Origin of the sequence: Nocardia rosealba (genome assembly GCF_020216065.1) — a bacterium.
In the GTDB taxonomy this organism is placed as follows: Bacteria; Actinomycetota; Actinomycetes; order Mycobacteriales; family Mycobacteriaceae; genus Nocardia; species Nocardia rosealba.
Genome location: NZ_JAIWNA010000005.1, coordinates 114,163 through 171,833, shown reverse-complemented (window position 1 = coordinate 171,833; position 57,671 = coordinate 114,163). Strand labels below are relative to the sequence as shown.

The following is a 57,671-nucleotide window of genomic DNA, read 5'->3' as shown; positions in this document are numbered from 1 at the left end:
CCGGACCACTGCTGGAAGGTCGCGCACGGAACGCGGGGACCGCTCACCTCGAGCAGGGTGTCGCCGATCGCGAAGCGGGCACCGAACACCGCGTCGCTGAGTGGGAGGCCGGTCACCCGCAGGTTTTCGCCGAACCAGCCCGCGGGCAGATCGCGCTCGAGTTCCTCGGACCAGCGGAGGGCGTCTTCCTCGGCGTAGGCGTAGACGGCCTGGTGCACGCCGCCGTGGTTGACGGTGTCGCACACGTGATCGCCGTCGAGTCCGAGCGCACGCACCCCGACCCGACCGGCGACGGGCCGCTTGTCGATGGCGCTGCGGCCCACGCGGGTGCGCATCTCGAGTTCGGCGTGCACCACGCACACGGCCTCGACGCGGCCGGTGTCACCGGCGCGCAACTGCGGGCGGCTCATCGACCACGCAGGCGGTCGACGGCGGCGCGCCCGGCTTGCACGCCCTCCTCCGAGGGGACCGAGTCGGGATCGATGGCGGCGGCCATGGAACCGACCACCAGTTCGGTGCCCGCCGGGACGGAGCGTTTCACCAGGGCCAGCGCGATCGGGCCGAGTTCGTAATGGTCGACGACGGTACCGAGGCGACCGACGGTGCGCCCACCCGCGGTGACGTCGTCGCCGGTGGCCGGCCGTTCGTCGGCGGAACCGTCGAGGTGCAGCAGCACCAGGTTGCGCGGCGGTTTGCCCAGGTTGTGCACGCGCGCAACGGTTTCCTGGCCGCGATAGCAGCCCTTGTTCAGGTGCACCGCGCCCTGCTCCTCGACACCGCCGATCCAGCGGGCCTCGTGCGGGATGGTGCGCTCGTCGGTATCGATGCCCACGCGCGGACGGAGGGCGGCCACGCGCAGTGCCTCGTAGGCCCACATGCCCGCGGGACGGGCACCGGCCGAGGTGAGCTTCGTCCACCACGTGGCGAGGTCGGTGCGGGGGACGAGCAGGTCGAAGGAATCGCCGGGCATCCGGCGCAGGAACCCACCGCCGGGCAGCGCGACGGCCGCGTACAGCCCGGGCAGTTCGCCGAGGCCGAGGGCGGGGAGCAGCGTGTCGGTCTCCGGGCCGAGCAGGCTCAGGACGGCGAAATCGGCTGCCTCGGGTTTGGCGTCGGCCCAGAACACCATCTTCTGCAGGAAGCCGAGCAGCTCGGTGCCGTGCCCGCCCTCGGTGTCGAGCCAGAGGGTGCCGTCGAGGTCGGTGAGCACGAAGTGGTGCAGCACGCGGCCGTTGAGGTCCAGATCGAGTGATTCGGCGCTGTGGCCGTCGTGCAGGTTCGCGATGTGCTGGCTGGTGATGGTGTGCAACCAGCTCAGCCGCTCGGCGCCGGTGATGCGGGACACACCGCGATGCGACCGGTCGACCACGGCGACGCGCTGCGCGGCGGCCTTCTGCTCGCCGAACGGGTCGCCGTAGTGCCAGGCGACCGCGGCATCAGGGGAGCCCGGCGCACCCGCGACGGCGCCAGGGGTTTGGAGAACAGGACTGGGGGCGACGTCCACGGACACACCACCACTGTAGGCGTGTCCGCCCGCACGCGCCGAGGGTGGGCGGTCGCGCCGCGTCGGATCCACGGCAGCCGTAGGCATAACAGAGCTATAACGCCTACGCTCGTCACATGGGAGAACGGGTTCTTGTGACACTCGACGGTGTGGTCGCTGACGCGAACACGCCGTCGCTCTATGCCGACGACATCGGAGCGCTGCGTGGCGACGGTGTGTTCGAAACGATATTGGTGCGCGGCGGCACGGCCACCGCGCTGGAATTCCACCTGGCCCGGCTGCGCCGCTCGGCCCAGGCGCTGGAACTGCCCGAGCCGGGGCTGGCGAAATGGCGCAGCGCGGTCGAGCTGGCGGTCAAGGAGTGGGGTGCCGAGGAAGAGGGCATGCTCCGCCTGATCTACACCCGCGGCCGCGATTCCGAATTCGACGCGCCCGGCTCGGGTCTCGTGCCCGACGAGCCGGCACCGACGGCGTATGTGCTCGTCTCCCCGGTGCCCGCGCGGGTCGCGCAGGCGCGTGCCGAAGGTGTGAAGGTGATGTCGCTGGCCCGTGGCATCTCCGTCGACCTGGCGCAGGCGGCGCCGTGGCAGCTGCTCGGCGCGAAGACGCTGTCGTACGCGACGAACATGGCCGCGCTGCGGTTCGCCCGGCGGATGGGCGCCGACGACGTGATCTTCCACAGCACCGAACACCGGGTGCTGGAAGGCCCGCGCTCGACCGTGGTGATCGCGCGCGACAAGCAGCTCATCACCCCGCCCGCCAAGATCGGTGTGCTGCCGGGTGTCACCCAGCGCGCCCTGTTCACGGTGGCGGAGAAGAAGGGCTGGGAATGCAAGTACCAGTCGATCTTCACCGCTGACCTTTTCGATTGCGACAGCATCTGGCTGCTGTCGAGCATCACGCTCGCGGCCAGGGTGAATCAGCTCGACGGGGTGCGGCTGTCCGCGCCCGACAACGCTCAGGAGATCATCGACATGGTCGACGCGGGGATCGACCGGCCGGGGACCATCGGCGACTGGTGAGCGCCTGTGGGGCGCGGGTGGGCGCGCCCCTGCGCCGGGTCGTGGCGGTTGTCACCCTTGATCGGGGTACCCGTGCGCGTACTCTCTACTACAGGACGTCGTAGTAGTGGATGGAGGCCGGATGGACACCTTGGACATCTCCCGGTGGCAGTTCGGCATCACCACGGTTTATCACTTCGTCTTCGTACCGCTCACCATCGGTCTGGCGCCACTGATCGCCATGATGCAGACGGCGTGGGTCGTCACCGGTGACGAGAAGTGGTACCGGCTCACCAAATTCTTCGGGAAACTGTTCCTGATCAACTTCGCCCTCGGCGTCGCCACCGGCATCGTGCAGGAATTCCAGTTCGGGATGAACTGGAGCGAATATTCCCGCTTCATCGGCGACGTCTTCGGCGCACCGCTCGCGCTGGAAGCGCTTGTCGCGTTCTTCATGGAATCGACCTTCATCGGCCTGTGGGTGTTCGGCTGGACGCGCCTGCCGAAACTCGTTCACCTGGCGACCATCTGGATGGTCGCGATCGGTGTGAACGCCTCGGCCTATTTCATCGTCGCCGCCAACTCGTTCATGCAGCACCCGGTCGGCGCCCGCTACAACCCCGAGACCGGGCGCGCCGAACTGGAAAGCATCTGGGCGCTGCTCACCAACAACACAACCCTGGCCGCGTTCCCCCATGTCGTCGCCGGATCATTCCTCACCGCAGGCACTTTCGTCGCCGGGATCGCCGGCTGGTGGATGGTGCGCAACGCGCGCAGCGGTGACGCGGACAAACTCGAGCAGGCACGCACGATGTGGCGGCCCGCCGCCCGCGCGTCGCTGGTCGTCATCGCGGTGGCCGGGGTCGGCGTGCTGTTCACCGGCGACATCCAGGGCAAGCTGATGTTCGAACAGCAACCGATGAAGATGGCGTCGGCGGAATCGTTGTGCCATACCGAAACCGACCCCGATTTCTCCATTCTCACCGTCGGTACCCACAACAATTGCGACAGCGTCGTGCATGTGCTGAAGGTGCCCTATGTGCTGCCCTATCTCGCCGAAGGCAAATTCGACGATGTGACGCTCGACGGTGTCGTCGACCTGCAGAAGACCTACAACGTGAAATACGGACCGGGTGATTACCGGCCGAATCTGTTCGTCACGTACTGGTCGTTCCGTGCCATGATCGGCCTGGCCGCCGGGTCTGTGCTGCTGCTGTTCGCGGCATTCTGGATGACCCGTGGCGGGCGCGTGCCCGATCGTCCCTGGTTCGCGTGGTTGAGCCTGCTCGCCATCCCCACGCCGTTCCTGGCCAACAGTGCGGGCTGGGTGTTCACCGAAATGGGGCGGCAGCCGTGGGCGGTGGTGCCCAACCCCACCGGCGACCCGAATATCCGGATGACCGTGCAGCAGGCGGTGTCCGAGCACGCGCCGATGACGGTGTTGTTCTCGCTGATCGTGTTCACGCTGCTTTACGGTGTGCTCGCGGCGGTGTGGTTCTACCTGATCCGCCGATACACGATCGCCGGACCCGACGAGCCAGTGCACCACGACGGTCCGCCTGCCGATGAACAACTGTCCTTCGCGTACTAGGAGACGGCGATGAGTTTGCCATTGTTCTGGTTCATCCTGATCGGCGTCCTGTTCACCGGCTACTTCGTGCTCGAGGGTTTCGACTTCGGTGTCGGGATGCTCATGCCCGTTCTCGGCAAGGGCTCCGACACGCGACGCCGCGTGGTGCTCAACACCATCGGCCCGGTGTGGGACGGCAACGAGGTCTGGTTGATCACCGCGGCCGGGGCGATGTTCGCCGCGTTCCCCGAGTGGTACGCGAGCCTGTTCTCCGGGTTCTACCTGGCCTTGCTGCTGTTGCTCGTCGCCTTGATCCTGCGGATCTGCGCGATCGAATACCGCGCCAAGATCAACGACCCGAAGTGGCGGGCGTGGTGTGACCGCGGTATCGGGATCGGCTCCTGGATTCCGGCCCTGGCCTGGGGGTGGGTGTTCGCGAACCTGGTGCGTGGCGTGCCCTTGAACGAAGACCGCCAGATCGTCGGTTCGGTCTGGGATCTGTTCAGCCCCTACGCCCTGCTCGGCGGACTGGCGACGGGCATCCTGTTCCTGCTGCACGGTGCGGTGTTCCTGGTGCTCAAGACCGGCGGCGAGGTGCGCGAGGACGCCCAGCGTGTCGTCCGATTGCTGCTCGTGCCGACCGTGCTGGTCGTCGGTGCGTTCGGGCTGTGGACTCAGCTCGCCTACGGCGCAGGCTGGACCTGGGCGGCGGTCGGCGTGGCGTTGCTCGGACTGGTCGTCGCCGGAGCGGCGAACATGGTCGGTCGCGACGGCTGGGCCTTCGTCGGCACCACGCTGACGGTGATCTCGGCGACGGTGCTCATCGTCGGCTCGATGTACCCGAACGTGCTGCCCTCCACCATCAGCCCGGCGTTCGACCTCACCATCGACAACGCGTCGTCCTCGCCGTACACGCTGAAGGTGATGAGCTGGGCGGCCCTGCTCGCCACGCCGGTGGTGCTGATCTACCAGGGGTGGACGTACTGGGTGTTCCGCAAGCGGCTCACCGTCGACCAGATCCCGGCGCCGACAGGGCTGCCGTTCGTCGGTAAGGAGTGAGGTGATGGGCGCGCTCGATGGGTCGGCGGGGGCGCCCGAAGTACGGCGGCGCGGGCCGATCGATCCGCGGTTGCTGCGGTACGCGCGGTCGGCTCGGCCGCACCTGGTGATCGCGGTGCTGATCGCGCTGGTCATCACGGTGACCATCGTGGTGACGGCGGTGCTGCTGGCGCGGGTGCTCGCCGGTGTTGTCACCGACCCGTCGCGGCGCGACTTCGACTCGTGGACAACCGAACTGGTCGTGTTCGGCGTCGTCGTGGTGGTGCGTGGGGTGGCGAGCTGGTGGCAGGCGCGGCTGGCGCACCGGGCGGGCAGTGCGGTGGTGGCCGAGCTGGAGAACGCGGTGCTGCGGGCCGGGGCGGAGCTGTCTCCGCGCGAACTGGACTCGCGGCGTACCGAGATCGCGGTGGTGGTCGGCAACGGGCTCAGCGGGTTGCGCGGGTGGTTCACCGGCTACCTGCCCGCGCTGCTGCTGGCCTGTCTCGTTCCACCGATCGTGCTGGTGGTCATCGCTTTTCACGATCCGACTTCGGCCGTGATCGCCGTGATCACCGTGCCGCTCATCCCGATGTTCATGGTGCTCATCGGGCTGCTCACCCAGGGTCGGGCCAAGGCGACGCTCGCCGCGAGCACCAGGTTGTCGGATCAGATTCTCGACCTGTTCGCCGGCATGCCGACGCTACGGGCACTCGGGCGCGAAGGTCCGGGCGTGGCCGGTATGGCGAAACAAGTACAGGCGCTCGGCGATTCGCTACGGCAGCGGACGATGCAGTCGTTGCGGATGGCGTTTCTGTCCTCGATGGTGCTCGAGGGATTGGCGACGCTGAGCGTGGCGCTGATCGCGGTGGCCATCGGTTTGCGACTGGTGTTCGCGGAGATGACCCTGTACGCCGGGCTCGTCGCGTTGATCCTCGCACCGGAGGTGTACTGGCCGCTGCGGCAGGTGGGGGAGAAGTTCCACGCCGCGCAGGACGGGATGGCGGCTGGGGAACGAGCCTTCGCCGTGCTCGATTCGACCACCGGATCTGCTCACGGCGCCAAACACGCTGCTGCACGATCACTTCAGCCATCCGACGTGGATGCCGCGGATGTGGTTGCCGTGCACGCAGATACGAACGCTGCGCCGCCGGAATCGGCATCGTCGGTGGGTTGCGCTGTGCGGGCGGATCGGCGTGATCCAGGGTCTGTGGTGGGGCCGGGCGAACGGTCGGGTTCGCGGATCCAGCTGTGCGAGTTGACCGTCACCGCGCGCGGTGGGACGGCGCCGCATCGGTTGACCGCCGAGTTGATGCCGGGCTCGGTAACGGTGCTCACCGGGGCGAACGGGTGCGGGAAATCCACTACGCTGCAGGCGATTCTGGGACTGATCGAGCCTGACAGTGGGACTGTTCTCGTCGATGGAAGGGATGTCGGCGACCTCGATGCCGACAGCTGGTGGGCGCGCATCGCCTGGTTGCCGCAGCGGCCGGTGCTGGTTCCGGGAACGCTGCGCGAGAATGTCGAACTCCTCGGTGTGCCCGGCACCGCCGCCGACCTGGACCGGCTGGAACAGATCAGCGCCGCAACAGGATTCGACACCGTGCTCGACGAGCTCCCACAGCGCTGGGACACCGTCCTCGGTCAAGGCGGCACCGGCCTGTCCCTCGGCCAACGCCAGCGCCTGGCCCTCACCCGCACCCTCGCCGCCCACCGCCCGATCCTGCTGCTCGACGAACCGACCGCCCACCTCGACGCGGTCAGCGAACACCGAGTCCTCACCACCCTGCGCACCCTTGCCGCCGAAGGCGCGACCGTCGTGGTCGTCGCCCACCGCCCGACCGTCCTGTCGGCGGCCGACGTGGTCGTCGAGGTCGTCGGTGAAACCGAGGATCGGCGGGGCGGGCGGGACGATTCGGACGGGAGGGCTTTGTGATCGCCGATCTGCGGGACATGTGGCGGCTGCTCGGGCTGTCGCCGTGGCGGGTCGCGGTGGCTGTGGCGTGGGGGGTGCTGGCGCTCGGGAGTGGACTCGCGCTGGCGGCGCTGGCGGCGTGGTTGATCGCGCGCGCCTGGGAAATGCCGCCGGTGCTGCATCTGAGTGTGGCGGTGACGGCGGTGCGGGCGCTGGGAATCTCCCGGGGGCTGGCCCGGTACCTGGAGCGACTGGCCACCCACGACGTCGCCCTGCGAGCCATGACAACGGCGCGCACCACGGTGTACCGCACCCTCGCGCAGTCGGACATCTGGTGGTGGCGTGACCGGGCAGTCGAGAGTGGCGGGACGGTCGAGGGCAGGTCGACGGGGATCGTGCTCGACGGTGAGCAGCCCGGGTCGCCGGGGAGACGGCGGTTGGGGGAGTTGCGGCGAGGGGATCTTCTGGTTCGGGTCGGGGCCGATATCGATGATCTCGGTGCTGTGGTCGTGCGGGTGTTCGTGCCGGTGGCCGTCGCAGTGGTGTTGTCGGTGGCGGCGGTCGGGCTGATCGCCACCATTTCTGTGGCGGCAGCCGTGATTCTGGCTGCGGCGCTTGCTGTTTCGGGCGTGCTGGCGCCGTGGTTGTCGGCGGTGGCCGGGCGCGACGCCGAACGTGCGGTGCGGCGGGATCGGGGTGAGTTCACGGCCGAGGCGTTCACCGTGCTCGATCACGCGGCCGAACTGCGTGTCGCCGGACGGTTGGACGCGGCACTCACGGTGGCAGACAAGGCATCCGGGCGCGCGGTCGCCGCCGAAGACTCGGCCGCCTCCCGCAGCGCGTGGGCCGCCGCCGCGACCCCGCTGTCGATCGGGATCAGCGCCCTCGGCGCCCTGCTGGTCGGCATCGCCGCCTACGGGCCGACGGGTGGCCTCCCCGGCGGCATGACGCCCATGGCCCTCACCATCCTCGTGCTGGTCCCCCTCTCGGCCTTCGAGGCCGTCGCCACCCTCCCCACCGCCGCGACCACCCTCACCACCTCCCGCGCCGCCCTCCACCGCCTCCAGTCCATCGCAGGCCCCCAGCCCACCGGGCGGACGATAACCGCCTCATCGACCCCACCGGCTGGTTCGACCTTCGGCCCCGGCGTGACCGCTGGATCCGGCGACCCTGTTCGACGCGATGCGACGGCGGGGCGCGATGCGTTTGCCGGGCCGGGTGCGACCATGGCGATGCCGGAGGGGCGGCGAATCGCCGTTGTCGGGCCGAGTGGGGCCGGAAAGACGACCTTGCTGATGGAGTGGGCGGGCCTGTTCGACACCCCGCGTGCGGGCGTCACGTTCTTCGCCGAGGATGCGCATCTGTTCGGTACATCCATCCTCGAGAACCTGCGGGTCGCGCGCGGTGATCTCGCCGAGGCCGAAGCCGAAAGCGCCCTGCGGCGAGTCGGTCTCGGCCCCTGGCTCGACAGTCTGCCGAACGGCGTGCGGACCTCGCTCACAGCGGGGGCGGCAGCCGTGTCGGGCGGTCAGCGCAGGCGATTGCTGCTGGCGCGGGCACTGATCGCACCGGCCGAGACCCTGCTGCTCGACGAGCCGACCGAACACCTCTCCGCCGAGGAGGGCGACCAGCTCCTGCGCGAACTCCTCGACGCGGACAGCGGCCTGGTGGCGCCGGAGCGTCGCGTCGTGGTCGTCACCCATCAGCTTCCGCCCGACCATCGTGCCGACACGGTCGTCACCGTCGACCGGACCGGCGCCTGTCGGGTCGACGGCCGGTCACTGTCCGAAAAGTGAGGCGATTTCAGCAGGTCGGAGCACCCGGAAAATCAATTGCCGAGCTCGGCGCGTGCCGATAGATTCATCGGTACACAAGAGAGGAGGTGGTCTGAAGAATGTATGTTCAACGGATGCGTGAGGTGGCTGCCCGCTAGCAGCACCCCTGCGGGAGATTCCCCAGCGGTGCGCTGAGCGAATCCCAGGCAGACACCCGGCCCCCGAGCCCCCGGACTATCCACCCGGGACCGCCACGTTCCCCGGAACGAGACGGTATGGCTCGGGGGTCGCTCCATTTCCGCCGCGGAAACGACGAACGCCCCGCGAAACCGCGGGGCGTCCGATCGGGATCTCAGCCGATGTAGCGCTGCAAGCGCGCCGACAGGCGGGGGATGAGCGCACCGTCGGGGTCGACTCGTTCCTCGACGTAGGCCAGGTCGCCGCCCTCGACAATGCCGTAGAGGCGTTTCGCGCCGCCGACGACTGCGCCGGACTGGCTGCGGATCACCACATCGGTGGCCAGTTCCCAGGACGACTGGGTCAGGGCGGTGCCGTAGAACAGTTCGACGACGCCGGAGCTGTGGGTGAGCAGCAGTTCGAGCATCTCGGTGTCGGCGTCGGTGCCGACCCGCCAGTACCCGCTCTCGCGCAGGTCGGGGCTTTCGTAGGCGCCCTCGGTGTCGAGCTTCCAGGTCTGCGATTCCCAGACCAGGTAGTCGCCACCGTCATGCGACACGATGATCTGCTGACCGAAGCGGTAGTCGCCGTCGGCAGGGTGGTGGCCTTCGCCCTCGCCGCGCCACACACCGACCAGCGGCAGCAACGCGAGCATCGCGTGGTTCAGATCGGGACCCTCGCGCAGATTCGCGGTGTCCTCGGGAATGGGGAGACCGCCGAGGACCGAAATGTTTCGGACCCCGGTTTCTTTCGCACGCTCGGCGGCGACATTCACCGCCTCGTCGCCACTGCGACGCTGTGCCGAAGCGTCTTGCACGTCACTCGCTCGCTCGGCCGGATCGGAACCTTCGCTCGCGAGCCCGCTCATGACTCGGTGAACAGCCGGTAGAAGACGTACAGGCCGAACCAGCCGATGAGGATCGACACGGCGATGAGGAGAATCTCGAAGAAGAGGACCACGTTTCGGAGTCTAGCGAGTCCGAAACGAAGATACGAAAACGGCCCCGGCAGTTCCCGCACAGGAACTACCAGGGCCGTTGTGAGGTTTCTTACTTGGCGACCGCGACGTCCACCGCGTGGATGCCCGCGCCCTCGGGGCTGATCTCGGCCGAGCCGTTGCCCGACGCCGACAGCGCGCGCAGGGTCCACGAACCCGGCGCGGCGAAGAAGCGGAAATCACCGGTGCCGGAGGCGACGACCTCGGCGGTGAAGTCACCGTTGCCGTCGAGCAGACGCACGAACGCGCCGCCGACCGGCTGACCGTCGGTGCTCAGGACACGGCCGGTGATGACCGTTTCCTTCTCCACATCGACGCCGGCCGGGATGGCCTGACCCTGGGTAGGTGCTGCACACATATTGATTACGCTCCCAACTCGATAGGTGCACCGACGAGCGAACCGTATTCGGTCCAGCTGCCGTCGTAGTTCTTGACGTTCTGGTGGCCGAGCAGCTCCTGCAGCACGAACCAGGTGTGCGAGGAACGCTCGCCGATGCGGCAGTAGGCGATGGTCTCCTTCTCGCCGTCCAGGCCCGCATCCTTGTAGAGCTCGGCGAGCTCTTCGTCGGAACGGAAGGTGCCGTCCTCGTTGGCCGCCTTGCTCCACGGCACGTTGATCGCGCCCGGGATGTGGCCGGGACGCTGGCTCTGCTCCTGCGGCAGGTGCGCGGGAGCCAGGATCTTGCCGGAGAACTCGTCGGGGCTGCGCACGTCGACCAGGTTCTTGGTGCCGATCGCGGCGATGACCTCGTCGCGGAAGGCGCGGATGCTCAGGTCGGGAGCCGAAGCCTTGTACTGGGTGGCCGGGCGGTTGACCGCGTCACGCGAGAGCGGACGACCGTCGAGCTCCCACTTCTTGCGGCCGCCGTCGAGCAGCTTGACGTCGTTGTGGCCGTACAGCTTGAAGTACCAGTAGGCGTAGGCGGCGAACCAGTTGTTGTTGCCGCCGTACAGCACCACGGTGTCGTCGTTGGCGATGCCGCGCGCCGAGAGCAGGTCGGAGAACTGCTCCTGGTTCACGAAGTCGCGACGAACCTGATCCTGCAGGTCGTTCTTCCAGTCCAGGCGAACGGCGCCTTCGATGTGGCCACCCTCGTAGGCGGAGGTGTCCTCGTCGACCTCGACGAAGACGACGCCGGGGGCGTTGAGGTTCTCTTCGGCCCAGTCAACGGAGACCAGGACATCGGAGCGAGCCATGTTGTTCCTTTCAACAGACGTGCAGGGTGGGTCAGTTCGGTGCCGGAGCAGGCGACCGGCGGAAGCGGGCTACCAGCGGATAGATCTGGCAGCCCAGGCAGACCCCGAACGCCGCGTTCAAGAACGCCGCGAACAGGGCGAAGCCGGCGAACACCGCGCCGACGATCGGGGAGCCGAGCGCGAAGCCCAGCAGGGAGACACCGGCGAACGCGAAGCCGAGTGCCTGCGCGAAACGCAGCGGCGGCACGGGTTCGGTCTCGGTGGGCGGGCCGACTCGCGGCGCGACGAGCGCCGCGTAGATCCGGCCGTAAGGGTGCTTGGCGGGACCGGCCGCCGCGCCGATCGCGAACACCACGGCCTGCAGGCCGATCAGGATCGCGGCGGCGACGGGGGAAACGGTCGCGACCAGCAGCACCGCGACGAGCACCCCGGTCGTCACCCAGGCCACGAAACGCGGCCCGCGGACATCGACGCGAGGTGGGGAATCAGAAAACGAGGTCATGGTGCGAACTCCTGCGCTGAGACGATTCAGTGGGATCTGCCAGTTCGCCGGGGGATCGAAACGATCACTCGCGCGGCGAACAGAGGTCGGCGTCAGGAATCTCGGGAGAGAAGCCGACCGGTCAGCGGCACAGGCAGCAACAACCACCGAGGCGACACAGGTCAACTGTGCGGCGTCGGGTGAGCATCAGCTCGTGGTCGGTTTGCACGATGAAGAGTTTACCCGGTCTTCCCGGGAAATGGGCAGGCCCCCCTCGAAACGGGGGACAACGTCACACTGTGAGCGGCTCGAGGGCGGTGCGCAGGTCGCCCGCCTTCGGTACGCCGGAGATGCGGAAACGCTCCTTGCCCTCGGCGTCGAAGACGAAGGTCGTCGGCAGGGAGAGCACGTTGAGTTCGCGGGCCAGCGCGGGTTGCGCGTCGATGTCGATCTCGATGTCGCGGGGTGCGTTCGGCGAATCGGCCAGTTCCGCGGTGACACCGGCGACCACCCGCCGCACGGCGTCGCACGGACCGCACCAGTCGGCCGAGAAGTGCAGCACCGCGGGCACCGAACCGGAGACACCCGCCGCGTCGAGCAGGCGGGCGCGCTGTTCGGTGTCGGGGTCGAGGGTGGCGGGCCGGACCCGGCCCTGGTTGCGGCGCAGCAGCAGGCCGACCGCGACGGCGGCCAGCACGACGGCGGCGAGTACGGCGAGTTCGATCATGGTTGCTGCAATCGGTCCAGGTCGATGGTGACGTTGCGGCCGACGCCCTCGACAACGATGTGCCCACCCAGCGCCTCCACCTCGGTGGGCCGGACGCCGAACGGCAACTCCTTGGTATCGATCGTACGACTGAAGCGCTCGAGCACCGCGCCGCGATCGGCCTCGAGGATCTCCGATTCGCTGGTCTTGGCCGTGTCGGCCGGGCCGCTGTTCTTGTCGTGATAGAAGCCGGTGGCCTGGATGCGGACCAGGTCGCCGTCGAGCAGCAGGTCGGCCTGGATCTGCACCGGTACGCGTTTGGCCGAACTCGACGGGGTGACACCCGCGCCGAGAATGCGCCCGTTGGGCGCGGTGGGCAGCGTGCCGGTGAGCACGAGCGCGCCCCCGGTGGTCATGCCGGAACCACCCGAACCGCCCGTGCCGTCGGACTTGTCGGCCGGACGGGTGTGGACCTGCAGGTCGGGGATGCCGAAGAGCCTGCCGAGCTCGGTGGGTTCGATGCGCATGCGGGCGTCGACGCGGTCGACCTGCACCGAGCGCGCCGCACCGTCGAGCAGCTCGCCGGCAGGCGCGTGCAGACCGTTCAGCGTGGCTTCGATGCCGATCTCGCCGGGGATGTCCGGGCGCATGCTTCGGGCCCGGATCGCCACGTTGTCGTAGCGCCCGGCCAGGGCCTGGGCGGTGAACGGGAAACCGTGGAAGGTCACTTCGGGATCGGCCGACAGGTCGGCGCCCGCCCGCAGTTGCCGCGACACGTGGTACTCGGTGTAGGCGGCGGCGCCGAAATCGATCACCACCGCCAACCCGGCCAGGCACAGCAGCCCGATGATCAGCTTGCGCATGAGGTGAGAGTAGCGCCCACGCACGCGGGTGCCGGGGGCCCGGGTATCGGCCGAACACTCGTAAGTGTGCCCGTGTTGCGAGGTCATGGCCTGTGACGCGCTAATGTTGCACCGACTAACCCTGTGTTTCGGCGACGTAGCTGTGCGGCTGCTCTCGTCGCGCAGACACGAGATAGGAGGAGAGCCCGGTGGAGCTGCTCCTACTGACTTCCGACCCCAACCCGGATGCGGTGCTGCCCTCGTTGACGCTGCTTGCGCACAACGTCCGCCCCGCGCCGACCGAGGTGTCTTCCCTGCTCGAGGCGGGTAGCGCCGATGTAGCGCTGGTCGACGCCAGGACCGATCTGGCCGCCGCGCGCGGGCTGTGCAGACTGCTCGGCAGCACCGGTTCGTCGGTGCCCGTAGTCGCCGTGCTCACCGAGGGCGGACTGGTCGCGGTGAACGCCGACTGGGGCCTCGACGACATCCTGCTGCCAGGCACCGGCCCCGCCGAACTCGACGCGCGCCTGCGCCTGCTCGTCGGCCGCAACGGCGGCGTGGCCAGCCCCGAGAACACTGGCAAGATCACCCTCGGCGAACTGGTGATCGACGAAGGCACCTACACCGCCCGCCTGCGCGGCCGCCCGCTCGACCTCACCTACAAGGAATTCGAGCTGCTCAAGTACCTCGCCCAGCACGCAGGCCGGGTCTTCACCCGCGCCCAGTTGCTGCAAGAGGTGTGGGGCTACGACTTCTTCGGCGGCACCCGAACCGTCGACGTCCACGTCCGCCGCCTGCGCGCCAAACTCGGCAGCGAATACGAATCCCTCATCGGCACCGTCCGCAATGTCGGCTACAAGGCCGTCCGCCCCGCCCGCTCGACCGCCGCCAAGGGCGAACCGCCCGCCTTCACCGACGAAGACGTCGACGGCGAGGACCTGACACCGGTCAACGGCAGCACCCCCTGACGAGCACATTCAGTCCGCCATGACAGCCTTCCCAGCCCCGCACATCCCGACCTCGAGGAGGGTCCGCCGCGAAGCGGCGTAGCGGCCCGGCCGCGCGAACAGCGCTCGAAGCGCATGCGCGAAGCGCGAGTCTCGAGCGCTGTTCGCGCGGCCCCTCAGGGGCCGCGCTCGAGCGCGCCAGCGCTCTAAAAATACAGCCCAATACCTTTGTGGTGCACAAAACGCCGAGGTAGTTCCGTACAGCTGAGACCGCAACCCAAGCACACCCCGGCGCAGATCACGCAAGCCCCGTATAACTGACTCCGAACGACGACAAGTAGCGGGGACAGTGTGGAGCAGGTGCGGCCGGAGGGGCCTTTGCGCGCGGTGACCGCGCTGATCGCGGGTTGGCTGGGGGTACTGGTCGGCGTTGCGGGGATCGTCGTCGGGGTGGCGACCGCGGTATTGCGGACGCTCGGGCGTCAGATCGATCTCGACTATGTGGGCGCGGGGATCGTCGGCGGGCTCGGCGTGGTGTACCTGCTCGGCGCGGTGCTGTTGCTGCGGCGCCGGATGCTCGGTAGGCGAGTGCTGCTCACGATGGCGGCGGTGATGGCGGGGGCGACGGGGCTGGTCGTGGTGTTGAACGGGGCGAGTCACGGCTGGCGGTTCGGGCCGCTGGACTGCTGGCTCGGGCTCAATGTGGTGATCGTGGCGTTCAGCGTGATCGAGCCGACGCGACGCTGGACCGCGACGCGATAGCGGCGGACGGGATACGGTCGGACCATGCTCGAGCAGGAGAAGACAACGACTCTCGGTGACGTGACGGCCGTCGTCGCCGTGACCCTCGGCGCGCTCGCCGCCGTGGCGAATCTGCTCGGCGCGGCGTATGTCCTGCGCACCTTCTTCGGCGACCCGGAGCTGCTCGACGATTCGCTCGTCCTCTTCAGCACGCTCGGCGCGCTGGCCGCCGCGTTCGCCTTCGGCTACGGCGCGCTGCTGCTCGCCCGCCGCGACGACACCGGCCGCTGGGTGCTGATCGCCGCCGCCGCAGCGCAACTCGGCCTCGGGCTGCTGGCCCTGCTCGCCACGCTCATCGGCTACGACTCCGGGTACGGCATCCACTGGTTCGCCGACCAATCGGTACTGCGTTCGATCTTCGTCGGTCTCGGTGGGGTGCCGGGAGCGGTGACGGCGATCGTCAACCACAACTGGACGGCCGCCGCCACCGCGACCGGGCTCGGCGCGATCGTGCTGCTCATGGCACTCCTGCCGTGGACGGCGAACTACACGCGCGCACGCCCGAAAGATCTTGTCGGATCGGCCGTATAGTTTCAGCTGGTCAGCACCAGGGCACACAGCTCATCAGGAGGGGGAACGATGGGGTATCCGCACGGCCCACAGGGCTACGACCCGTACGCGGCACAGGGTTACGCACAACCGGGCTACGCCCCCGACCCCTACGCCCAGCCCTACGGTGCCCAGCCGTATGCCGAATACGGTTACGGCGCACCGGCTTACGGCCAGTACCCGCCGGGCTACGGACAACCACGCCCCGGCGGGGGGACGGCGATCACCGCTGCTGTCATCTCACTGCTGCTGTCGCTGATCGCCCTCGGCGGACTCGGAATCGCCGCGGCCTTCATCTTCGCCACCGAGCCGACCAGCGCCACCGACGAAGCGGGCCGGTCCGAGGTGACCATCGGCCTCGCCATCGCCGCCGTCCCCAGCCTGCTGTGGTTCCTCGGCTCCATCCTGCTGTTCCGTCGCAAGACCGCGGGCCGCGTGCTCCTGATCCTGCTGTCCGTCCTCGCCCTGGGTGGTACCTGGGTCTCGGTCCTGATGGCACTGAGCCAGACCTCCTCGTCGGAGGCCGGTGGCGCGATCGCGGGCGCCCTCGTGATCTCGTTCTTCCCCCTGATCATCCTCATCCTGACCGCAGCCCCCTCGACGGGCCGCTGGATCCGCGCCGGTCGCCCGAATGCGTATCCCCACTACTGACACCTGACTCCGCCTCGGAACAGCGACTCACACCCGACGTTGCCGTACGCATCGGCATCGATTCGGTCCTATCCGGGTAGTGGCTGATAAAAGCGCAGGTCAGGAGTCGGTCATGGACTCCGCCGGGACAATCCGGCGTCTTCCGATACGCTGGGCACCCGTGACCGCCGCATCGTCCTCGGGTAACTCCGTCAACGCAGATTCCGCCAGCCAGGCAAACCAGTACGACCTGATCGTGGTCGGGTCCGGCTTCTTCGGCCTGACCGTGGCCGAGCGGGCCGCGAACGTGCTGGGTAAGCGGGTGCTGGTGATCGACCGCCGCTACCACCTGGGTGGCAACGCCTACTCCGAGCCCGATCCGGAAACCGGAATCGAGATTCACAAGTACGGCGCGCACCTGTTCCACACCTCGAACAAGAAGGTGTGGGACTACGTCACCCAGTTCACCGAGTTCACCGGCTACCAGCATCGCGTGTTCGGCCTGCACAAGGGCCAGGCGTACCCACTGCCGATGGGGCTCGGGCTGATCTCGCAGTTCTTCGGCCGCTACTTCACGCCGGAGGAAGCTCGCAAGCTCATCGCCGAGCAGGCCGCCGAGGTGAAGTCCGCCGACGCGCAGAACCTCGAGGAGAAGGCGATCTCGCTGATCGGCCGTCCCCTCTACGAGGCGTTCATCCGCGACTACACCGCCAAGCAGTGGCAGACCGACCCGAAGGAACTGCCCGCGGGCAACATCACCCGTCTGCCGGTGCGCTACACCTTCGACAACCGCTACTTCAACGACACCTACGAGGGCTTGCCCAAGGAGGGGTACACGAAGTGGCTGGAGAACATGGCCGCCTCCGACCTCATCGACGTGCGCCTGAACACGGACTGGTTCGACGTGCGGGACGAGGTCCGCGCCGCCAATCCCGACGCGCCGGTGGTCTACACCGGTCCGCTGGACCTGTACTTCGACTACGCCGAAGGTGAATTGGGTTGGCGCACCATTGATTTCGAGACCGAAGTGCTCGAGATCGGCGACTTCCAGGGAACCTCGGTGATGAACTACAACGACGCCGACGCGCCGTTCACCCGCATCATCGAGCCGCGCCACTTCCACCCGGAACGCGACTACCCGACCGACAAGACGGTCATCATGCGCGAGTTCTCGCGCTTCGCCCAGACCGGCGACGAACCGTATTACCCGATCAACACCCCGGAGGACCGCGCCAAGCTGCTCGCCTACCGCGAGCGCGCCAAGCGTGAAACCGCCGAGCGCAAGGTGCTTTTCGGTGGCCGCCTCGGCACCTACCAGTACCTGGACATGCACATGGCGATCGGTTCGGCGCTGAGCATGTTCGAGAACGTGCTCCGTCCGCACCTCGAGTCGGGTGCGCCCCTGGTGGACGAGGCATGAGCGCGCAACCGATGCTCGAAGACGTGACCACCGAGACGCGCGCCAAGGCCCTGCTGCAGCGCGTGATCCTGCCGCGCCCGGGTGAGCCGCTGGACGTGCGGACCCTCTACCTGGAGGAATCCACCACCAACGCCCGCCGCGCGCACGCGACCAGCCGCACCGCGCTGTCGATCGGCGCGGAGTCGGAGGTGTCGTTCTGCACCTACTTCAACGCGCTGCCCGCCAGCTACTGGCGTCGGTGGAGCGTGCTGAAGTCGGTGGTGCTTCGCCTGGAACTGGCCGGGCACGGTCGCGTCGACGTGTACCGCTCCAAGGCGGACGGTTCGCGAATCCACGTGCAGGGCAAGGAGTTCGCCGTTCCGCAGGGTGCGGATTCGGTGTCGGTGGAGTTCGAGACCGACCTGGGCCCGTTCGAGGACGGCGGCTGGATCTGGTTCGACATCACCACCGACACGGCGGTCACCCTGCTCGCGGGCGGGTGGTACGCACCGCAGGAGGCGCCGGGCACCGGCAGCATCGCCGTCGGCATGCCCACCTTCAACCGGCCGACCGACCTGGTCAAGACCCTGGCCGCCCTCGGCTCGGACCCGCTGGTGCTCGGCAATGTCGCCGCGGTGATCGTGGCCGACCAGGGCAACCGCAAGGTCGTCGACGAGCCCGGCTTCACCGAGGCCGCCGCGACGCTGGGCGACCGGCTCAGCATCCACGACCAGCCCAACCTCGGCGGGTCCGGCGGCTACAGCCGCGTGATGTACGAGGCGCTGAAGACCGACGCCGAGTTCATCGTCTACATGGACGACGACATCGAGATCGAGCCCGACTCGATCCTGCGCGCCCTTGCGTTCTCCCGGTTCGCCAAGTCGCCGCTGCTGGTCGGCGGGCAGATGCTGAACCTGCAGGAACGCTCGCACCTGCACAGCATGGGTGAGGTCGTCGATCGCGGGATCTTCATGTGGTCCTCGGCGCCGAATGTCGAGTACGACCACGACTTCTCGAAGTATCCGCTCAAGGACCGCGACAACTCCAAGCTGCTGCACCGGCGCATCGACGTCGACTTCAACGGCTGGTGGACCTGCGTGATCCCGCGCCAGGTCGCCGAGCAGATCGGGCAGCCGCTGCCGCTGTTCCTCAAGTGGGACGACGTCGAATACGGTCTGCGAGCCCGCGACGCGGGGTACTCCACGGTCACCCTCCCCGGTGCCGCCGTGTGGCACATGGCCTGGTCCGACAAGGACGACGCCATCGACTGGCAGGCCTACTTCCACCTGCGCAACCGCCTGGTCGTCGCCTCGCTGCACCTGCCGGGCGACGGCAAGCCGATGATCGTGAACACGGTCAAGGCCACCCTCAAGCACCTGCTGTGCCTCGAGTACTCCACGGTTGCCATCCAGAACGAGGCGATCCGCGACTTCCTCGCGGGGCCGGAGGGTCTGTTCGACCTGCTGCCGAGCGCGCTGGGCAAGATCCACGCGATGCGCAAGGAATTCCCGGACGCCGTGGTGGTTCCGTCCTCGACCGAACTGCCGCTGGCCAGCCGCCACGGTGTCGGTGCCGTCGGCGAGCCGGGCAATCCCATCGCCAAGGTGGCGCGCCTGGCCAAGGGCGTGGTGCACAACTTCCGCAAGGCCGACCCGGCCGCCCACGAGACACCGCAGCTCAACGTGCCGACGCTGGACGCGCGCTGGTTCCTGCTCTCGCAGGTCGACGGCGTGACCGTGACGACCGCCGACGGCCGTGGCGTGGTGTACCGCAAGCGCGACCCGCGCAAGGCGGCGGAGCTGCTCAAGGAAGCTCTGCGCCTGCGCAAGGAGCTCACCGCCCGCTTCCCGGAGATGCAGCAGCGCTACCGGGCCGCGCATGCCGAGCTGACAAGCACGGCGGCGTGGGAGAAGACCTTCGGCCTGAACGGAACAAGCAAGTGAACGCGATCAACCCGGAACTGGAACTCCTCGACGAGGGTTGCGGCGGCGACTGCGCGTGCGGTGGCGAGTACGTGGAGGTGCCCGTCGAGGTCGCGATCCTCAACGCCGTGCAGGGCACCATCGGCACCAACCCGGCCGTCGTGTCGGCCGCGCGGGCGATGTCGCACTTCGGTGAGCACGCGCTCGGCTGGGTCGGCATCGCGGCGGCGGGCTGGCTGGTCGACAAGCCGCGCCGCCGTCAGTGGGCGGGCGTGGCCGTCGGCGCGGTCGGCGCGCACGCCGCGTCGATCGTCATCAAGCGCATCGTCCGTCGGCCGCGCCCGAACGATCCGTCGGTGCAGGTCAATGTGTCGACGCCGAGCAAGCTGAGCTTCCCGTCCTCGCACGCCACCTCCACAACGGCGGCGGCGGTGTTGCTCGGCAGGCTCACCGGGCTACCCTTGCCTGCGGTGCTCGTGCCACCGATGCTGTTGTCCCGGGTCGTGCTCGGGGTGCATTACCCTTCCGATGTGCTCGCCGGTTCCGCACTGGGGGCCGCGTCGGCCGCCGCCGTGCTCGCCGCCGAAAAGAGACGCCGCCCGTGACCGCTACCGAAAGAACTCTGGCTGAGATGAGCGAAGAACCGTCCGCCGCCGTCCTGGACGAGGCTGCTGTGAAGGGCCCGCCGAAGACCCTGGCCGGCGGGCTCGTCAAGGCCGTTCGCCCACGTCAGTGGGTCAAGAACGTGCTCGTGCTCGCCGCGCCGCTCGCCGCGGGCCCCGAGGCCGTCAGCGACCTGGGGATCCTCGCGCACGTGGCGATCGCGTTCGTCGTGTTCTGCATGGCGGCCTCGGGCATCTACCTGGTCAACGACTCCCTCGACGTCGAGGCCGACCGCGCCCACCCGACCAAGCGGTTCCGGCCGATCGCGGCGGGCGTCGTTCCTGTCAACCTGGCTTACGCGCTGGCAGCCGTGCTGCTGGTCGGTTCGATCGCCGGTTCGTTCCTCGCGTCCTGGCATCTCGCCGTGGTGATGGCCGTGTACATCGGCATCCAGCTGGCGTACTGCCTCGGGCTCAAGCACCAGGCCGTGCTCGACATCTGCATCGTGTCCTCGGGCTTCCTGCTGCGCGCCATCGCCGGTGGTGCGGCCGCGGATATCGAACTGTCGCAATGGTTCCTGCTGATCATGGCGTTCGGTTCGCTGTTCATGGCGGCGGGCAAGCGCTACGCCGAGTTGCAGATCGCGCTCGACACGGGCGCCAAGATCCGCAAGTCGCTGCAGTACTACACCCCGACCTACCTGCGCTTCGTCTGGACGCTCGCGGCCACCGCGCTCGTGGTGTTCTACGGACTGTGGGCGTTCCAGCAGGGTGAGGCCCGTGACACCCAGTGGTACGCGATCTCGATGGTGCCGTTTACCATCGCAGTCCTGCGTTACGCGGTCGACGTCGATGGTGGCGAGGCCGGTGAACCCGAAGAGATCGCGCTGGGGGACCGCATCCTGCAGTTCCTCGCTATTGCCTGGATCGGAGCGGTAGGTGTCGCTGTCTATCTCACCTGACGAGATCGTGGTAGCGGAGCGGGAATCATCTGAAGACGAACGGCTGGGCAGCGCCGAACAGGCGCGCCCGGCCGCGCGTTTCGCAGCCGCGTCCCGGGCCACATTCGTCGGTGGGGTCGTGCTCACCGCCGCGCTGTTCGCGATCGGTGCCTGGCAGCGGCGCTGGATCGCCGACGACGGGCTCATCGTCCTTCGCACAGTGCGCAACCTGCTCGCGGGCAACGGCCCGGTCTTCAACATGGACGAGCGGGTCGAAACCAATACCAGCACCGCCTGGACCTACATCGTCTGGTTCTTCAGCTGGGTCACCCAGGCCAGGCTCGAATACGTGGTGCTCGGTGTCGCCCTGGTCGTCTCGGTGCTCGCGATGGTGTTCGCCATGCTCGGCACCGCGCGGCTGTGGGGCGGGAGCACCGGTCAGCTGCTGATCCCGGCGGGTGTGCTCGTCTACATCGCGCTGCCGCCCGCCCGCGACTACGCCACCTCCGGGCTGGAGAGCGGTCTGGTGATCTGCTGGGTCGGGCTGCTGTGGTGGCTGATGATCCGGTGGAGCCAAGCCGCCGTCGTGCGGGTTCCCGGCCTGCTCGGGCTGGTGTTCCTTGCCGGTCTCGCACCCCTTGTCCGGCCCGAGGCCACCCTGATCGGGGTGCTCGCGCTCGGCATGATCTTCCTCGCGCCGATGCCGCAGTTCCGGTTCGGGCCCGTGGTGCTGCGCGCGCTGATCGTTCTCGTCGCCGGGCTGGTCCCGGTCGCCTACCAGATCTGGCGCATGGGCTACTACGGCCTGCCCTACCCCAACACCGCCGTCGCCAAGGACGCGGGCGGTGCCAAGTGGGGGCAGGGCCTGAAGTACCTGGCCGATCTGGTCGGGCCCTACTACCTGTGGATCCCGCTGCTGGTGCTGCTGGTCGCGGGCGTGCTCGCGGCCATGGCGCACGGGTTCCGGGTGAAGCCCACCTGGTCGATCGCCGCGATTCGCGCGTGGTTCCGTTCGCCGAGCGCGGTCGTGGTGATGGTGCTGGTCAGCGGTGTGCTGCTCACCGTGTACGCGGTACGCGTGGGCGGTGACTTCATGCACGGCCGGATGCTGCTCACCCAGCTGTTCCTGCTGCTGCTGCCGGTGGCTGTCGTCCCCATCCCGGTGCGGGCGTTCGCGGCCAGGGACTGGTCGTTCGCGGTGCTGCTCGTCGCGCTGCTCGGCACGGCGGGCTGGTCGCTGTACGCGGCGAGCACCACCGCCATCACCACCGGAACCAAGATCTCGGCCTCGGGCATCGTCGACGAGCGCGTGTACTACGTGCTCAACACCGGTCACGACCACCCGATCCGCGCCGAGGACTACCTCGACTACCCGCGCATGCGGGCCATGGTCAACGACATCGCGAACAACCCCAACGGCGGCCTGCTGCTGAACTCGCCGTCGTTCACCTTCTGGTACCTCGACCCGCCGCCGCAGCCCATCCCCGAAGGCGGCGCCGGGCACACCGTGTACTTCCTCAACCTCGGCATGACCAGCATGAACGTGCCGCTGAGCGTGCGCGTGATCGACCCGATGGGCCTGGCCTACCCGCTGGCCGCGCATTCGGACCGGCTCGTCGACGGCCGCATCGGCCACGACAAGAGCCTGTACCCCGACTGGGTGGTCGTCGATTCGGGCATGGTCGACATCCATCCCTGGATGCCGTGGTTCATGGACGAGAAGTGGGTGACCCAGGCACGCACCGCCATGTCGTGCCCCGAAACGCAGGCCCTGATGATCTCCGTGCGCGACCCGCTCACCCTCGATCGGTTCAAGCACAACCTCCGCAATGCGATGACCTTCGCGAAGTACCGCATCGACCGCGTCCCGAAGTACGAGATCCAGCGGTGCGGGTTGGTCAACCCCTACCCCGAGCCACAGCGCTGAATCGATCACATAATTACTTTTTGGTAACGCCAGGCTATCGATGTAGCGATAGGGTCAACGAGGAACTTCCGTCGGCGCACTGGTGTGCCGGATGTCAGTCGGCGGTCATTGCAACCGCGGTTCCGCGTGAACCGCATGAGGAAAGGCCCAACACAGAATGCGTGGCGGACGTCTGAGAACCAGGGGAGCCGGCTGGCTCAAGCGGTCGGTGCTGGTTTCGCTGGCGATCGTGCTGCCGCTCGGGGCGTCGGTGGCAGGTCCCACCGGCACCGCGACGGCGGCATTCGATCCCAGTGGTTTCGATTTCTGGGTCGACTCCGAAATGGGCCCGATCAAGTCGCGGATCTTCCGTGCGGCCGACGGCAACACCAACCGGGTCGTGTACGCGCTCGACGGCATGCGGGCCCAGGACGACCTCAGCGGCTGGGAGAAGGACACCAACGTCGCCCGCGCGCTGATGGACGCCAACATCAACGTCGTGATGCCCGTCGGCGGCCAGTCCAGCTTCTACGCCGACTGGAACGCGCCGAGCAACTTCTTCGGCCTCGACGCCGGTTCGGGCGGTAGCTCCACCGGTTCGGCGGCCACCGGCTCGTCGATGACCGGTTCGTCGATCGCTCCGGCCCAGGTGGCGGGCAAGAAGAACACTTACAAGTGGGAAACCTTCCTGACCACGCATCTGCGTAACGCGCTGTCGAGCAGGCTCGGTTTCAACCCCAACAACAACGGTGTCTTCGGTCTGTCGATGGGTGGCTCGGCCGCCCTGACCCTGGCCGCCTACCACCCCGACCAGTTCAGCTACGCCGGTTCGTTCTCCGGCTACCTGAACATCTCCGCGCCGGGCATGCGTGAGGCGATGCGCACCGCCATGATCTCCGCGGGCGCCTTCAACATCGACGCGATGGCGCCGCCGTGGGGCCCGCAGTGGCTGCGGATGGACCCGTTCGTCTTCGCCCCGCGCCTGGTCGCCAACGGCACCCGCGTCTGGGTCTCGGCCGCCAGCGGTATCCCCGGTGCCGGCGATGTGTCCAACCCGATGGAAATCGTGCAGGGCGTTCCGCTCGAGCTGCTCGCGATGGTGAACAGCCGCGCGTTCCAGGTCCGCATGGCGACCCTCGGCGGCGGCAACGCCACCTTCGACTTCCCGATCACCGGCGTGCACAACTGGCGCAACTGGGAAGCGGAAGTCCACCGCATGATCCCCGACCTTTCGGCCAATATCGGCTGAGTCGGCTGGTTTCACGCGAAACCGCCCGGGTGCATTCGCACCCGGGCGGTTTTGTGCTTTCGCGTCACGATCCGAGACAAAGACGGTGACGAATCATGTGCGACAGATCACCGAGAGTTGTGTTGCGGGTCACTTTCCAGCAACATGTAAGCGTTCGTGAAGCGTTTGATACTCAGTGAGCATGCGTCGAGGTTGAATCGTCCGTTTTGCCCTGGTTCGATCACATTTCGGCGCCCGATGAGGAATCCGACTGCGTAGCTCGGGGTTTGCGCTATCGGTCTGCCGAGAAAGGTCTAGTCGAATGCGAACACTGCGCCGCGAGCGTGGACCCGTGAAGACCGCCACCCGCGGATCGTGGGTGCGGCGATGGGCCGCGGGCGTATCCATGGCTCTGCTCGTCCCACTCGCCACGGCCGTCGGTGGCACCGCCGCGCCGGCCGCCGCGGGCTTCAACCCGGCCGCGTTCGACTTCTGGGTCGATTCCGGCATGGGCCCGGTGAAGACGCGCATTCTGCGCGCGGCCAACGGCAACACCAATCGAGTGGTCTATGTCCTCGACGGTATGCGCGCCCCCGAGCATCTCAACGGCTGGGAAATCGAGACCGATATCCCCAACGCGCTCGCACGGGCCGATATCAACGTGGTGATGCCGGTCGGTGGAATGTCGAGTTTCTACGCCGACTGGAATTCCCCGAGCAGCTTCTTCGGTGTGCCCGGCAACGGTCCCGCCACCGGTTCCGGCGCGATCGACGCGTTCGCCGGCGGACCGGGCAAGAGCTACCGGTACCAATGGGAAACCTTCCTCACCAGGGAACTGCCCAACGCGCTCGGCGACCGGCTCGGCTTCAGCCGCACCCGCAACGGCGTGTTCGGCCTGTCGATGGGCGGTTCGGCGGCGCTCACTCTCGCCGCCTACCACCCCGACCAGTTCTCCTTCGCGGGCGCCTACTCCGGTTACCTGAACATCTCCGCGCCCGGTATGCGTGAGGCCATCCGCCTCGGCATGATCGACGCGGGCGGCTACAACGTGGACTCCATGGCCCCGCCGTGGGGCCCACAGTGGCTGCGGATGGACCCGTTCGTGTTCGCCCCCAACCTGGTCCGCAACAACACTCGCCTGTGGATAGCGGCGGGCTCAGGCTTGCCGACCAGTTCCGACGGACCGAACATCAACACCGTCAACGGAATGGCGCTGGAAGCGCTGGCACTGGCGAACACTCGCGCCTTCGAAGTCCGCATGGCCACCCTCGGCGCGCGCAACGTCACCTACTCGTTCCCGCCCTTCGGCATCCACGCCTGGAACACCTGGAACGACGAGGCCCTGCGCATGATCCCGGACCTGTCGAACAATATCGGCTGACAAAACATGAACCGGCGCCGAACATTTCGGCGCCGGTTTCGTGTGTCCGGACAACAACGGGTTTTCGGCCGCCTCGCACCCGAAGGGCGAGACGTAACGCCGCAGGCGCAGTATCGCCCTTCGGGTGCGAGGCCCTCAGGGCCGAGAACCCCAGCGGCGCCAGCCGCCAATATCCCTGCCCTTGCAGTTAATTCGCCGGTCGAATATCCTCCAGCGAGCGTAAGTGTGACCAGATCGTTGTTTCATCTCTTCTGACGACCGGACTGTCGGGATCCGGTTGTCGACACCGACGTGTCTGGCATGCCATAACAGCAGAAAGAGAGCGGAATTCACATGCGTTTCGGCAAGGCCGTCGCGCCGAAGGGTGACCAGCCGGGTACATCCCGGGGCACAGCACCTCGTGGTTGGCGTAATCGAATTCTAGCTGTCGGCGCAGCAGCCCTCGTGCTGCCGATCGCCGCGGGTGCGGCGGCCCCGACTGCGTTCGCCGCGCCGGTTCCGGGTGTCGCACTGCGTGCGCCCGCGGGTGGCTACGAAGAACTGATGGTCCCGTCGAAGATGGGTCCGGTGAAGGTCCAGGTTCAGTGGGCCCGCAACGGCGGCAATGCCGCGTTGTACCTGCTCGACGGTCTGCGCGCCCGCGACGACCGCAACGCCTGGTCCTTCGAGACCAACGCGATGCAGCAGTTCGCCAACGACAACGTCACCCTGGTGATGCCGGTCGGTGGCCAGTCCAGCTGGTACGCCGACTGGACCGCCGCGTCCAACACCAACGGTCAGAAGACCACCTACAAGTGGGAAACCTTCCTCACCGAAGAGCTCCCCGCCTTCCTCGAGGGCTACGGCGTTTCCCGCCACAACAACGCGGTGCTCGGCCTGTCGATGTCGGGTCCGGCCGCGCTGCGGCTGGCCGCCCTGCACCGCGACCAGTTCAAGCACGCTTCCTCGCTGTCGGGCCCGCTGAACTGGGGTGCCCCCGGCATGCGTGAGGCGATCCGCGTGATGATGCTCGACGCGGGCCGCTTCAACGTCGACTCCATGGCCGCTCCGTGGAGCCCGGCGTGGCTGCGGATGGACCCGATGGTGTTCGCGCCGGAGCTGCGTGGTCTGCCGATGTTCATCTCCTCGGCCAACGGCCTGCCCGGTCAGCACGATCGTCCGGCTGGTCTGGGCGGGGTGTACAACACCGCCAACGCGATGGGCATCGAGGCCATCTCGTTCGTGAGCACCCTGGCGTTCCAGCGTCGTCTGGCCAGCCTCGGTATCCCGGCCACCTTCGACTTCCCGGCCAGCGGTACCCACTCGTGGAAGTACTGGGAAGACCAGCTGTGGAAGGCTCGCCCGCAGATCCTGGGCGCGCTCGGTGCCTGAGTAGTTTCCGCACAGCAACGCTGAGAAGACCGGCTCACCCGCAGGGTGGGCCGGTCTTTTTGCTGTGCGGGCGCTTCGCGTGTCTTCCCCGGTTATCGGCCGGTACTGCGGTACAACGTGACGGAGGCTGTGTCCCAGGGTGGGGATAGGAGGTCGCGCGTGTTGCAGAAACATCGTCTCCGGGCGCCGATTCGGCGGATCCTCGGAATCGCGGCCATGACCGCCGCCCTGCTCGGTCCCGCGCTCGCCGTTCCCACGCCCGCGCAGGCCGCGGTGGCGTCGGTGCAACGGGTGGAGTGGCTGACGGACCGACGAGTGGCCTTGACGGTCTTCTCACCCGCCATGAACACCCCCATCCAGGTGCAGATGCTGCTGGCCCGCGACTGGCACGCCCGGCCCGACGCCGCGTTCCCGATGATGCTGATGCTCGACGGCCTGCGTGCCAAGGACGACGAGAACGGCTGGACCAAAGACGCCGACGCCGAAGGCTTCTACGCCGACAAGAACGTGAACGTGGTGCTGCCGGTGGGCGGTCAGTCCAGCTTCTACTCCGATTGGCTCGAGCCCAACAACGGCCATGTGTACAAGTGGGAGACCTTCCTCACCAAGGAACTTCCGCCGGTGCTCGAACGTGATTGGCGTACGACGGATGTGCGTGGCGTCCAAGGCCTTTCGATGGGTGGCACGGCCGCGATGAACCTGGCGGGCCGCAATCCCGGCCTCATGAAGTACGTGGCCTCGTACTCGGGCCTGCTCACCACCACGACGCTCGGTATGCCGCAGGCGATCGAATTCGCGGTGCGCGACGCGGGCGGGTTCGAGTCCTCGGCCATGTGGGGTCCGCCCGGCAGCCCGGAGTGGGCGGCCCACGATCCCTACCTGCTCGCCGAGAAGCTCAAAGGCGTGAGCATGTACGTCTCGAGCGGCAGCGGGCTGGCGGGCAGCCACGATCAGGCGGGCGAGATCCCGCTGCTGAGCGAGAACTGGGCGGGTACCGGGCTGGAGATCCTCTCGCGCCTGTCGACGCAGAACTTCGTGACCAAGCTGGAGAAGCTCGCGATCCCGGTGCAGGCGAATTACCGTCCGGCGGGCACACATTCGTGGCCGTACTGGGATTTCGAAATGCGTCAGTCGTGGCCGCAAGCCGCGGCCGCACTCGGCACCGAGCCCGGCGGGGCGCAGTGCACGGCGGGCGGGGCGATCGGTTCGGTTGTGCAGGTGGCGAATTGGCTCGGCGGGTGCGTCACGGGGGAGTACGCGGCGGGCGCCGGAGTGGTGCAGGACTTCATGAACGGCCGGGTGTTCCATTCGGCCGCGACCGGCACCCACGCCGTCGGCGGCCGGATCGGTGGCACCTACGCCGGAATCGGCGGTGCCGCTTCGCCGTTGGGCCTGCCGACCGGCGACGAGCACGGCCTGCCCGACGGGCGCGGCCGCATGCAGACCTTCGAGGGCGGCTCGATCTACTGGTCGCCGCAGACCGGCGCGCAGGTGGTGCGCGGTGCATTCCTCGAGGAATGGGGCAGGCAGGGCTTCGAGGGTGGGCCCGCGGGCTACCCGTTGGCCGCCGAGGCGCGCACGCCGAGCCGCGACGGTGCGGTGCAGGCCTTCGAACACGGCACCATGTTCCACAGCGCCGCCACCGGCGCGCACCGCGTGGAGGGTTTCATCCTCGACAAGTACGCCCAGCTCGGATTCGAGAACAGCCCGCTCGGGTTCCCGGTGTCGGGTGAGTTGCCGCTGAAGGACTTCGGTCGGGCCACCCGGTTCGAGGGCGGCACCATCTACTGGAGCCCGCTCTCGGGTGCCTTCGTGGTGCGACCGGGCCCGCTGGCCGATGCCTGGGCCGCACAGGGCTTCGAGAACGGTCGTCTGGGGTATCCGGTGAGCGACGAGTTCACCGTTCCGGGTGGTGTGCAGCAGAACTTTCAGACCGGGTTCATCGTGGTGCGGGACGGCAGATCCGAAGTGCACGGTGTGTGAGCTCGGGCTGAGAACTCGCTGAGGTTCGTGCCGGGGCGCCCGGACCACCCGTGTGTCCGGCTAGCCTTGGCAGCGACCGCTCCCCTGACTAACGATCGAGGAAAGACATCTTCATGCATCGGATCCCTGGCAAGGTAGCCGGATCGGTCGCGGCCCTCGCGGCCGTCGCCCTGCTGTCCGCCTGCGGCGACAACGACTCGACCGCCTCGCAGACACCGACCCTGTCGTCGAGTGCGAGCGCCGCCGCGTCGGCGACCACGCAGGCTCCCGCCACCTCGGCGGCCGAGGACACCACCTCGGCGGCGCCGGAGTCCGAGACCTCGGCTCCCGAGCAGCCGCAGGTCGCGCCGACCGTCGAGGAGACCCCGGCCACCGGCAAGGACAAGGCGTTCCTCGACGAGCTCGGCAAGAACGGCATCCATCCGGCCGACCAGACCAGCGCGATCACCGCCGCCACCTACATCTGCTCGGCGAAGAGCACCGGCGCCAGTGACGCCGACATCGCCACCTTCGTCGCCGCGATGGCGGGCACCGACGCCGCGTTCGACCCGGCCAAGATGGACGTCAACAAGGCCGCCGAGATCTACATCGCGGCCGCGAACTCCACCTACTGCTGATGAATCCCCGACCGACGCGACGTACCCGCAGGCTCTGGCCTGCGGGGTGTCTGACGGTACTCGCGCTGCTCGTCCTGGCGATCATCGTCATCGTGCTGCTGTGGTACCTGCTCGCGGGCCGGTTGCGTGAGCCGGGGCCGACGCCGCCCGGGCCCCCGCCACCGACGTCGCAGTCGGCGGACTGTCCCGATGTGATGTTGCTGTCGATTCCCGGTACCTGGGAGTCGGCCAGCAACGACGACCCGTACAACCCGACGGCCAACCCGATCTCGCTGATGCTCAGCATCTCCAACCCGCTGCGCGCCCAGTTCCCGGACAACCGGCTCGAGGTGTACACCGTGCCCTACGTGGCACAGTTCTCGAACCCCATCGCCATCCCGCCCGACGGTCAGGCCTCCTACAACAACAGCCGCACCGAGGGCACCGCGCGGGCCACCGACATCCTGGCCCAGCGTCACCAGCAGTGCCCGCTCACCACCTACGTGATCGCCGGGTTCTCCCAGGGCGCGGTGATCGCCGGTGACGTGGCCGCCCAGATCGGCGCGGGCAACGGCCCGATCCCCGCCGACCGGGTACTCGGCGTCACCGTGATCGCCGACGGCCGCCGCACCGCGAACACCGGCCCCGGCCAGCCGACCGAGATCGGCGACCCGCCGCCGGCGGGCGAGGGTGCCGAAGTCGCGTTGCGGGGGGTGAACGTGCCAGGCATCACGATGACCGGCCCGCGTGAGGGTGGTTTCGGCGAGCTGGCACCGAAGGTGTTCTCCATCTGCGCCCCCGGCGACATGATCTGCGACGCGCCACGCGAGGCCCTCAATCCGGTGAACGCGCTGGGCAGTCTCGCGGCGCTGATCCGGTCGGCCGGCAACCCGGTGCACGCCCTCTACGCGAGCAATACCGTCGACGGACAGGGCACCACCGCCACCCAGTGGACGGTGAACTGGGCGAGCGAACTCATCCAGAACGCCCCCCATCCACCGCATTCCTGAGTTTCGCAAGACGAGGTTGTCACAGTCACAGGGGCGCCATGTTTGGCGTGGTTCATGCCTCGCTGTGACATCCGCAGTACTGTTCGCTCGCACGCTGTAAAGTGCGCTGGTGATTGCGCCCGAACACACCGGAGAGCCAGGAGCGAAGAGTTCATGACCGAAGCTGGGGCACCCGTCGGTGAGTTGACCGCGCTGGGTACGCCGCTGCGTCCGTTCCGTTTCGCCGCGGCGGGCGAGGGCAACAAGCAGGAGGGTGGCGCGCGCAAGTTCGTCCAGACGGCACAGGAAGCCGAGGAGATGGGTTACGACACGTTCGTCGTGCCCGATCACCTGGGTGACCAGATCGGCCCGATCGCCGCGCTGGGCGCACTCACGCAGGCCACGAGCAAGATCCGGCTGGGCACCTCGGTGCTGGCCAACGGATTCCGCCATCCCGTCGTGCTCGCCAAGGACCTGGCGACCATCGACGTGCTGTCCAAGGGCAGGCTGGAAGTCGGCGTCGGCGCGGGCTGGATCAAGGAAGAGTTCGAGAACGCGGGCATCCCGTACGAGCGTCCGGGCGTGCGCCTGGAGAAGCTCGACGAGTCGCTGACCATTCTCGACACGCTGCTGCGCGGCCAGGAATGCAACTTCGAGGGCAAGCACTACCAGGTGCGCGGCATCAAGGGCACGCCGCGCCCGAGGCAGGGCCCGCGTCCGCCGCTGTGTACCGGTGGTGGCGGCCCGAAGATGCTCGCCCTGGCGGCCAAGCACGCCGACATCGTCTCGGTGGTGCCGCAGACGACCAAGAACGGCAAGGGTCTGCTCTCGGGCATCACGCTCGAGAAGACGATCGAGAAGGTCAACATCGTCAAGGCCGCTGCCGGTGACCGGTTCGCCGACATCGAACTGAACTGGGCCATCACCGCCATCGTCATCACCGACGACCGGGAGAAGACCGCCGAGATGGCGCTGCGCGCGATCGATCGCGGCCTGCACCCGGACCTCGAGGTCGACGTGGAACTATCGGTGGAAGATATTCTGAACTCGCCCTACGTCGCGATCGGTACGTTCGAGGAAATCGCCGAACAGATCAAGCGTGTGCGCGAACTCACGTCGATGTCGTATGTGGGCATCTTTCCCACCCAGATGGACGCGTTCGCGCCTGTCATTCCGCTGCTGCGGGAGGACTGAGCGGGGGTTCTCTGTAACATGACTCTGGTTTGAGAACATCTAGCCGATAGCGGTCTACCGCGCAGACCGCTCGAAAATCCGCAGGTTGTCAGGATGCACGCTCCGGCGTGCTCCGGGGGCCGGTGGCGATAGCGAGTCGTGGCCGCACCGGCGTCAACGTCGAAATGCGTTGGACGAATTCACCGGTGACTCGGCCTCGGAGGAGAAGAAGGAATGGAAGAGACTTTCGACGACTACCTGGACGAGACCGGGAACATCGTTATTCCCGAGGGTCGGACCCTGGTCGATCACGTCGAGAAGCACACCCGTAACGATGCGAACACGCTCGCGTACCGCTACATCGACTATTCGCGGGAACGCGACGGCGAGGTGCACGAGCTGACCTGGCAGGAGTTCGGAGTTCGGCTGCGCGCGGTGGCCGCTCGCCTGCAACAGGTGACCAACCCGGGCGACCGGGTCGCGATCCTCGCGCCGCAGGGCCTGGACTACGTGATCTCCTTCTTCGCCGCGATCTACGCGGGCACCATCTCGGTGCCGCTGTTCGATCCCGACGAACCCGGCCACACCGACCGGCTGCACGCCGTGCTCGGCGACTGCGAGCCGTCGGCGATCCTCACCGCTACCTCCTCGGCGGCAGGCGTGCGCCAGTTCTTCCGTTCGCTGCCCGCCGCTCAGCGCCCGCGCATCATCGCCGTCGACGCGATCCCCGACACCCTCGGTGACTCGTGGGTCCGCCCCGACACCGCGATCGACGACATCGCCTACCTGCAGTACACCTCGGGTTCCACCCGCACCCCCGCGGGCGTGGAGATCACGCACCGCGCGGTCGGGACGAACCTGCTGCAGATGATCAACTCGCTGAACATGAACGAGAACTCGCGCGGCGTCACCTGGCTGCCGCTGTTCCACGACATGGGCCTGCTGACCGTGATCCTGCCCGCCGTTGGCGGCAAGTTCATCACCATCATGTCGCCGAGCGCGTTCGTGCGGCGCCCCTCGCGCTGGATCAACGAGCTGGCCGCCGTCTCCGATGGTGCGGGCACGTTCGCGGCCGCGCCGAACTTCGCGTTCGAGCACGCCGCCGCGCGTGGTGTGCCGAAGGCGGGCGAGTCGCTCGACCTGTCGAACGTGATCGGCCTGATCAACGGGTCCGAGCCGGTGACCGTGTCCTCGATGAAGAAGTTCAACGAGGCGTTCGCGCCGTTCGGTCTGCCCAAGACGGCCATCAAGCCGTGCTACGGCATGGCGGAGGCGACACTGTTCGTCTCGGCGACCAAGGCCGAGGACGAAGCCAAGTACATCTACGTCGACCGCGACGAGCTGAACGCGGGCCGGATGGTTCGGGTCGAGCCGACCGCACCGAACGCCATCGCACAGGTATCTTGCGGTTACGTCGGGTTGTCGCAGTGGGCCGCGATCATCGACCCCGAGTCGATCGACGATCCCAAGGGCGGCCGTGAGCAGCCCGACGGCCGGGTCGGCGAGATCTGGTTGCACGGCAAGAACATGGGCATCGGCTACTGGGGTCGCCCGGACGAGTCGGCCAAGACGTTCCGCAACAAGATCGCCGAAGCGCAGCCGGGTGGGCACACCGAGGGCACCGAGCCCGGTGCCGACTGGATGCGCACCGGCGACTACGGCGTGTACTTCGAGGGCGAGCTGTACATCACCGGTCGCGTGAAGGACCTGGTGATCGTCGACGGACGCAACCACTACCCGCAGGACCTCGAGTACTCCGCCCAGGAGGCCTCGACGGCGCTGCGCCCCGGTTTCGTCGCCGCCTTCGCGGTGCCCGCCAACCAGCTGCCCGCCGAAGTATTCGCCGCCGACAGCCACTCGGGCCTGAAGTTCGACGCCGACGACGCGTCCGAGCAGCTGGTGATCGTGGCCGAACGCGGACCCGGCGCCGGTAAGGCCGACCCGGGCCCGATCGCCGACGCGGTGCGTGCGGCGATCTCGCAGCGCCACGGCGTCACCGCGCGTGACGTGCTGCTGGTGCCCGCAGGTTCCATCCCGCGTACGTCCAGCGGCAAGATCGCCCGGCGCGCCTGCAAGGCCGCCTACCTCGAGGGAACGCTGCGCGGTGGTTACACCCAGCAGGCTTTCCCCGATGCACCGGAAGAGTAATCGGCCGACCGGCTCGGAGCTGACGCCCGGTGCGACCACACCGGGCGTCAATCCACGGCGCGCCCTGTACGCAGACAGGTAGCTTGAGGAATTGATGGCTGACAACGAGGGCACGCCCACCCAGAACCCCGACCTCCCCGCGGAGCAGAGCGAACTCTCGGTCGCCGAGCTGCGTGACTGGCTGCGCCGCTGGGTCGCCGAGGCGACCGGCCAGTCGATCGACGCGATCACCGTCGACCGGCCGATGGAGGAGTTCGGGCTGGCCTCGCGCGACGCGCTGGCCCTCGGCGGCGATATCGAGGACCGCACCGGCGTTTCGCTGGCTCCCACGGTGATCTACCAGCACCCGACCATCGCGTCGCTGGCCGAGATCATCGTCAACGGTGAGCCGGAGGAGGTCGAGGAGTCGGCCGACGAGTACACCGCGAGCTTCACCCCCGGTGAGGCGCACGACATCGCCGTGGTCGGCCTGTCGACGCGGCTGCCGGGCGCGGGCGACACCCCCGAGTCGACCTGGGAATTCATCATGGGTCGCGGCGACGCCATCCGTGAGCTGCCCGAGGGCCGCTGGGACGAGTTCCGCGCGGACCCGTCGGTCGCCGCGGCCATCGAGGCGGGCAACACCCTCGGCGGTTACCTGGACCAGGACGTGGTGAAGGGCTTCGACGCGGAGTTCTTCGCGATGTCGCCGGTCGAGGTGGAGCGGGTCGACCCGCAGCAGCGGCTGATGATGGAGCTCACCTGGGAGGCGCTCGAGCACGCGCGCATTCCGGCCAGTGACCTCAAGGGCGGCAAGGTCGGCGTGTTCGTCGGCTCCTCCACCAGCGACTTCCAGCTGCTCGCCTCGCTGGGTCTGGGCGATCGTGATCCGGATCTGCCGGTGTCGGCCGAGGGTTATGCCCTGCTCGGCGCGTCGACCGGTGTGATCGCGAACCGTGTCTCGTACTTCTTCGATTTCCGTGGCCCGTCGATCACCGTCGACACCGCCTGCTCCTCGACCATCGTCGCGGTGCACCAGGCGGTGCGCGCGCTGCGTGACGGCGAGGCCGATGTGGCGCTCGCCGGCGGCGTGAACATGATCCTCGCCCCGGTGATCACGCTCGGTTTCGACCAGAACGGCGCGGTCGCCAAGGACGGGCACATCAAGGCGTTCTCTTCCGACGCCGACGGCATGGTCCGTTCCGAGGGCGCGGGCCTGGTGGTGCTCAAGCGCCTCGTCGACGCCGAACGCGACGGCGACAACATCCTCGGCGTGATCAAGGGTTCCGCCGTGAACTCCGACGGCCGCTCCAACGGCCTGTTCGCCCCCAACCCCGACGCCCAGGTCGACGTGCTGCGTGCCGCCTACCGCGACGCGCGCATCGCCCCCTCCTCGGTCGACTACATCGAGGCGCACGGCACCGGCACCCCCATCGGTGACCCGATCGAGGCCGACGCGCTGGCCCGCGTCATCGGCCGTGGTCGCGAGGCCGACAAGCCCGCCCTGCTCGGCTCGGTGAAGACCAACTTCGGCCACCTCGAGTCCGGTGCGGGTGTGCCCGCTCTGGCCAAGGTGCTGATGTCGTTCCAGCACAACGTGATTCCGCCGAACATCAACTACGCGGGCCCGAGCCCGTACATCCCGTTCGAGCAGGCCAACCTCAAGGTCGTCGACGAGCCGACCGAGTTCCCGCGCTACAGCGGTGTCGCCACCGTCGGTATCTCCGGTTTCGGTTTCGGTGGCACCAACGCGCACGTGGTGCTGCAGGAGTACGTGCCGTCGCAGCCCGTCGTCGAGGACGTGACGTCCGAGCAGGTCGCCGCCGCGCAGGTCGAGGGCTCCGAGACCACCGATGTGGTCGCCGAGGCCGTCGCGATCACCGAGGCCGCCGTCGAACCCGCCCCGCTCGAGTGGGACGGCGACCGCGAGGAGCCGCTGCCGGTGATCCTCGCCGTGTCCGCCTATCTGCCGTCGCGCCGCAAGCGCGCCGCCGCCCGGCTCGCCGACTGGCTCGAGGGCGCGGGCAAGGATGTGCCGCTGGCCGACGTGGCCCGTTCGCTGGCCAAGCGCAGCCACCAGCGTTCGCGCGGTGTCGTCGTCGCCAAGACGCACGAAGAGGCGGTGGCCGGTCTGCGCGCGATCGCCGAGGGCAAGCCGGGCGCCGGTGTGTTCACCGCCGACTCGCCCGCGTCCAACGGCCCGGTGTGGGTGATGGCCGGTTTCGGCTCCCAGCACCGCAAGATGGCCAAGCAGCTCTACACCGAGAACTCGATCTTCCGTAAGACGGTCGACGAGGTCGACGAACTGGTGCAGGACGAGGCCGGTTACTCGATCCGCGAGATGTTCCTCGACGACGAGCAGGACTACGACGTCGGCACCTGCCAGGTCGGTATCTTCACCATCCAGCTCGGCCTGGCCGCGGTGCTGCGCGCACACGGCGCGGAACCCGCCGCGGTGGTCGGTCATTCGATGGGTGAGGTCGCCGGCGCCTACATCGCGGGCGGTCTGTCGATCGAGGACGCGGTGCGCGTGATCTGCGCCCGCTCGCGCCTGATGGGCGAGGGCGAGCAGATGATCACCGAGGACGACGTGCGCAATATGGCACTGGTCGAACTCAGCGCCCACGACGTGGCCCAGCTGCTGCCGCGCTTCCCCGATGTGGAGTGCGCGGTGTACGCGGCGCCGACGAACACCGTGATCGGTGGTCCGCGCGATCAGGTGGAGCAGATCGTCGCCGAGGTTGAGGGCATGGGCAAGTTCGCCCGCATCCTCCCGACCCGCGGCGCAGGCCACACCTCCCAGATGGATCCGCTGCTCGGCGAGCTCGCCGCCGAACTCGCCGGCATCGAGCCCACGCCGCTGAAGGTGGGCCTGTACTCCACCGTGCACGAGGGCCTGTACTTCAAGCCCGGCACCGACCCGATCCACGACGAGCCGTACTGGGTGAAGAACATGCGCCACAGCGTGTACTTCACCAACGCGGTCAAGGCCGCCGTCGACACCGGGCACACCACGTTCCTCGAGCTGGCCCCGAATTCCGTTGCGCTGATGCAGGTTCTGGGCACCACCTTCGCGGCCGGTGTGCACGACGCGCAGCTCATCCCGACCTTGAAGCGCAAGGAGGACGAGTCGGCCGGTGTCATCGGCGCGCTCGCCCAGCTCTACGTGCACGGTCATGCGGTGAACCTGAGTTCGCTGCTGCCCGAAGGTGATTACGCCGATGTTCCGCGTACCGCGTTCGTGCGCAAGGAGTACTGGCCCAAGGTCACGATGTCGTCGGGTTCGGGCAACACCCGCGTGCCCGGCGCACACGTCGCGATGCCCGACGGCCGTCACGCCTGGGAGGTCCAGGCGGCCTCGGTCAACGACCTCACCGCCCTGGTGAAGGCCGCTGCCACGCAGGTGCTGTCCGATGTCGCCGTCACAGTGACGCACCCGCACGCCGAGCTGCCCACCACTGGCACCCTCACCACCACGCTCACCCCGCACCTCGGTGGGGCGTCGGTGCAGGTGCACGCCAAGACGCCGGTCGGGTTCACCCTGCTGTTCGACGCGGTCGTCACCTCCGGTGCCGCCCTGCCCGAACCGGTTGCGCCCGTTGCGGTTCCGGCTGCCGAGCCCTCCGCCGCCGAGATCGCCGTCGCCACCAGCGACCGTTGGGACCCCAACGGCAGCGAGACCGTCGAGCAGCGCCTGTGCGTGATCGTCGCCGAGTCCATGGGTTACGCCGTCGAGGACCTCCCCATGGAGATCCCGCTGATGGAACTCGGGCTCGACTCGCTGATGGCCATGCGCATCAAGAACCGCGTGGAATACGAATTCGACATCCCGCAGCTGCAGGTGTCGGCCGTGCGCGACGCCAGCCTCAACGAGGTGTCAAAGGTGTTGCGCTACGCCATCGAGCACCGCGACGAGGTCGCAGCGATGGCGGAGAAGCAGGCTGCCGCTCGGGCTGCGGGCGAGGATGTCGAGATCGGTGTCGACGCCAACTTCGTCGAGGCTGCCCGTGCGGCCATCGCCAAGGGTGACGACCCGTTGGCCGCGGCCAAGCAGGCCGGTGCCGAGCTGCCGTCGGAAGCCGCTGTCAGCGAAGCGATTTCGGACACAGGCTCCACTGAAGACAGTGCCGCTACCGATGGCGGCATCGGCGGGGCCGAAACCGCGACCGATGCTGTTTCGGAGCAGGTTTCCGATGAGGCGGCCATCGACGTCGACTACTTCGGTGACGCCAGAGGCAGCGAGGACAACGTGCCGCCGCGCGACGCGGCCGAGCGGCTGACCTACGCCAGCTGGGCCGTCGTCACCGGCACGTCTCCTGGCGGCGTCTTCAACACGCTCCCGATCCTGGAAGAGGAGGTCGCCGAGAAGCTGGCGGCCCGCCTCACCGAGCGGGTCGGCGCCGAGGTCACGGTCGACGATGTGCTCGACTGCGAGACCATCGAGCAGCTCGCCGAGATCGTTCGTAACCTGCAGGACAGCGGCGCGGACGTAGACGGCTTCATTCGTCCGCTGCGACCGCGGCCCGAGGGCTCGGATGCTGTGCCGGTCTTCGTGTTTCACCCCTCTGGCGGCAACACGCTCGTGTACGAGCCGCTTCTGAAGCGTCTTCCGGCCGATACCCCGATGTACGGATTCGAGCGGGTCGAGGGCGATATCCAGGAGCGTTCTCGCCAGTACGTGGCCGAACTGCGCAAGATTCAGGGCGACGGTCCGTACGTGCTGTACGGCTGGTCGCTCGGCGCGGTGTTCGCGCTGCAGACCGCGCAGTTCCTGCGGGAAGAAGGCGCTGATGTGCGCGTCGTCGGCCTGATCGACCTCGCCCTTCCAGTCGAAGACGAGGACAACAGCCCCGAGGAACGGGTGCGCCGGATCCAGCGGTACCAGCAGTTCGCGAAGAAGACCTACGGCGTCGATGGCGACCTGCCCGACGAGCAACTGCAGGAACTGGCACAGGCCGACGACGAGGAGCAGTACGAGATCGTCGCCACGCTGGTGAAGCTCAGCGGCGCCAAGATCCCCGGCGGCGTGCTCGAACACCAGCGCACTTCGTGGATCGAGGGCCGCCACCTGGCGAAGACGAAGCCTTCGCGCTACGACGGTGACGTGGTGCTCTATCTCGCCGACACCTACCAGGACGGCATGATCGAGCTCGAGCCGCGCTACGCCAACCGCCGCCCCAACGGTGGCTGGGATGAATACATCCCGAACCTCGAGGTCATCCACATCCCGGGCGACCACCTGCAGATTGTCGACGAACCGCGGATCGGCCAGATCGGTGCCGACCTCGCCGCCAAGCTGGCCGCGATTTCCGCAAAGGGAGATTGAGTTAGTTGAGCACGACCGCCGAAAAGCTTGCCGATCTGAACCAGCGGCTCGAGCTCGCGAAAGAGCCCGCGGGCGCGAAGGGTATCGAAAAGCGGGCGCGTAAGGGCATTCCCAGTGCCCGCGACCGGATCAACATGCTGATGGATCCGGGCACCTTCGTCGAGATCGGTGCGCTGGTCCGCAAGCCCGGCGACCCGACCGCCCTCTACGGCGACGGTGTCGTCGTCGGGCACGGGCAGGTCGACGGCCGTCCGGTCGCGGTGTTCTCGCACGACCAGACCGTGTACGGCGGTTCGGTCGGTGAGGCGTTCGGCCGCAAGCTGTGCGGGATCATGCAGTACGCCGCCAAGGTCGGTATCCCGCTGGTCGGCATCAACGATTCCGGTGGCGCGCGCGTGCAGGAGGCCATCAGCTCGCTGGCCTGGTACGCGTGGATGGCGACCAATGTGGAGCCGCTGTCGGGCATGGTGCCGCTGGTGTCGGTGATCCTCGGCAACTGCGCCGGTGGCGCGGTGTACCAGCCGATCTGCACCGATGTGGTGGTGGCGACCGAGTCGGCGCACATGTTCGTCACCGGCCCGAAGATCATCAAAGAGGTCACCGGCGAGGACGTGAGCCTCGAGGAGCTCGGCGGTGCGAAGACGCAGGCCGAGTACGGCAACATCCACCACGTGGCCGTCGACGAGGCCGCCGCGTTCCAGTGGGTGCGTGAGTACCTGGCCTACATGCCGAGCAGCTGCCAGGAGCTCCCGCCGGTCGTGAACCCGGGCATCGAGCCCGAGATCACCGACTCCGATCGTGAGCTGAACACGATCATGCCGGACTCCGACAACGCCGGTTACGACATGTACGACATCCTGCTGCGCATCTTCGACGACGGTGAGTTCAAGGAGATCAGCGCGGGCACCGGGCCCAACATCATCACCGGTTTCGCCAGGGTCGACGGCCGCAGCGTCGGTGTGGTCGCCAACCAGCCGCTGGCCTCGGCCGGCGCCCTGGACGCGCGCGCCTCGGACAAGGCCTCGCACTTCGTGCGCCTGTGCGACGCGTTCGAGATCCCGCTGATCTTCGTCGTCGACACCCCCGGCTTTCTGCCCGGTGTGGAACAGGAGAAGGTCGGCGTCATCAAGCGCGGCGGCCGCTTCCTGTTCTCCTACGTGGAAGCCTCGGTCCCCAAGATCACCCTGGTGGTCCGCAAGTCCTACGGCGGCGGCTACGCGGTGATGGGCTCCAAGCAGCTCGGCGCCGACATCAACCTCGCCTGGCCGACCGCCCGCCTCGCCGTGATGGGCGCCGAGGGCGCCGTCAGCCTACTCGGCGCCGCCCAGATCGCCGCGGCCCCCGAAGACCAGCGCGCCGCCATCCGCCAAAACCTGATCGACTTCTACAACGCCAACATCGCCACCCCCTGGGTAGCCGCCGAACGCGGCTTCATCGACGCGGTCATCGAACCCGCCACCACCCGCCTGGAACTCCGCCGAGCCCTGAAACTCCTCCAGGACAAGAAACTCCAGCGCAACCCCCGCAAACACCACGTCCTGCCGCTGTAGTTCGCCCGCGACTGCCTGCCGCGAATTTCGAGGCAGGCAGTCGCGCTGCGGCCAGTGCGCGACTGTATTGCTGCTCGACGGGAATTTCGCTCCTATCGAACGCCCTCGACTTGTCTGCACATCATGTCGATTCGGGTGCGGAGGCGGCGGGTGATTTCCTCGGTGGCGCCCGGGATGACGGTGAAGTTTTGGGCGTCGTGGTACTGCATGAGGTAGCGGCCGTCGTCGGGTAGTCGAGCCAGAGGAATGCGGGGCCGTCGTCGGTGGGGCGGGAGTCGAGTTGGTAGCCGGGGTAGACCGCGATTTCGCCGGTGCCTACGCGGGGGCGTTTGACGAAGCGTTGGACTTTTACTAGGGGGGACAGCCGGGTTGGGTGGCGTGCCTGGACGGCAGCGTCGAGATCGCCGCGCCGGCCTTCGAACCGGGGCTCACGCCGGCCTGGCACCGAGGGGAGGTGGGCGATGGTTTCGGACGCCACTGTGGACGCGGTGTGATGACTCAGCGTTGCGAATGCCAACATGAGGGAATGGATCGACGATGCGGTGCTGTATGGAACCCAAGCTGGTGTTGATCCTACGAGTAGTATTGGCCATTTTGTACCAAGAAGGAGGAGACCGCGCCGAAAGCGCCCTGCAGGAGAGCGCAAGCTGGGGCTACGACGCTTTTAGATATGTCACCACGAGGCCCAGAGAAGTGACTGATGGATACGGAAACTCTCTGGGGACAACGAACATGAGGGAAGAAACCTTCAATAAACTCAAGGAGAAGTATCCCGAGGAATTCGCTGGGAAACAGTGGGCGCTCGTTGCCGACGACGACTCCTTGGCCGTCAAGGCGGCAGCCTTCAACCTCAAACGCATCCAAGAGGAGTGGGGAGGGAAAGCTCCAGATGGGCTGCAGGAGAATTATACGCGGGATAAGTATTTGGCGGCGGGGTATAATTCGGAGACCAAGTTCTTGGATACCTATATCCCGAATGAAGAGTTCGGCCCCGCAGCCAAGGGTTATATCAACCGATTTGATATCTCTCGCCAGATAGCTTCGGATGATCGATGGTGTATATACATGCAAGTAGGCCGAAAGAGTAATAGCGGTCGTTGGCTCGGAAATTTGCTATTCATCGTTGTGATCCTCGGGGTTGCGTCGTACTGTTACGCACGAGAAACGCCGAACTCCGTGGCCCGGAGGCATGCCGAACAAACGGTGATAATCGGACATGAGCGCGTGTATTTCGAATCCAACTGTGGAAATGCCGGATGCTCTTACGAGTATATGTATCTGGTTGGTACGGGTGACGGCTGGGTTGACAAGATCTCCGGTCCTGGTTTGACCATGGGTGGGCGTTTTTCTCTTGGTGGCCCAGAACCTTACAACTGGGGCATCAAAGGAAAGTTCGACGATGGCTGCCACATGACCGCCAGCCCACAGGATCCGACCTCAAAGGATCTGACGAAATGGGATATCGACCCCGCTGATGTGCAGCGACTTCGGGCGGGGGATATCACGGCGGTTAGACTGGGTTTCGTCTGCGGTGAAGGATAGATCGATGTAAAAGAGTCTGCGATCGGGTGGGTATCGTTGGTTTCATGTATGCAGCGCGTGACCCGCTCATGACGACCGGTGAGTTCGAGGAACTCGCGCGGGCCGCCGGTCAGGTGTTCGGCTGGAGTTCGTCGAGGGGAAACTAGGGGCCAAGGCCCTGCCGACGGGGATCACGACTGCGTGCTCGAATGGCTGATGCGTGTTCTGCTCGTCTTGCGGCCCGAACGGAGCTCTTTTCAACCTGCTGGTGAAAGCCGTTGAGGCACTGCAGGTTCAGCAGGGGGTCGTTGACTTGCCGCGGACCGGCCGTTCTACTCCGGCAAGCACCGCCGCCACGGCATGAACGTGCAGTCATCACCTCGCCCGAAGGTGAAATCGTCTGGTTGTCACCGGCGCTGCCGGGCAGTGTGCACGACAGCGAAGCCGCGTGGGTCTGACGAGTCCTCCACGAAGTCGAAGCCCAGGGTTGGATCGTATTGGGCGACAAGGGTTATCAAGGTAGTCAGGGGTGCTGACTCCGTACGAGGTCGCAACAAGCCGCCCTCGCAGAAGGCCGCCAACCGCGCCCACGCACAGCGGCGGGGCCGGAGAGAGCGGGCATTCGCCCAGCTCAAGACCTGGAAGGTACTGCAGAAGCTACGCTGCTGCCCGTTCAAGGCAGGGCTGATCGTGCGGGCGATCCATGTTCATCACGAACGAGTTCCAGCTCACCGGGAGGCCGTTCTTGTTCGTGCGACGCTACACACTCCCAATGTTGCAGGCAACCAGCCGAAAACTGGACAGCGGAGGAAGCAGAACGACAGATTACTCGTTGACGATGGAATCGAGGTTCGGCGCAACAGCGTGGGCGATTGCCTCGGTCGCGCTGTGGACGCTGGCCACCAGTCCGGGTGACGGTTCCCCGTTGTTCGATCGGCCCTCACCGAAGTCGCTTCCTCGGGCACCGACGGTAACCATCATGTTGCTAATGCGAAAGGTGACCGCCGTGGAGGCCGAGCTCAAGCTGGCGTCATCGACCACGTATGCCTCGTCGCCAAGTCCCGTAATCGATTTGGCTGCTGACACTTTGGGCTTCTCGGTAGCGGAATCGCGCAGAAGTCGGAAGCTGTCTTTCGCTTTCCCTGTTCGGTCGCCTGAGTCATACAGCTTGAACGAAACATTAACCGATCGCGTGGCCGGCTCTCCGGCCGGCCCGCTGGGGAAGCCCGCAGCTATAAAGTGGACATCGCATCCGTAATTTCGGGCGCCAGGAGTTGGTGGAAGCTCGTCGAGATTCACTTCGGACAGTCCCTCATCCGTGTATATCGGCCCTACAAAACGCGAGATTGCAGAGCTTGTAAAATTTGCGAGTGCACGGCAAGATTTCGGCGTGTGATCAAATCTTGCGACTTCAGACGGTTGGTCGTCGGCACATGCGGCGAGCATCAGCGCCCCAGCTACCAGTATCGGAAGGTGAGGGGATATTCTAGCCATTTCCAACCGGCTTCCCGACTGGATGCCTAGGCTGCCACCCAGCATTGTCAAGTGCGGCTGGAGCTATTGCAGATTGCACCGGTATGGTGACTGCATTGTTCTTGATACCCTGAATTATCGTCATCACCGAATCTCGAAATTCAATGACCAGCTGTACCTTTTTGCCGGCAAGCTCGACAAATTTTGAAAGACAGTCGGTGAGCGAGTCGATCACGCCAGTGGGGTCGAACTTGAGAAGGTCGTCAGCAAACGCCATCATTCCTCCGGCAGTCTCCACGACATTTTGAGCGTACTCGGTTATGAGCGCGATCGCTTCTTTGTAGTTCGTCATAATGACTGTGCGGAGTTCGTCGATCTGTGTTGCCATGCTCTTAATGGCGTCACGAATAGAATTCGTTGTAGTTACAATGCGGTCGACGTAGGCGACAGCTGCTTCACGTGCGGTGCCATTCCATCGAGCGCCCAGCTCATCTTTGGCAGTCAAGAGTCCGATATTGTTGGTACCGCTGCCGTCCACGGCGGATGTCAATTCTTGTACAGCGGTTTGCCATGCGGTCGTTGTTGCGGACGCTTCATTCGGATTGCCCAGCATCGTCTGGATGCTATCGATCAGTGTGCGGACGCCCGGTACGCCGATACGCTCGGCCGTAGTCACCAGCGTGCCCGCCGCACCCCAAGGGAAGATCAGCTCCTCTGGTAGGTTGTGCGGGTTATGATCGGCTGGGACCGGATATCCCTTTGTCGTCCTACTCCCCATTGCTCTCAGTACCCCAAGGTCTCGTTGATATATCCAAACTTGCGGTAGTAGTCATCGTCTACGCTCTGAAAGTGCGCCGCACATGCATAGATCCCAGCGGAGGCGGAATGGATGGTTGCGGAACTCTCCTTCAGCTTATTACTGACATCTAGGCTCATATCATTGAATATCTGAACGATATCCCGGCCGAGTGCACCTAATGTTAGTGGCGAAAGGCGATTCTCGCCGACAGATGCGGCAGATGTGGTGTAATGCACCGAGCAATCTTCGATTTCCCTGGCTTGCATTCGCAGGGCTTCTGGGCATACGCTCAGGTCGGTCATTTCATCCCCCAAGTTTGGTACGTAGTGAGCTATTCACGGTTTGAAGTATAAGTGAGACTACCTGGTCCTGCCCCGATTGTGATACTTCGTAAGCGTCGAGCTGAATATCGTACAGCTGGCCTGAATCATCAATCGTGAGTGAACCGTACGGTACGTCGAGATATTGGTCGACGATTTGAACTGTGTGACGTTGTTGTTGCGCGAACTCTCCTCGCTTGACTCTGTCAACTGTTCGATTATATCTCAGATTCAGATCTTGTGTCAGTGCGTATAATTCGTCGAAATCTGTCACTCTTTAAGATCCTTGAGTAGTTCGAATGCTTCAGGAAATTCCTCCGCCAGAGCTGTAGTTGAACGCTCGGCTGCTCCTTCTCGTGCGGCATTTATCGCCTCAACGATCCCGCGACATGTCAGGTCGACATCGTCGGCGAGGAGCCAGGCTGGGCGGTTGAGATCGCCGAAACCTGCTTTCAGTTCGATGTCGAGGACGGTCCGCCCGTCGTTGCTGACTACCGCCTTTACGCGCCGATCGTTCGAATAGCCGGTGAAAGATTCATGCGAGGCCCCTGATATTGCGCTCGAAGCGCGGGTATGAAACGCGTCGATTTGGTTGTGAATCTGATCCAGCAGGTCGCCGAGTTGTTCGTGATTCGTGATCGTCACCTGGTCACCCTCCCCGAGCACGCGGTGATGGTCGGCGACTCCCGCAGTCGGCCGATGCCAGGATGAAAGCTACCTGCGACGCAGGGGACCGTCAATGTGGGCCTTGGGCGGTAGGCGGCGCCCAGGACGCCGGGAGTGGCTTCCGGTTCGATAGAAGCCGCGGTGCTTGAAATCCCCTGCTGATCGCATCGTTGCACCACATCCCCGCAGGCAAGTACTTCGAGCTCAGCGGTCCGCAGCAGCGATCCGTCATCGACTTGGACCAGCTGTTCAGCGGTCGGACGGACCGATAGAAGCCGACCAGCGAGCTACCTGCGGTAGTTCGGGTTGTAAGTGCCCTGCGGGTGATTCTGCGGATGCTGCGGTTGGTATGTGGGTGCGCCGTAGGCGGGACCGCCCTGCGGCCACTGGACCTGAGGTTGTGGGGCGGGTGTCGGCCACTGGCCCTGTGCACCAGGCTGGCCGGCGGGGGCGTAACCCTGCGGGGCGGCGGCGGTGCGGCGTCCCCGGCGCGACCGGAGATTGCTTCGCAACCAGAACGCGCAGCCGAGGCTCATTACCGCCCCACCCCCGATCAGCATCCACCCGGTGCGCTTGTTCTGTGCCTCTTGCTCGGCGGCGTCACGCTCCACCGACGAACCCTTGCTGGTCGTCACGCAGGTCTGGCCAGCCGACATGGCCGTGCCGTCGCAGTCGGCCCCACTGTTGTGAGTGACGATTCCACCGAAGACGAGGAAGCCGCCGAACACAACGCCCAGCGCAGAATAGATGAGGTCTTTCACGTGTTCCCCCAAGAACTTTGACAAGTCTTGGCACCATACCGCGTGTGTATCGGCCGCATTCGGACGGTCCGAGGAATTCGACAACGGGCCGCCGCCGATAGGAAGGTGGCGGCCCGGGGCAAGCGTCGAAAGATCAGGCGACGGTTGCAGATTCGATGATGACGTCGGCGGTGGGGACGTCCTGGTGGGGGCCCGCGTTGCCGGTCGGGACGGCGGCGATCTTGTCGACCACCTCGGTGCCCTCGGCGACCTTGCCGAAGACGGCGTAGCCCCAGCCCTGGCCCTGGGGGGCCGTGTGGTTGAGGAAGGCGTTGTCGGAGACGTTGATGAAGAACTGGGCGGTGGCCGAGTGGGGGTCGTTGGTGCGGGCCATCGCGACGGTGTACTTGTCGTTCTTGAGGCCGTTGGTTGCTTCGTTCTGGATGGGCGCCTGGGTGGGCTTCTGCTTCAGGCCGGGCTCGAAGCCGCCGCCCTGCACCATGAAACCGGGGATGACGCGGTGGAACACGGTGCCGTTGTAATGGCCGGAGTTCACGTAGTTCACGAAGTTGGCGACCGTGTTCGGCGCGGCCTGGTCGTCCAACTCGAGCACGATCGGTCCGTAGTTTGTTACGAGATTCACCTTGGTCATGCGGTCGAGTCTAGGGAGGGGAGGGGTCAGGAAGTGACCGGGGTCCGGCGCGCCGGTAAAACTACTCCTGGCAGAAGGGTCCCCCCGAGCGGGAAATACCCTGTCGGGGGACATAATCGATCAGAAGCCCGCGTGCGCATCGAACGCACGCGGGCCTTATTGCACACCGGTGTGCTTCACCTGATTCGTGGTGACTTCGTCGCGATTCCCGTCACCGGAATATCACCCCTGTAATCAGGGGCCGACCGTGATCGGCGCCGACGGATCGGTGGTGTTGTCCACCTTGTACGTGGCGGTCACCGTGCCGCTGGTCGCGCTGGTCGGGCAGCCGAACCCGCCGGTCACCTTGATCGGTGCCGGCGCATCGGACAGCGCCACCGTGGAGGGCGCCCCGTTGGTCCACGTACCTGCCACGTCGGCCGGGGCAGTGGGCGCGACCACGGCGGTGCAGGCCGTGATGCCACTGGTCTTGATCACCATGCCGCCGGTGGGGATCGCCAGGCTGCCGGTGATGGGCGAGCCGTTCTGGCCGGTGATCGCCCAATCTCCACTGGTGGTGATGGTGGCGCTGGTGCCGGGGAGGCTCGTCGTGCAGTCGGCGAAGCTCGGCGCCGCGATCGGCACCGACACCGGCCCACTCGGATTGGTGTTGCCGGGCGCGGCGGGTACCGTGCCGGTGGTCCTCGAGGTGGTGCAGGTGACGGTGACACCGCCCGCAACGAATTTCACCGACCCGGAATTCGTCGCCGACACATTCGCGCCGGCGGGCGAAATGGTGGTGGAGCCGGCGGCGTTGGCCGGTCCGATGCCGAAAGTGACGGCGACTGCCGCACAACTCACGCTTGCCAAGGCGGCGCGTGTCCAGAATTTGTTTTCGATCATGCGTACTCCTAGGTGAAGCCGACAAGCATTCGGAATGAATGCTGTCAGGAGCAAGAGTACGAATCCGAATTGTTCATGTCGTGTGTTTCGTGGCGACCATTTCATCGGGAATCACTCGCCGTTCGAGGTCTGAATACGGCTCGATTAGCTTAGAATGCCCAGCCGTTACCAGGCATAACAGTTACCATCGTTCTTATCAACGGCTGCACAGTTGACCGGTAGTATGGCAGCTATTTCTGTGTCAAAGCTGCAGATGCCGAAGGCAAGTCGCCCTGACCTGCTGTAATAGTTACTCGGCATCGTGATGAAACAAACAGCTGGACCGTTGCAAATTCGGTAGTTGCCGGTTCTAAACACAATAAAACGGTTGAACTCCACACCCCGAGGATTTGCCAGGCGTGGTCCGAATCGACTGTTCAGATCGGATATCCATAGCGGTGATCTCGTAGCCGATAACCGGCGAACCAGGGCCCGGGCATGACAAAACCGCGTACGAGAAACAATCCTCGCCGCGGTAATACAGGGACCCGCATGCGTCCTCGGACGCATGCGGGCCGTTATTTATTGCACACCGGTGTGCTTCACCTGATTCGCGGTGACTTCGTCGCGTTACCCGTCACCGGAATATCCACCCTGAAATCAGGGGCCGACGGTAATCGGCACCGAGGGGTTGGTGGTGTTGTTCACCTTGTAGGTGGCCGTCACCGTTCCGGTGGTCGAGCTGGTCGGGCAGCCGAATCCACCGGTCACCTTGATGGGCGCCGAGGCGTTGGTCAGCGACACCGTCGAGGGTGACCCGTTGGTCCACGAACCGGCCACATTCGCCGGTGCCGTGGGGGCGACAACGGCGGTGCAGGTGGCAAGACCGGAGGTCTTGATCACCGCGCCACCGGTGGGAATCACCAGGCTGCCGGTGATGGGCGAGCCGTTCTGGCCGGTGATCGCCCAGCTGCCGCTGGTGGTGACGGTGGCGCTCACACCCCACATGCTCGTGGTGCAGCCGGTGATGCTCGGTGCCGCGATCGGAACCGTCACCGGCCCGCTCGGGTTCGAGTTGTTCGGCGCGGCGGGTACCGCGCCGGTGGTGCTCGAGGTCGTGCAGGTCACCGTGACGCTGCCCGCCACGAACTTCACCGTCCCCGAATTGGTTGCCGACACATTCGCCCCGGCGGGCGAAACGGTGGTGGACCCGGCGGCGTGCGCCGGCCCCATTCCGAAGGCAATTGCGGCTGCCGCACAACTCACGGAAGCCAGGGCTGCACGCGTATAGAAATTGGTATGGCTCATGCGTACTCCTAGGTGAAGCCGACAGACTTTCGGGATGAAAGCTGTCACGTTCAAGAGTACGAATGGGAATTGTTTACAGCGCTCGATTCATCGCGACGATTTCGTGCGGAAACCTTCGTGAAAAGGGTGCTTTTGCGCCGATTCCGGCTTTAGAATGCATCGACGTTACTGCGTGTAACAGTTACCGCACTTTTTATCAACACGAAGTGCTCGCGCTGATATCATCGGATAACTCCTGTGCCTTCTTCGGCCACTTCCTGTCACGCGGAACGGACCTGGATCGATAGCCGATATGCATCATCGCGAAACAAGCGGGGCCGGCGGGAGCGGCACGGGCTCTATCAGGTTAAACCTAATGAAATACTTGAACTTCACACTGGTACGCCGACGACTTCACGGCCGCTGACTCGCGCGCACCAACGCTGAGTCAACCCAGCAGATACCATGTCGAACCGTGCCAGACGCCGCAACCGCTGTTCTCTCCAAGCCACCCGCAGAACCGGTGGCCTCCGCGAAGGACTTCCGCATCGCGCGATGGATCGCGCTGATCGCCGGACTCCTGGGAGCCGTGTTCGCGGTGGCGACGCCGTTCCTGCCGGTCACCCAGACCACCGCGCAGCTGAACTGGCCGCAGAACGGCAAGCTCGGCAATCTGCAAGCGCCCCTGATGTCGCAGGTGCCGATCGACCTCAACGCCACGATTCCGTGCGCCGCGGTGGACCGGTTGCCCGCCCAGGGCGGCATGCTGCTGGCCACCGCACCGCCCCAGGGCGACGGCGCCGCGCTCGAGGCGCTGTTCGTTCGCGTCTCCGACACCGCCGTCGACGTGGTCGACCGCAACGCGGTGGTCGCCTCGGCGCCGCGTTCGGAGATGAGCGGCTGCTCGACCATCACCATCGCCTCCGACCAGCACCGCACCCGCGCCTCGTTCGACGGCCTGATGACGGAGATCGAGCGGCCGATCCCCGGTCAGCCGGGCGCGACGGAGACGGTGCTCGTCCCGGTGGAGGGCGAGCTCGGTGGCGACCTGCGCCCGCAGATCGTCGGCGTGTTCTCCGATCTGGAAGGCGAAGTACCCCAGGGTCTCTCGCTCACCTCGACCATCGACACCAGGTTCTCGTCGAGCCCGTCGGCGGTGAAGCTCATCGCGATCATCGCGGCCGTGCTGTGCACCCTGCTGGCACTCGGTGCGCTCGCCCAGCTCGACGGCAGCGACGGGCGTGGGCACCGCCGGTTCCTGCCGAAGAACTGGCTGAAGCCCACCTGGGCCGACGGCGCGGTGATCGGCACGCTGCTCGTCTGGCATTTCGTCGGCGCCAACACCTCCGACGACGGCTACATCCTCTCGATGGTCCGGGTGGCGCCCGAAGCGGGCTACATGGCCAACTACTTCCGCTGGTACGGCGTGCCGGAGGCGCCGTTCGGCTGGTACTACTACGTCATCCAGGTGTTCGCCGAGGTCTCCACGGCCAGCCCGTGGGTGCGCGTCCCGGCCCTGATCTGCGCGATCCTGTGCTGGATGGTCATCAGCCGCGAGGTGGTGCCCCGCCTCGGCAACGCGGTCAAGCGCAGCCAGGTGGCGCTGTGGACCGGTGGCCTGGTGTTCCTCGCCTTCTGGCTGCCCTTCGACAACGGCCTGCGCTCGGAGCCGATCGTTGCCCTCGGCGCACTGCTCACCTGGGTCTCGATCGAACGCGCCATCGCCACCGGCCGGCTGCTGCCCGCCGGGATCGCGGTGCTCGTCGCCGCGTTCACGCTGGCCGCGGCACCGACCGGCCTGATGTGTGTGGCCGCGCTGCTGGCCGGTATCCGGCCGCTGGTGCGGATCATCGTGCGTCGTCATCGCCAGTTCGGCACGGCCGCGCTGCTCGCGCCGATCGCCTCGGCGGGCCTGCTCGTGCTCACCGTGGTCTACAGCGACCAGACCTTCGCCGGTATCCAGGAGGCCAACCGGGTGCGCCAGGCCACCGGCCCGAACCTGGCCTGGTACGAGGACTACCTGCGCTACTACTACATGTTCGTCGAGACCGTCGACGGCTCGCTGGCCCGCCGCTTCGCCTTCCTGGTGATGCTGCTGTGCCTGTTCACCACGCTGCTGGTACTGCTGCGCCGCCGTCAGGTGCCCGGTATCGCGTCGGGTCCGACCTGGCGTTTGATGGCCGTGGTGTTCGGCACGATCTTCTTCATGATGTTCAACCCGACGAAGTGGACCCACCACTTCGGCGCGTACGCGGGCATCGCCGGATCGCTGGCCGCGGTGACGGCCGTAGCCGTGTCGCAGAGCGCGTTGCGTTCGCGCAAGAACCGGGCGATCTTCCTCGCCGGGCTGCTGTTCGTGCTCGCGCTGTCGTTCTCGGGCATCAACGGGTACTGGTACGTGTCCAGCTACGGCGTGCCGTGGTTCGACAAGACCATCTCGCTGCGCGGGGTGCACTCCAACACCGTGATGCTGATCCTGTTCGGTGTCGGGTTGGCCCTGGTCGGCTGGTACGCGCTGCGCGAGGACTATGTGAAACCGCAGCCGTCGGCGAAGACCAAGCGCGGCAGGCGGATCCGCAAGTTCGCCGCCATCCCGCTCACCGTCGTGGTCGGGCTGATGGTCGCGTTCGAGGTGCTCTCGCTGGTGAAGGGCGCCACCCAGCAGTACCCGGCGTACTCGCTTGCCCGCTCCAACATCGACGCGCTCGGTGGCGAGAGCTGCGGCCTGGCCCGCGACGTGCTGGTGGAAGCCGACCCGAACAGCGGCAGGCTCGACCCGATCGTCGACCCGTCGCGCCCGCTGGTCGACCCCGCCGACCCGCTGCGCGGCACGCTGGCCGAAGGGTTCAGCCCCAACGGCGTGCCGGGCGACCTGTCGGCCGATGCCGTCGAGGTGAAGCCGGGCACCGGCAACACCAGCAACCAGTCGGTCGGCGCCGCCTTCGCCGAAGGTGAGAGCGCGGGCACCGGCGGTGGTGAGGGTGCGCGTGGTGTCAACGGGTCGACCGTCGCCCTGCCGTTCGGCCTCGATCCAGCGCAGACGCCGGTGCTCGGCTCCTATCAGGAGGGCATGCAGCAGCGCGCCCGCCTGGAGTCGTCCTGGTACGGGCTGCCCGCGCGCACCGAGGAGTCGCCGCTGGTCGTCATCAGCGCGGCCGGTCGCATCGCCTCCAAGGACGACACCGGCGCCGACAAGTACGGTCAGTCGCTGCTCGTGGAGTACGGCACGCGCAACCCCGACGGCAGTGTCACCCCGCTCGGCACCTACCAGCCGCGCGATATCGGCCCGGCACCGTCGTGGCGCAACCTGCGGGTGCCGCTGGCCGAGCTGGCGCCCGAGGCGAACGCCGTGCGCATCCTGGCCAACGACCCGATCCTGATCGGCGACCAGTGGCTGGCGTTCACTCCGCCGCGGGTGCCCAAGCTGCAGAGCCTCGACAGCTTCATCGGTCGCACCCAGCCGGTGCTGCTCGACTGGGCCGTCGGCCTGCAGTTCCCGTGCCAGCGTCCGTTCTCGCACGAGAACGGCGTGGCCGAGGTGCCCAACTACCGCATCCTGCCTGACCGCCCGCTGGCCATCTCCTCGACCGACACCTGGCAGGCCCAGGAGTTCGGTGGCCCGCTCGGCTTCACGCAGATGCTGGCCGCCCGGGTGACCATCCCCACCTATCTGAAGGACGACTGGGCCCGCGACTGGGGTTCGCTGGAACGCTACGACCAGCACATCCAGGCCGAACCGGCTCAGCTCGAGACCGCGACGACCGGTCGCGACGGGTTCTGGAGCCCGGGACCGCTTCGGGTGTTCTGAGGCGGGAAAGCGTGAAGGCGGGGACCACCATCGTGGTCCCCGCCTTCGGTTTGTATGTCGTGGTCGGGTAGTCAGACGTTCAGCAAGCGACGGTTGAGATCGCGGCGTAATACCTCCTGGGAGGGCAGTCTTTCCAGCACCCGCATCACGGCAGGTCGTAGTTCCTTCTTCTCGTCGTCGCTGAGCAGGTCGACGAGATCCCGCAGGTCCATGTCATCGAAGGCTCCTGTCATACCCACCAGGGTACGTGCCCAAACCTGAGAACGGGCCAAGTTGAGCCGCTCCTTAACGGGTCTTTCACCGAACCGAAATGTCCAGTGACACTAGGGTTTTCGTGAAACAGCAGCGCAACTGCCCGATCACTGCCCATGCGCTGCCCCAGTCTCTACCGCGCGCGGATATCCGGCTCCTTCGCCCGTCCGGACTGGTCTACCACCCGCGCCGTGATGTCGGCGGGCGGCGCCGGTTCGTACGGGGTGAACCGCTCCAGCGAGCCCCAGTCGCGACCGAGATCACTATCCAGATAGGTGGGCACAGTCTCGGCCTTCATCAGCAGACCTGTCCAGCCGAGCGGGCCGCCGCCGATGTCGTCCTGCCAGGCGTTGGCCGCGTCCGAACCCACCCGGTCGGGCAGGATCCGCCACTTCGGCGCCTCGGCGACACCGTCGTGGTGCTCGAACGGGCGCTGACAGGGGAACGCCAGGCCGACGTGCCAGTCCAGCAGCACGGGATCGGTGTGCCCGACCACCGAGTCGAGGGAGGCCAGTTTCGGCAGGCGCGGCGGGGTCACCGCGAGCCACTGCTTCTGGGTGATGTCGTTGTCGGTGGCGACCAGGCGCACCGCGTTCACGCCCGCGGGCAGGCGGTCCAATGGCACGCGCAGGTTGCGCCACGACGGCGACGGACCGATGTCGAGGGGCTGGATCGAGCCGGTGACCTGCACTGATCCGTCCTCGGCCCGGGTGCCGTACTCGACGAGCAGGTCCTGGCCGTAGTGCACGACGCCGTCGTTGTCGACGTAGCGGATACGGCCCGCGGCGGTGACGACCAGCGCCTGGTAGGCGGGATCGTCGCGCACGGCGTCGATATCGGCGCCGTACCACTGCGAGGTCAGCTTCGCCTGCTGCTGCACGCCGTCCTGGTAGGAGCCGAGTACCGGCGTGCGGGCCGGGTCGAGGCCGAACGGCAGGGCGACGGTGCTGCCGTTGATACCGGCCTCGGTGCTCGTGCCGCCGCCGGTGCCCGCGCCGGTGGTGTTGGTCGTCTTGTTGGCCGAATCCTTGTCGACGGAGTTGGCCCCGCCGACCACGGTCTCGTCGGCGTCGGCGGTGAGGTCGGCGGCCACACCGTTCGGGGTGAAGGCCGCCGATTCGGTGCTCAGTCCGTCGGCGGGAGCGCCGGTGATGGGAGTGAGCAGGGAATCGGCCGTATTCGTCTCCACCAGTACGTCGTTGGCCAGGGCGCACGTATCGCCCTGCAGCGACTCGATATTCGACTTGGCGATCGAATAGGCCGGGTACTGCGTGACCGCGCCCTTCAGCATCGAGGCCACCTCGAATGCCACGAGCAGCGCGGCCGCGATCGTCAACGGCATGGTGGCGAAACGATCGAAACGGGCTGGGCGTGAAGGCTTGCGGTACGGGTCGCGCAGGTGGAAGTACAGGGCGACGAGCAGGGCGAGCACGCTGAGCCCGAGCAGCAGCGTCGACACGCCCTTGCCCGCGACCATCGGCGCCTTGTCCCAGAACGGCACCCCGAAGCTCGACACGTACCACCAACCGTTGGAGCCGGTGAACGTGAGCGCGAGCAGGAACAGGACCGCCGCGGTGAACAGAGCGCGATTGCGAGGTGCGCGAATACCGTTGGCGCCCACTGCGACAGCGGCCAGTGCGGCGAGCGACCCGGCCAGGCCCGCGTACACGCCGAAGTGGTGTGTCCACTTCGTCGGCGTCCACATCATCAGCAGCAGCGCACCGAACACGATGCCGAGAATGCGCACCGACGGGCCGCGCGAGGTGCCCGGGATGCGGCCCTTGCGCAACACCTGCAGGATGCACACCAGCAGGCACAGCAACATCACGAGGACACCGAAACGCCTGGCCAGCGAGCCGTCGGGGGAGAGCATGAACAGCGAATCCCAGCGGGTGCGTTCGTCGAACCAGGCGGCGTTGGGGCCGACCAGGGTGCGCACGCGGGTGGCTTCCATGACGGTCGCCAGGGTCTGGTCGGCGAAGACGACGATGAGAACCAGGGTGCCTGCGGCTATGCCCGGTGCCAGGAGGGCGGCGTAGCGGAAGATCTTGGCGGCCAGGGAAAGTCGACCCGATGCGTGGGCGCCGCCGGCTGTGCTCCGGGCCTCGAGCTCGCCATCGGTGATCGGCGCTTCTGTCGGGGCGGGTGCACCGGCCGCGCTGTCCTCGGCGGCAGCGTCGAGTCCGTCTCTGTCAGCGGCGATTTCGCGAGGACGTAGACCTTGGGCGCGCTTGATGATGATCTGCATGACCGGTCGCGTGCCTGCGATGAGCGCGGCGATGCAGATGAGTCCGGTCGGTCCTGCGGCGAGGGAGAACGCGGCGATGAGGATCGCGAGGGCGGCGGGGAGCAGGCGGGCGGTGGCGATCGCGCGTTCGATGGCGCACCAGGTGAGCAGGGCGCCGGCCGCGATGAGCGGTTCGGGGCGAAGACCGTTGTCGTAGGGGAGCCAGAAGGCGAGGAACACCAGGCCCGCCGTCCACAGCGCCACCTTGTCGCGACGCACCCGGGCACCGAGGCGGGGCAGCACCTCCCGGCTGATCACCGCCCAGCACACCAGGCCCGCGGCGAGTGCGGGCAGCCGCATCCACAGGCTGGCGTCGGAGATCTTCGTCATCCAGGCCAGCAGCTCGTAGGACCACCCGAACGGCGCCTCGGGCACCCCGAACCAGCGGTAGTAGTTCGCCATGTAGCCCGACGGGCCGGAGGCGCGCGCCATGTTCAGGATGTAGCCGTCGTCGGAGGTGTTGGCGCCGATCACATGCCAGCCGAGCAGCGTCGCCACCACGACCACGTCGGTCGGCGTGATGCGCCACCAGTGCCGGGGCAGGAAGTGGCGGGCGCGGCGGCCGTCGGCGCGATCGAGCAGGTGCAGGGCGACCAGCGCGGCGAGGGTGGCGAGCGCGGCCACGATCATCACGGCCAGTTTCAGCGGTGTCGGGGTGGAGGTGAAGCGGGAGTCGATATCGGCGTGGAACCGGGCGCCGGTGAGCTGGTTCTCGTCGAGATCGGTGTACACCCCGACGATCTGTGGGCGCTTGTCGACGGTGACGGTGTTGCGGAAAGGACTACCGTCGGCCCGGGTCACCCCGACGAACTCGACGGTCGTCGCGGCGATGGTGGAGTCGATCGCGATGTGGTCGCAGTTCGCGATCTCCTCGATCGGCGCCGACAGCATCGGCACATCGCGGGCCTGCACCGTGAGCACGCCCTCGCGCGCGACGACGCTCAGCCCCTTGGTGATCTGCCCGGATTCGGCCGGGATCGTGGTGAGCAAGGTCGTCGGCTGCGGTGTCGGGTTCTCGCCCTCGGGACCGCGCACGTCACCACCCGGCAGTCCGCGCAGCACCGGGCACGGCAATTGCGCGTTCACCTGCTGGGGCACATACGACACGAGTGGTGCTTGCACGCTCGTCGCACCCGCCTGCGGCCAGTCGAGGCTCGCGCGGTCCTGGCGCACCGGCAACAGCGGTGTGAGCAGGGCAAGCACGAACCCGAGCAGCCCACAGACGAGGGCGATCAGGCGGTATCGGGTGAACGCTCGTTCAGATCGGTCCGGTCGCACGGGGGTTGATGCTAGCCACCCGACCCGATCGTGCGGGGGCGCCGCGTCCTATCCGGTCATCCTGTTCGACCAATCGAGCTGCGAGCGGGCCCAATCGGGAATCTCCGCGGCCGGCCGCGGGTAGGCCACGAACTCGGCGCGCAGATCGTCGACCGACACCTCGGGCATCCAGTCGGCGACGGTGCCCGCCGAGTAGGTGGCCTTGAAACGGGTGGGTCCGGCGATGAAGATCTCCGCACTCAGCCACGCGCCGACCGCAGGGTCGTAGGACATGCGCTTGTGGTCGGCCAGGTATTCGACGACCTCGGTCGGCGGCACCATATTGGTGACCGACCCGTCGCGTTCCTTGACCTGAACGCCCGCCACCAGATGCCCGCCGACCTGCAGCGACCACAGCAAGGCGAACTTCTGACCGGGGGAGAGCATGGCGATCGCGGCATCGACCACGAACTTCTCGATATCGCCGAGTGAGTGCAGTTGTTCCCGTGGCGCAGGTTCGGCGTCCTGGCGGTGTTCCCGCATCAGGAAATCGATTCGCTCCGGTCTGCTGAGCGTCATAGCTATACCTCTGCATCCGTACCGATCAGCGCTACCAAAACTGATTTCGGTCGGCCGAACTTGTCAACATTTCGCAGCGTACTCGCCCCGTCCGACGGACTGTGCGGTTTGTTCGCTGCAACCGCACATATTGTTGTCTATCGGTGCTCCGCACACCAGTAGCTACCGGGTGTCTATGGACACATGTCCGGTCAGGCTGCCGATGCGCGCAGGGCGAACCAGCCGTCGCCGGGATCGGCGAAACCGTGGTAGACCAGGGGTACCCGCTGGTCCACGCCGAAAAACTGGTACACCGCCGCCATCGCCTGCCGCACCGAGTGCGCCTGGAAGTCGTCGATGCGCCGGGGTCCGATCCGGTGTTCGGGCAGCATCGAGAGCCGGGTGAGCTCCGCCGGATCGTCCATATCGAGGCCGATCGGCGCCGATTCCTCGATCAGATGGTCGTGCAGAACTGTGCGCGCGGCGGTGGGATCGTGCCGTGGGCCGGTGAACGCCACGCGCTGCATCCGGGCGAGCCCGGGCAGATTCAAGGGCATGCGCACCGCCTC

General features: G+C 66.8%; 47 protein-coding genes and 1 pseudogene (2 of these 48 only partly in view). 28 read left to right on the top strand and 20 right to left on the bottom strand.

The window, feature by feature from the left end; translation table 11 throughout:
• A protein-coding gene (locus tag LDL21_RS19845; protein ID WP_225281284.1) for an MOSC domain-containing protein crosses the window boundary here: on the bottom strand, positions 1-410 show its 5' portion. The gene continues 265 nt to the left of window position 1, outside the view; the window shows 410 of its 675 coding nt (coding positions 1-410); the start codon lies at positions 408-410; the stop codon falls past the left edge of the window.
• Positions 407-1,510 carry a CAF17-like 4Fe-4S cluster assembly/insertion protein YgfZ gene (ygfZ, locus tag LDL21_RS19840; protein ID WP_225281283.1) on the bottom strand — a complete coding sequence of 368 codons (1,104 nt, stop codon included), beginning with the start codon at positions 1,508-1,510 and terminating at the stop codon, positions 407-409. Before ygfZ ends, LDL21_RS19845 begins: the two co-directional genes overlap by 4 nt.
• 110 nt (positions 1,511-1,620) lie before the next feature.
• Between ygfZ and LDL21_RS19835 the strand changes: the two genes are divergently transcribed.
• The 5 genes from LDL21_RS19835 to cydC all read left to right on the top strand — a co-directional run bounded on the left by LDL21_RS19835 (position 1,621) and on the right by cydC (position 8,821).
• Positions 1,621-2,526: an aminodeoxychorismate lyase gene (locus tag LDL21_RS19835; RefSeq protein WP_181698701.1), complete on the top strand. Its 906-nt coding sequence runs from the start codon at positions 1,621-1,623 to the stop codon at positions 2,524-2,526.
• Positions 2,527-2,647: 121 nt separating this feature from the next.
• On the top strand, positions 2,648-4,096 hold the full coding sequence (locus tag LDL21_RS19830) for a cytochrome ubiquinol oxidase subunit I (RefSeq protein ID WP_372462207.1): 1,449 nt from the start codon (positions 2,648-2,650) through the stop codon (positions 4,094-4,096).
• 9 nt (positions 4,097-4,105) lie between these two features.
• On the top strand, positions 4,106-5,134 hold the full coding sequence (cydB, locus tag LDL21_RS19825; protein ID WP_181698699.1) for a cytochrome d ubiquinol oxidase subunit II: 1,029 nt from the start codon (positions 4,106-4,108) through the stop codon (positions 5,132-5,134).
• 4 nt (positions 5,135-5,138) lie between these two features.
• A complete protein-coding gene (cydD, locus tag LDL21_RS19820) occupies positions 5,139-7,046 on the top strand; it encodes a thiol reductant ABC exporter subunit CydD (protein WP_225281282.1) in 1,908 nt (635 codons plus the stop codon).
• A gap of 17 nt (positions 7,047-7,063) precedes the next feature.
• Positions 7,064-8,821 carry a thiol reductant ABC exporter subunit CydC gene (cydC, locus tag LDL21_RS19815; protein ID WP_225281468.1) on the top strand — a complete coding sequence of 586 codons (1,758 nt, stop codon included), beginning with the start codon at positions 7,064-7,066 and terminating at the stop codon, positions 8,819-8,821.
• Between the two features lie 331 nt (positions 8,822-9,152).
• Here the strand turns inward: cydC and LDL21_RS19810 are convergent, their stop codons facing one another.
• The 6 genes from LDL21_RS19810 to LDL21_RS19785 form a co-directional block, all read right to left on the bottom strand.
• Complete coding sequence (locus LDL21_RS19810; RefSeq protein WP_225281281.1) at positions 9,153-9,845, bottom strand: heme-binding beta-barrel domain-containing protein; 693 nt, start codon at positions 9,843-9,845, stop codon at positions 9,153-9,155.
• Between the two features lie 181 nt (positions 9,846-10,026).
• Complete coding sequence (locus LDL21_RS19805) at positions 10,027-10,332, bottom strand: DUF1416 domain-containing protein (protein ID WP_181701355.1); 306 nt, start codon at positions 10,330-10,332, stop codon at positions 10,027-10,029.
• 5 nt (positions 10,333-10,337) lie between these two features.
• Positions 10,338-11,171 carry a sulfurtransferase gene (locus tag LDL21_RS19800; RefSeq protein WP_067492342.1) on the bottom strand — a complete coding sequence of 278 codons (834 nt, stop codon included), beginning with the start codon at positions 11,169-11,171 and terminating at the stop codon, positions 10,338-10,340.
• A gap of 31 nt (positions 11,172-11,202) precedes the next feature.
• Positions 11,203-11,673, bottom strand: a complete 471-nt coding sequence (locus tag LDL21_RS19795; protein ID WP_225281280.1) for a DUF4395 domain-containing protein — start codon at positions 11,671-11,673, stop codon at positions 11,203-11,205.
• Positions 11,674-11,944: 271 nt separating this feature from the next.
• On the bottom strand, positions 11,945-12,379 hold the full coding sequence (locus LDL21_RS19790; protein ID WP_225281279.1) for a thioredoxin family protein: 435 nt from the start codon (positions 12,377-12,379) through the stop codon (positions 11,945-11,947).
• The gene (locus LDL21_RS19785; RefSeq protein WP_067492559.1) at positions 12,376-13,221 is read right to left on the bottom strand and encodes an LmeA family phospholipid-binding protein; all 846 of its coding nucleotides are present in this window, start codon (positions 13,219-13,221) and stop codon (positions 12,376-12,378) included. The genes LDL21_RS19790 and LDL21_RS19785 overlap by 4 nt, the downstream gene beginning before the upstream one ends.
• A 188-nt stretch (positions 13,222-13,409) precedes the next feature.
• Between LDL21_RS19785 and LDL21_RS19780 the strand changes: the two genes are divergently transcribed.
• The 21 genes and pseudogenes from LDL21_RS19780 to LDL21_RS30215 form a co-directional block, all read left to right on the top strand.
• On the top strand, positions 13,410-14,168 hold the full coding sequence (locus tag LDL21_RS19780; RefSeq protein ID WP_181701349.1) for a winged helix-turn-helix transcriptional regulator: 759 nt from the start codon (positions 13,410-13,412) through the stop codon (positions 14,166-14,168).
• 330 nt (positions 14,169-14,498) lie between these two features.
• The gene (locus LDL21_RS19775; protein ID WP_225281278.1) at positions 14,499-14,909 is read left to right on the top strand and encodes a hypothetical protein; all 411 of its coding nucleotides are present in this window, start codon (positions 14,499-14,501) and stop codon (positions 14,907-14,909) included.
• 24 nt (positions 14,910-14,933) lie between these two features.
• On the top strand, positions 14,934-15,479 hold the full coding sequence (locus LDL21_RS19770) for a hypothetical protein (RefSeq protein ID WP_225281277.1): 546 nt from the start codon (positions 14,934-14,936) through the stop codon (positions 15,477-15,479).
• A 48-nt stretch (positions 15,480-15,527) separates the two neighbouring features.
• The gene (locus tag LDL21_RS19765; protein ID WP_225281276.1) at positions 15,528-16,148 is read left to right on the top strand and encodes a hypothetical protein; all 621 of its coding nucleotides are present in this window, start codon (positions 15,528-15,530) and stop codon (positions 16,146-16,148) included.
• 160 nt (positions 16,149-16,308) lie between these two features.
• On the top strand, positions 16,309-17,547 hold the full coding sequence (gene glf, locus LDL21_RS19760) for a UDP-galactopyranose mutase (protein ID WP_181700503.1): 1,239 nt from the start codon (positions 16,309-16,311) through the stop codon (positions 17,545-17,547).
• A complete protein-coding gene (locus LDL21_RS19755; protein ID WP_225281275.1) occupies positions 17,544-19,469 on the top strand; it encodes a glycosyltransferase in 1,926 nt (641 codons plus the stop codon). The genes glf and LDL21_RS19755 overlap by 4 nt, the downstream gene beginning before the upstream one ends.
• Positions 19,470-19,540: 71 nt before the next feature.
• Positions 19,541-20,053, top strand: coding sequence for a phosphatase PAP2 family protein (locus LDL21_RS19750; protein ID WP_067494988.1), 513 nt, complete (start codon positions 19,541-19,543; stop codon positions 20,051-20,053).
• A 26-nt stretch (positions 20,054-20,079) separates the two neighbouring features.
• Positions 20,080-21,012 carry a decaprenyl-phosphate phosphoribosyltransferase gene (locus tag LDL21_RS19745; protein ID WP_067494894.1) on the top strand — a complete coding sequence of 311 codons (933 nt, stop codon included), beginning with the start codon at positions 20,080-20,082 and terminating at the stop codon, positions 21,010-21,012.
• Positions 21,013-21,016: 4 nt separating this feature from the next.
• Positions 21,017-22,918, top strand: a complete 1,902-nt coding sequence (locus tag LDL21_RS19740; protein WP_372462213.1) for an arabinofuranosyltransferase AftB family protein — start codon at positions 21,017-21,019, stop codon at positions 22,916-22,918.
• Between the two features lie 157 nt (positions 22,919-23,075).
• Entirely contained in the window at positions 23,076-24,146 is a 1,071-nt protein-coding gene (locus tag LDL21_RS19735; protein WP_181700508.1) for an alpha/beta hydrolase, read from the top strand.
• Between the two features lie 301 nt (positions 24,147-24,447).
• The gene (locus LDL21_RS19730; RefSeq protein ID WP_181700510.1) at positions 24,448-25,506 is read left to right on the top strand and encodes an alpha/beta hydrolase; all 1,059 of its coding nucleotides are present in this window, start codon (positions 24,448-24,450) and stop codon (positions 25,504-25,506) included.
• 333 nt (positions 25,507-25,839) lie between these two features.
• Entirely contained in the window at positions 25,840-26,877 is a 1,038-nt protein-coding gene (locus tag LDL21_RS19725) for an alpha/beta hydrolase (protein ID WP_255495612.1), read from the top strand.
• Between the two features lie 216 nt (positions 26,878-27,093).
• On the top strand, positions 27,094-28,860 hold the full coding sequence (locus tag LDL21_RS19720; protein WP_225281467.1) for an alpha/beta hydrolase-fold protein: 1,767 nt from the start codon (positions 27,094-27,096) through the stop codon (positions 28,858-28,860).
• Positions 28,861-28,973: 113 nt separating this feature from the next.
• Positions 28,974-29,477, top strand: coding sequence for a DUF732 domain-containing protein (locus tag LDL21_RS19715; protein ID WP_067494883.1), 504 nt, complete (start codon positions 28,974-28,976; stop codon positions 29,475-29,477).
• Positions 29,477-30,466, top strand: a complete 990-nt coding sequence (locus LDL21_RS19710; RefSeq protein WP_181700512.1) for a cutinase family protein — start codon at positions 29,477-29,479, stop codon at positions 30,464-30,466. The genes LDL21_RS19715 and LDL21_RS19710 overlap by 1 nt, the downstream gene beginning before the upstream one ends.
• A 153-nt stretch (positions 30,467-30,619) precedes the next feature.
• Positions 30,620-31,639 carry an LLM class F420-dependent oxidoreductase gene (locus tag LDL21_RS19705; RefSeq protein WP_067494879.1) on the top strand — a complete coding sequence of 340 codons (1,020 nt, stop codon included), beginning with the start codon at positions 30,620-30,622 and terminating at the stop codon, positions 31,637-31,639.
• Positions 31,640-31,852: 213 nt separating this feature from the next.
• Complete coding sequence (fadD32, locus tag LDL21_RS19700; RefSeq protein ID WP_181700514.1) at positions 31,853-33,766, top strand: long-chain-fatty-acid--AMP ligase FadD32; 1,914 nt, start codon at positions 31,853-31,855, stop codon at positions 33,764-33,766.
• A 94-nt stretch (positions 33,767-33,860) separates the two neighbouring features.
• Positions 33,861-39,071 (top strand): polyketide synthase Pks13, encoded by a 5,211-nt coding sequence (gene pks13 / locus LDL21_RS19695; protein ID WP_225281274.1) that lies wholly within the window; start codon positions 33,861-33,863, stop codon positions 39,069-39,071.
• 5 nt (positions 39,072-39,076) lie between these two features.
• A complete protein-coding gene (locus LDL21_RS19690; protein ID WP_067494870.1) occupies positions 39,077-40,621 on the top strand; it encodes an acyl-CoA carboxylase subunit beta in 1,545 nt (514 codons plus the stop codon).
• Positions 40,622-41,170: 549 nt separating this feature from the next.
• Entirely contained in the window at positions 41,171-42,163 is a 993-nt protein-coding gene (locus tag LDL21_RS19685; RefSeq protein WP_225281273.1) for a hypothetical protein, read from the top strand.
• 291 nt (positions 42,164-42,454) lie between these two features.
• A pseudogene (locus LDL21_RS30215) lies at positions 42,455-42,850 on the top strand (transposase family protein); the annotation flags it as partial.
• Positions 42,851-42,967: 117 nt separating this feature from the next.
• On the opposite strand, the gene LDL21_RS19680 reads toward LDL21_RS30215, so the two are convergent.
• The 8 genes from LDL21_RS19680 to LDL21_RS19645 form a co-directional block, all read right to left on the bottom strand.
• Positions 42,968-43,441, bottom strand: a complete 474-nt coding sequence (locus tag LDL21_RS19680) for a hypothetical protein (RefSeq protein WP_225281272.1) — start codon at positions 43,439-43,441, stop codon at positions 42,968-42,970.
• Between the two features lie 187 nt (positions 43,442-43,628).
• Complete coding sequence (locus LDL21_RS19675) at positions 43,629-44,291, bottom strand: hypothetical protein (protein ID WP_225281271.1); 663 nt, start codon at positions 44,289-44,291, stop codon at positions 43,629-43,631.
• A gap of 107 nt (positions 44,292-44,398) precedes the next feature.
• Positions 44,399-44,716 (bottom strand): hypothetical protein, encoded by a 318-nt coding sequence (locus tag LDL21_RS19670; RefSeq protein ID WP_225281270.1) that lies wholly within the window; start codon positions 44,714-44,716, stop codon positions 44,399-44,401.
• A 288-nt stretch (positions 44,717-45,004) separates the two neighbouring features.
• The gene (locus LDL21_RS19665) at positions 45,005-45,379 is read right to left on the bottom strand and encodes a YbaB/EbfC family nucleoid-associated protein (protein ID WP_225281269.1); all 375 of its coding nucleotides are present in this window, start codon (positions 45,377-45,379) and stop codon (positions 45,005-45,007) included.
• 308 nt (positions 45,380-45,687) lie between these two features.
• Complete coding sequence (locus LDL21_RS19660) at positions 45,688-46,185, bottom strand: hypothetical protein (protein ID WP_225281268.1); 498 nt, start codon at positions 46,183-46,185, stop codon at positions 45,688-45,690.
• Between the two features lie 109 nt (positions 46,186-46,294).
• Positions 46,295-46,792 carry a peptidylprolyl isomerase gene (locus tag LDL21_RS19655; protein WP_067494863.1) on the bottom strand — a complete coding sequence of 166 codons (498 nt, stop codon included), beginning with the start codon at positions 46,790-46,792 and terminating at the stop codon, positions 46,295-46,297.
• A 234-nt stretch (positions 46,793-47,026) separates the two neighbouring features.
• Positions 47,027-47,674, bottom strand: coding sequence for a hypothetical protein (locus LDL21_RS19650; protein WP_225281267.1), 648 nt, complete (start codon positions 47,672-47,674; stop codon positions 47,027-47,029).
• Positions 47,675-48,313: 639 nt separating this feature from the next.
• On the bottom strand, positions 48,314-48,652 hold the full coding sequence (locus LDL21_RS19645; RefSeq protein ID WP_225281266.1) for a hypothetical protein: 339 nt from the start codon (positions 48,650-48,652) through the stop codon (positions 48,314-48,316).
• Between LDL21_RS19645 and LDL21_RS19640 the strand changes: the two genes are divergently transcribed.
• Both LDL21_RS19640 and LDL21_RS19635 read left to right on the top strand, forming a co-directional pair.
• Complete coding sequence (locus LDL21_RS19640; RefSeq protein ID WP_225281265.1) at positions 48,642-48,944, top strand: hypothetical protein; 303 nt, start codon at positions 48,642-48,644, stop codon at positions 48,942-48,944. The genes LDL21_RS19645 and LDL21_RS19640 overlap by 11 nt on opposite strands.
• 471 nt (positions 48,945-49,415) lie before the next feature.
• Complete coding sequence (locus tag LDL21_RS19635) at positions 49,416-52,748, top strand: arabinosyltransferase domain-containing protein (protein ID WP_372462206.1); 3,333 nt, start codon at positions 49,416-49,418, stop codon at positions 52,746-52,748.
• 71 nt (positions 52,749-52,819) lie between these two features.
• Here LDL21_RS19635 and LDL21_RS19630 read toward each other — a convergent pair whose 3' ends face one another.
• The 4 genes from LDL21_RS19630 to LDL21_RS19615 all read right to left on the bottom strand — a co-directional run.
• Positions 52,820-52,981, bottom strand: coding sequence for a hypothetical protein (locus LDL21_RS19630; protein ID WP_157101793.1), 162 nt, complete (start codon positions 52,979-52,981; stop codon positions 52,820-52,822).
• 152 nt (positions 52,982-53,133) lie between these two features.
• Positions 53,134-56,565, bottom strand: a complete 3,432-nt coding sequence (locus LDL21_RS19625; protein WP_225281264.1) for an arabinosyltransferase domain-containing protein — start codon at positions 56,563-56,565, stop codon at positions 53,134-53,136.
• Between the two features lie 48 nt (positions 56,566-56,613).
• Positions 56,614-57,123, bottom strand: a complete 510-nt coding sequence (locus tag LDL21_RS19620) for a hypothetical protein (RefSeq protein ID WP_181700530.1) — start codon at positions 57,121-57,123, stop codon at positions 56,614-56,616.
• Positions 57,124-57,314: 191 nt separating this feature from the next.
• On the bottom strand, positions 57,315-57,671 hold the 3' portion of the coding sequence (locus LDL21_RS19615; RefSeq protein ID WP_225281263.1) for a hypothetical protein. 180 nt of this gene lie beyond the right edge of the window; 357 of the gene's 537 nt are visible here — the last part of the coding sequence; its start codon lies off the right edge, out of view; its stop codon occupies positions 57,315-57,317.

Coding starts and splice junctions, on each gene's coding strand:
- pks13 (WP_225281274.1), top strand. CDS start 33,861: ATGGCTGACAACGAGGGCACGCCCACCCAGAACCCCGACCTCCCCGCG.
- cydC (WP_225281468.1), top strand. CDS start 7,064: ATGTGGCGGCTGCTCGGGCTGTCGCCGTGGCGGGTCGCGGTGGCTGTG.
- LDL21_RS19785 (WP_067492559.1), bottom strand. CDS start 13,221: ATGCGCAAGCTGATCATCGGGCTGCTGTGCCTGGCCGGGTTGGCGGTG.
- LDL21_RS19705 (WP_067494879.1), top strand. CDS start 30,620: ATGACCGAAGCTGGGGCACCCGTCGGTGAGTTGACCGCGCTGGGTACG.
- LDL21_RS19670 (WP_225281270.1), bottom strand. CDS start 44,716: ATGACCGACCTGAGCGTATGCCCAGAAGCCCTGCGAATGCAAGCCAGG.
- LDL21_RS19835 (WP_181698701.1), top strand. CDS start 1,621: ATGGGAGAACGGGTTCTTGTGACACTCGACGGTGTGGTCGCTGACGCG.
- LDL21_RS19620 (WP_181700530.1), bottom strand. CDS start 57,123: ATGACGCTCAGCAGACCGGAGCGAATCGATTTCCTGATGCGGGAACAC.
- LDL21_RS19725 (WP_255495612.1), top strand. CDS start 25,840: ATGCGTTTCGGCAAGGCCGTCGCGCCGAAGGGTGACCAGCCGGGTACA.
- LDL21_RS19715 (WP_067494883.1), top strand. CDS start 28,974: ATGCATCGGATCCCTGGCAAGGTAGCCGGATCGGTCGCGGCCCTCGCG.
- LDL21_RS19655 (WP_067494863.1), bottom strand. CDS start 46,792: ATGACCAAGGTGAATCTCGTAACAAACTACGGACCGATCGTGCTCGAG.
- LDL21_RS19800 (WP_067492342.1), bottom strand. CDS start 11,171: ATGGCTCGCTCCGATGTCCTGGTCTCCGTTGACTGGGCCGAAGAGAAC.
- LDL21_RS19650 (WP_225281267.1), bottom strand. CDS start 47,674: ATGATCGAAAACAAATTCTGGACACGCGCCGCCTTGGCAAGCGTGAGT.
- LDL21_RS19735 (WP_181700508.1), top strand. CDS start 23,076: ATGCGTGGCGGACGTCTGAGAACCAGGGGAGCCGGCTGGCTCAAGCGG.
- cydB (WP_181698699.1), top strand. CDS start 4,106: ATGAGTTTGCCATTGTTCTGGTTCATCCTGATCGGCGTCCTGTTCACC.
- LDL21_RS19685 (WP_225281273.1), top strand. CDS start 41,171: ATGGAACCCAAGCTGGTGTTGATCCTACGAGTAGTATTGGCCATTTTG.
- cydD (WP_225281282.1), top strand. CDS start 5,139: ATGGGCGCGCTCGATGGGTCGGCGGGGGCGCCCGAAGTACGGCGGCGC.
- LDL21_RS19765 (WP_225281276.1), top strand. CDS start 15,528: ATGGGGTATCCGCACGGCCCACAGGGCTACGACCCGTACGCGGCACAG.
- LDL21_RS19790 (WP_225281279.1), bottom strand. CDS start 12,379: ATGATCGAACTCGCCGTACTCGCCGCCGTCGTGCTGGCCGCCGTCGCG.
- LDL21_RS19810 (WP_225281281.1), bottom strand. CDS start 9,845: ATGAGCGGGCTCGCGAGCGAAGGTTCCGATCCGGCCGAGCGAGCGAGT.
- LDL21_RS19830 (WP_372462207.1), top strand. CDS start 2,648: ATGGACACCTTGGACATCTCCCGGTGGCAGTTCGGCATCACCACGGTT.
- LDL21_RS19795 (WP_225281280.1), bottom strand. CDS start 11,673: ATGACCTCGTTTTCTGATTCCCCACCTCGCGTCGATGTCCGCGGGCCG.
- LDL21_RS19805 (WP_181701355.1), bottom strand. CDS start 10,332: ATGTGTGCAGCACCTACCCAGGGTCAGGCCATCCCGGCCGGCGTCGAT.
- LDL21_RS19745 (WP_067494894.1), top strand. CDS start 20,080: ATGAGCGAAGAACCGTCCGCCGCCGTCCTGGACGAGGCTGCTGTGAAG.
- LDL21_RS19710 (WP_181700512.1), top strand. CDS start 29,477: ATGAATCCCCGACCGACGCGACGTACCCGCAGGCTCTGGCCTGCGGGG.
- fadD32 (WP_181700514.1), top strand. CDS start 31,853: ATGGAAGAGACTTTCGACGACTACCTGGACGAGACCGGGAACATCGTT.
- LDL21_RS19755 (WP_225281275.1), top strand. CDS start 17,544: ATGAGCGCGCAACCGATGCTCGAAGACGTGACCACCGAGACGCGCGCC.
- LDL21_RS19730 (WP_181700510.1), top strand. CDS start 24,448: ATGCGAACACTGCGCCGCGAGCGTGGACCCGTGAAGACCGCCACCCGC.
- LDL21_RS19770 (WP_225281277.1), top strand. CDS start 14,934: ATGCTCGAGCAGGAGAAGACAACGACTCTCGGTGACGTGACGGCCGTC.
- LDL21_RS19630 (WP_157101793.1), bottom strand. CDS start 52,981: ATGACAGGAGCCTTCGATGACATGGACCTGCGGGATCTCGTCGACCTG.
- LDL21_RS19720 (WP_225281467.1), top strand. CDS start 27,094: ATGACCGCCGCCCTGCTCGGTCCCGCGCTCGCCGTTCCCACGCCCGCG.